The organism is Pseudoalteromonas sp. M8 (genome assembly GCF_018141365.1).
Taxonomy (GTDB): domain Bacteria; phylum Pseudomonadota; class Gammaproteobacteria; order Enterobacterales; family Alteromonadaceae; genus Pseudoalteromonas.
The window spans coordinates 1485344-1543014 of record NZ_CP047240.1 but is presented as its reverse complement, the minus strand read 5'-3'; the positions used below and the strand labels follow the sequence as shown (position 1 = coordinate 1543014).

General features: G+C 43.6%; 44 protein-coding genes (1 of these 44 cut by a window edge). 11 read left to right on the top strand and 33 right to left on the bottom strand.

What is annotated here, in order from left to right:
- Positions 1-101: 101 nt before the first annotated feature.
- The 15 genes from GSF13_RS11550 to rppH all read right to left on the bottom strand — a co-directional run bounded on the left by GSF13_RS11550 (position 102) and on the right by rppH (position 14385).
- A complete protein-coding gene (locus GSF13_RS11550) occupies positions 102-743 on the bottom strand; it encodes a FlgO family outer membrane protein (RefSeq protein ID WP_249122775.1) in 642 nt (213 codons plus the stop codon).
- A 10-nt stretch (positions 744-753) separates the two neighbouring features.
- Positions 754-1407 (bottom strand): FlgO family outer membrane protein, encoded by a 654-nt coding sequence (locus GSF13_RS11545; protein ID WP_211868407.1) that lies wholly within the window; start codon positions 1405-1407, stop codon positions 754-756.
- 14 nt (positions 1408-1421) lie between these two features.
- The gene (locus GSF13_RS11540) at positions 1422-1976 is read right to left on the bottom strand and encodes a FlgO family outer membrane protein (protein WP_227387649.1); all 555 of its coding nucleotides are present in this window, start codon (positions 1974-1976) and stop codon (positions 1422-1424) included.
- A gap of 81 nt (positions 1977-2057) precedes the next feature.
- Positions 2058-2663, bottom strand: a complete 606-nt coding sequence (locus GSF13_RS11535) for an SPOR domain-containing protein (RefSeq protein ID WP_010606293.1) — start codon at positions 2661-2663, stop codon at positions 2058-2060.
- The gene (locus tag GSF13_RS11530; RefSeq protein ID WP_249122774.1) at positions 2650-5592 is read right to left on the bottom strand and encodes a hypothetical protein; all 2943 of its coding nucleotides are present in this window, start codon (positions 5590-5592) and stop codon (positions 2650-2652) included. The genes GSF13_RS11535 and GSF13_RS11530 overlap by 14 nt, the downstream gene beginning before the upstream one ends.
- Before the next feature lie 19 nt (positions 5593-5611).
- Positions 5612-6334, bottom strand: a complete 723-nt coding sequence (locus tag GSF13_RS11525) for a fimbria/pilus periplasmic chaperone (RefSeq protein WP_017218096.1) — start codon at positions 6332-6334, stop codon at positions 5612-5614.
- Between the two features lie 63 nt (positions 6335-6397).
- Entirely contained in the window at positions 6398-6844 is a 447-nt protein-coding gene (locus GSF13_RS11520; protein ID WP_010606290.1) for a DUF4402 domain-containing protein, read from the bottom strand.
- 15 nt (positions 6845-6859) lie between these two features.
- Positions 6860-7441 carry a DUF4402 domain-containing protein gene (locus tag GSF13_RS11515; RefSeq protein ID WP_010606289.1) on the bottom strand — a complete coding sequence of 194 codons (582 nt, stop codon included), beginning with the start codon at positions 7439-7441 and terminating at the stop codon, positions 6860-6862.
- A gap of 99 nt (positions 7442-7540) precedes the next feature.
- Positions 7541-8050 (bottom strand): hypothetical protein, encoded by a 510-nt coding sequence (locus GSF13_RS11510; RefSeq protein ID WP_010606288.1) that lies wholly within the window; start codon positions 8048-8050, stop codon positions 7541-7543.
- Positions 8051-8137: 87 nt separating this feature from the next.
- Entirely contained in the window at positions 8138-9022 is an 885-nt protein-coding gene (gene galU, locus GSF13_RS11505) for a UTP--glucose-1-phosphate uridylyltransferase GalU (protein WP_211868405.1), read from the bottom strand.
- Positions 9023-9030: 8 nt separating this feature from the next.
- The gene (locus GSF13_RS11500; RefSeq protein WP_211868403.1) at positions 9031-9864 is read right to left on the bottom strand and encodes a thymidylate synthase; all 834 of its coding nucleotides are present in this window, start codon (positions 9862-9864) and stop codon (positions 9031-9033) included.
- Between the two features lie 13 nt (positions 9865-9877).
- Positions 9878-10690 carry a prolipoprotein diacylglyceryl transferase gene (gene lgt, locus GSF13_RS11495; RefSeq protein ID WP_206471542.1) on the bottom strand — a complete coding sequence of 271 codons (813 nt, stop codon included), beginning with the start codon at positions 10688-10690 and terminating at the stop codon, positions 9878-9880.
- A 9-nt stretch (positions 10691-10699) separates the two neighbouring features.
- Positions 10700-11509, bottom strand: coding sequence for a sulfite exporter TauE/SafE family protein (locus GSF13_RS11490; protein WP_010606284.1), 810 nt, complete (start codon positions 11507-11509; stop codon positions 10700-10702).
- 47 nt (positions 11510-11556) lie between these two features.
- Positions 11557-13845, bottom strand: coding sequence for a phosphoenolpyruvate--protein phosphotransferase (gene ptsP / locus GSF13_RS11485; protein WP_017218101.1), 2289 nt, complete (start codon positions 13843-13845; stop codon positions 11557-11559).
- A gap of 15 nt (positions 13846-13860) precedes the next feature.
- Positions 13861-14385 (bottom strand): RNA pyrophosphohydrolase, encoded by a 525-nt coding sequence (gene rppH, locus GSF13_RS11480; RefSeq protein WP_010369331.1) that lies wholly within the window; start codon positions 14383-14385, stop codon positions 13861-13863.
- 478 nt (positions 14386-14863) lie between these two features.
- Between rppH and mutH the strand changes: the two genes are divergently transcribed.
- Positions 14864-15499: a DNA mismatch repair endonuclease MutH gene (gene mutH / locus GSF13_RS11475; protein WP_235368090.1), complete on the top strand. Its 636-nt coding sequence runs from the start codon at positions 14864-14866 to the stop codon at positions 15497-15499.
- 101 nt (positions 15500-15600) lie between these two features.
- The gene (locus GSF13_RS11470; RefSeq protein ID WP_102056442.1) at positions 15601-15780 is read left to right on the top strand and encodes a hypothetical protein; all 180 of its coding nucleotides are present in this window, start codon (positions 15601-15603) and stop codon (positions 15778-15780) included.
- Between the two features lie 66 nt (positions 15781-15846).
- On the opposite strand, the gene eno is transcribed toward GSF13_RS11470, so the two are convergent.
- From eno to rlmD, 5 genes are all read right to left on the bottom strand, one after another.
- Positions 15847-17139: a phosphopyruvate hydratase gene (eno, locus tag GSF13_RS11465; RefSeq protein WP_010606280.1), complete on the bottom strand. Its 1293-nt coding sequence runs from the start codon at positions 17137-17139 to the stop codon at positions 15847-15849.
- A gap of 242 nt (positions 17140-17381) precedes the next feature.
- Positions 17382-19016, bottom strand: a complete 1635-nt coding sequence (locus GSF13_RS11460) for a CTP synthase (protein WP_010369341.1) — start codon at positions 19014-19016, stop codon at positions 17382-17384.
- Positions 19017-19173: 157 nt separating this feature from the next.
- Entirely contained in the window at positions 19174-19998 is an 825-nt protein-coding gene (gene mazG, locus GSF13_RS11455) for a nucleoside triphosphate pyrophosphohydrolase (RefSeq protein ID WP_211868401.1), read from the bottom strand.
- Entirely contained in the window at positions 19982-22135 is a 2154-nt protein-coding gene (relA, locus tag GSF13_RS11450) for a GTP diphosphokinase (RefSeq protein WP_174168518.1), read from the bottom strand. The genes mazG and relA overlap by 17 nt, the downstream gene beginning before the upstream one ends.
- A gap of 92 nt (positions 22136-22227) precedes the next feature.
- Positions 22228-23547 (bottom strand): 23S rRNA (uracil(1939)-C(5))-methyltransferase RlmD, encoded by a 1320-nt coding sequence (gene rlmD, locus GSF13_RS11445; RefSeq protein ID WP_211868399.1) that lies wholly within the window; start codon positions 23545-23547, stop codon positions 22228-22230.
- Positions 23548-23625: 78 nt separating this feature from the next.
- On the opposite strand from rlmD, the gene barA reads away from it, so the two are divergent.
- Together barA and GSF13_RS11435 are read left to right on the top strand one after the other, a co-directional pair.
- Positions 23626-26391: a two-component sensor histidine kinase BarA gene (gene barA, locus GSF13_RS11440; protein WP_211868393.1), complete on the top strand. Its 2766-nt coding sequence runs from the start codon at positions 23626-23628 to the stop codon at positions 26389-26391.
- 219 nt (positions 26392-26610) lie between these two features.
- Positions 26611-27396 carry a MipA/OmpV family protein gene (locus GSF13_RS11435; RefSeq protein WP_010606275.1) on the top strand — a complete coding sequence of 262 codons (786 nt, stop codon included), beginning with the start codon at positions 26611-26613 and terminating at the stop codon, positions 27394-27396.
- 85 nt (positions 27397-27481) lie between these two features.
- Here GSF13_RS11435 and purF read toward each other — a convergent pair whose 3' ends face one another.
- The 10 genes from purF to GSF13_RS11385 form a co-directional block, all read right to left on the bottom strand.
- On the bottom strand, positions 27482-29014 hold the full coding sequence (gene purF, locus GSF13_RS11430; RefSeq protein ID WP_211868391.1) for an amidophosphoribosyltransferase: 1533 nt from the start codon (positions 29012-29014) through the stop codon (positions 27482-27484).
- An 18-nt stretch (positions 29015-29032) separates the two neighbouring features.
- Positions 29033-29527 (bottom strand): CvpA family protein, encoded by a 495-nt coding sequence (locus GSF13_RS11425; protein WP_010369359.1) that lies wholly within the window; start codon positions 29525-29527, stop codon positions 29033-29035.
- A gap of 61 nt (positions 29528-29588) precedes the next feature.
- Entirely contained in the window at positions 29589-30215 is a 627-nt protein-coding gene (locus GSF13_RS11420) for an SPOR domain-containing protein (protein ID WP_211868388.1), read from the bottom strand.
- 36 nt (positions 30216-30251) lie between these two features.
- On the bottom strand, positions 30252-31508 hold the full coding sequence (folC, locus tag GSF13_RS11415) for a bifunctional tetrahydrofolate synthase/dihydrofolate synthase (RefSeq protein WP_211868386.1): 1257 nt from the start codon (positions 31506-31508) through the stop codon (positions 30252-30254).
- A gap of 26 nt (positions 31509-31534) precedes the next feature.
- Positions 31535-32410 carry an acetyl-CoA carboxylase, carboxyltransferase subunit beta gene (gene accD, locus GSF13_RS11410; protein WP_010606271.1) on the bottom strand — a complete coding sequence of 292 codons (876 nt, stop codon included), beginning with the start codon at positions 32408-32410 and terminating at the stop codon, positions 31535-31537.
- A gap of 134 nt (positions 32411-32544) precedes the next feature.
- Positions 32545-33339, bottom strand: coding sequence for a tRNA pseudouridine(38-40) synthase TruA (gene truA / locus GSF13_RS11405; protein ID WP_010606270.1), 795 nt, complete (start codon positions 33337-33339; stop codon positions 32545-32547).
- 142 nt (positions 33340-33481) lie between these two features.
- Positions 33482-38701: a FimV/HubP family polar landmark protein gene (locus tag GSF13_RS11400; protein WP_249122773.1), complete on the bottom strand. Its 5220-nt coding sequence runs from the start codon at positions 38699-38701 to the stop codon at positions 33482-33484.
- Positions 38702-39064: 363 nt separating this feature from the next.
- Positions 39065-40081: an aspartate-semialdehyde dehydrogenase gene (locus tag GSF13_RS11395; RefSeq protein WP_211868384.1), complete on the bottom strand. Its 1017-nt coding sequence runs from the start codon at positions 40079-40081 to the stop codon at positions 39065-39067.
- 37 nt (positions 40082-40118) lie between these two features.
- Entirely contained in the window at positions 40119-41243 is a 1125-nt protein-coding gene (locus GSF13_RS11390; protein WP_206471214.1) for a 4-phosphoerythronate dehydrogenase, read from the bottom strand.
- Between the two features lie 83 nt (positions 41244-41326).
- A complete protein-coding gene (locus GSF13_RS11385; RefSeq protein ID WP_010606266.1) occupies positions 41327-41647 on the bottom strand; it encodes a DUF6419 family natural product biosynthesis protein in 321 nt (106 codons plus the stop codon).
- Positions 41648-42179: 532 nt separating this feature from the next.
- Here GSF13_RS11385 and fadE point away from each other — a divergent pair.
- Positions 42180-44633 (top strand): acyl-CoA dehydrogenase FadE, encoded by a 2454-nt coding sequence (gene fadE / locus GSF13_RS11380; RefSeq protein WP_039496080.1) that lies wholly within the window; start codon positions 42180-42182, stop codon positions 44631-44633.
- Between the two features lie 120 nt (positions 44634-44753).
- Here fadE and GSF13_RS11375 read toward each other — a convergent pair whose 3' ends face one another.
- The gene (locus GSF13_RS11375; protein WP_211868376.1) at positions 44754-47012 is read right to left on the bottom strand and encodes a DUF5916 domain-containing protein; all 2259 of its coding nucleotides are present in this window, start codon (positions 47010-47012) and stop codon (positions 44754-44756) included.
- 189 nt (positions 47013-47201) lie between these two features.
- On the opposite strand from GSF13_RS11375, the gene GSF13_RS11370 reads away from it, so the two are divergent.
- Positions 47202-49169: a winged helix-turn-helix domain-containing protein gene (locus GSF13_RS11370; protein ID WP_211868374.1), complete on the top strand. Its 1968-nt coding sequence runs from the start codon at positions 47202-47204 to the stop codon at positions 49167-49169.
- A gap of 9 nt (positions 49170-49178) precedes the next feature.
- Here GSF13_RS11370 and GSF13_RS11365 read toward each other — a convergent pair whose 3' ends face one another.
- Both GSF13_RS11365 and GSF13_RS11360 read right to left on the bottom strand, forming a co-directional pair.
- Positions 49179-50252 carry a DUF6136 family protein gene (locus GSF13_RS11365; RefSeq protein WP_211868372.1) on the bottom strand — a complete coding sequence of 358 codons (1074 nt, stop codon included), beginning with the start codon at positions 50250-50252 and terminating at the stop codon, positions 49179-49181.
- 1 nt (position 50253) lies between these two features.
- Positions 50254-50847: an ATP-binding cassette domain-containing protein gene (locus GSF13_RS11360; protein WP_211868370.1), complete on the bottom strand. Its 594-nt coding sequence runs from the start codon at positions 50845-50847 to the stop codon at positions 50254-50256.
- Positions 50848-51127: 280 nt separating this feature from the next.
- Here GSF13_RS11360 and GSF13_RS11355 point away from each other — a divergent pair, with 280 nt between their 5' ends.
- The 5 genes from GSF13_RS11355 to GSF13_RS11335 form a co-directional block, all read left to right on the top strand.
- A complete protein-coding gene (locus GSF13_RS11355; RefSeq protein ID WP_010606260.1) occupies positions 51128-51787 on the top strand; it encodes a hypothetical protein in 660 nt (219 codons plus the stop codon).
- A 650-nt stretch (positions 51788-52437) separates the two neighbouring features.
- Entirely contained in the window at positions 52438-54057 is a 1620-nt protein-coding gene (locus tag GSF13_RS11350) for an aromatic amino acid ammonia-lyase (RefSeq protein WP_010606259.1), read from the top strand.
- Positions 54058-54194: 137 nt separating this feature from the next.
- Complete coding sequence (locus tag GSF13_RS11345) at positions 54195-54488, top strand: phosphopantetheine-binding protein (protein ID WP_010369398.1); 294 nt, start codon at positions 54195-54197, stop codon at positions 54486-54488.
- Between the two features lie 34 nt (positions 54489-54522).
- On the top strand, positions 54523-56019 hold the full coding sequence (locus tag GSF13_RS11340; RefSeq protein WP_211868368.1) for an AMP-binding protein: 1497 nt from the start codon (positions 54523-54525) through the stop codon (positions 56017-56019).
- A protein-coding gene (locus tag GSF13_RS11335; RefSeq protein ID WP_211868366.1) for a beta-ketoacyl-[acyl-carrier-protein] synthase family protein crosses the window boundary here: on the top strand, positions 56012-57671 show its 5' portion. It continues 524 nt past the right edge of the window; the window shows 1660 of its 2184 coding nt (coding positions 1-1660); it begins with the start codon at positions 56012-56014; the stop codon falls past the right edge of the window. Before GSF13_RS11340 ends, GSF13_RS11335 begins: the two co-directional genes overlap by 8 nt.

Here is a 57671-nt window from a genome sequence, read left to right as displayed (position 1 = left end):
GCTATCAGTTACTTCACTTGAGGTGTGAATAAGAAGTAGGATAGTTCTTCGTTTAATAAAACCTAAACGGTATTTTCTTCTAAAAACCGCTATTTGAAGTACTACCTTGCAGCGGTTGCCTGATCATCAAGGATAAAATACGGGATGGTCACCACCGTGCTTGCTATCACTAAGTTGGTGTTAAACTCTAACAATCTTGCATTTACCTCCACGCCTCGTGGACGGTAAACCATAGTGCCTGTGAGCAAATGGCTGGGAGATTGCGTGTTTTTCAAGCGGCTTGCTTTACGCGAAAAAGTCAAGTCGCCACTGGATGTCACTTCAATTTTCCCCAATGCTTTAAAGTCTAACGCTTGATAACCCAGCTTTTGCATTTGATGCATTAAGGACTCAGCCAATTGGTTTCCTAGCTGGTTTGTATCCCTTAATGATTCATTAAAGTTGACAAAACTGGCTACCGCTATCGACTCAGGCTTTTGCCCTAATACAGTATCTGACAGTTCCAACGCAATTTGATTGGCGTAGTTAGCAATTTCTTTGCGATGACGATAGCTAACGAAGCCAATATCTTGCAATACCGCGGCTTGTGAATCTTCATTACGCTCTTGCTCTTCCATCATGGCATATAATATTTCCATGTCGGATTGCTGCGTTTCTGTAGGTTCGGAAGCCATTTGTTTTGTCATTTCGCAGCCACCGAGTAATGCAAGTGTCGTCGCGAATAGCACTACATTTTTCATCATCGCCTCCGAATTAGTTCGCACGCTCTATACGAATGCCATCGTATGCCGCACCATCTTGTAGGGCGTTAACTACGTTTTGCGGTAAAAAGCCTTGAGCAGAACCCACGACACTTTTACTTCTAAGCCCAACCACTCTGGCATTAACCATAACCCCGCCCTGATGATTCACCAAAGTACCACCTAGCACATACAAAAAAGGATGGTCGTCAGATAGCTCTAAAAAGTCACGGCTAAAAATGAAATCGCCTTCAGGTGTCACCCGGATATAGTCTGTTGTTTTAAAGTCCACAACAGGGATCCCAAATGCATGAAGCTCATGGATAAAGCTTTCAGCCAACTGGTTACCCAGCAAGGAACCTTTATCAAATTCTTTATCTAAAAATACAAAGCTTGTCACTGCTACCGGCGTTTTCTCATTCACGTGTTTCAAGTTTGCAACCATGTCTTGCATAATAGACTGGACATAGTGAGTGACATTTTTACCAGCCATTTGCTGAGAAACAGTGAATTGTTTCATACCGTTTGGATTACTTTGATACATCGAAGATTTTTCAAAGCCATTACGCACGGGCTCAGCCTGAGCATTATCCACCGCAAAAAAGTTACTCTGAGCACAGCCAACCATCAATGAAAGCGGCAAAACCAAACTTAATACTTTTTTCATTACTTTCATCTCCACTAATATTGGCTTCGTATAATCTGACCGTCACGATTTGTGACACGCTCCGTACCCCACATAACAGCTTTTGGAATGCTGATTGATGCGGCTGAGACGGCTCGATTATGTAACGTATCGACCAGCCGCGCATTGACCAAATAGGTATCTCGACTTTCTACGATTGTCCCGACCACCACGAGGTCAATTTTCTGGCGCTGATTCAGCACATTCAATTCTCGACTTAACATACTATCGGCAGAACTTTGTAAAGATAAAGCGTTTCTGAGTCGATATTCCACGACATCTGCCCCCATTTGACTTAAATGGGTCATGAGGGATTCTTGCAAGGCCACGCTCAAGCCTGAACCTTGTCCAGCAACGGTATCATCCAGCTGATTAGCCTTAAAAAAACTCGTCACAGCAACCGTTGAATTCGGCTTGAACGGCCGTACATACTGCCCGAGTTCCGCGGCTAACTGAGCGCCAAATCCATCTAAGTCAGGTAAGATTTCTTGCTGCTGGGTCGCTTCTCTTTTGCCGACCTGTTGGCTGTTTGTACACCCTGCCAACAACATAATCACTATGAGTGCTAGATATTTCATTTCACCAAGCCCACGATAAACTTATTGGATAAAATGCAAAATACGCACCAAGTTTTAAAGTCGATGACTGGTGTAATGGCTAACCAAACAGCTTAAACCTGCACGCTTAAGTTGCTGGCAACCTTTGTATGCAGAGGCCTTATCTGCAAATGCACCTAATTTGAGCCGATAATATTTCGTATTTTGAATATCTATTTGCTCGATATTCACTTCGCTTGTTGCAAAGTCTTGCGGTAACTTATCCTTGAGTTGCTCGTAGGTTTGCCTAAGCTTGGTATATTCCGTTGTAGAGGCCAATTGAATTGCGAATTCAGCTATCTCGACAGGCTGTTCTTGTTTCTCGGTGGGCTTTGTTTTTTGCTCTATCACTTGCTCGGGTTGCTCTGCTAAAAGCTCAGCATGCTTTTGCTTTGCAAGCGAATTTGATAGCTGCATCGCAATAACATCTAAATCTTCCTGCACTTCTTCAAACTTAGCAACCTGCTGTTTTAGCGCTCTGAGCTGTTCTACTTCTTGTTGTAAGGTGCTTACCTGCTGTTCCAGTAAAGATAGCTGCTTCTTCATTTGTAATGAGTCAAGTTGACTCTTGCTCGCAGTTGCTTGGCAACCACTTAACGCAACGAAACTGAGCATAATGAGATGCCACTTAATTGATTGCATTGTTTTCTCTTTCATAAATAGTTAAGGCTTCCACCGTGCAAGAAACTTTGAAGGGAAGTAGATTTTGGCAAATATTTGCCGCATTTTGTGTGGCGTCATCTCTTAATATAAGTAAATAAGTGGCGTCGCCTTCTTGTTGCGCATACCCAAAACCACCGCTTAATAACGCGGGATAACGCTTAGCCAAAATCGCCGCATACACTTTTAATATCGTTAATGTCTTGAAGCGTCCAACTACAGCAAACTCTTGCGTGGTTGCGCGCTGTCGTTGTAATTCGTGATTTACATCAAGCAGCAAGTCTCCCTCTGCACTTAACTCCACTTCTATCTGTTGAGTACTGGCTACCGCGAGCCTTTTCGCATCACTTATCGCTGTACGGTAAGTCCCAGGCTTCAAACCAGTAAATACATAGTAGCCGTCATATGCCGTCTGAGTGCGCGCGACTTCGTTACCCATTTCATCAAGTAAACTTACGGTGGTGAACCCTGCAGGTCGGCGCTCAGTACCCTCATTGATTTCAACAATACCTTCAACTTCCGACGAGTTTACAAATGGTATTTCAACATATTCAATATGACCGGGTCTTGGAGTGAATGAAAAGCCATCATTAGCGGGAATTAAAAAGGGTTCAGGGATCGTTTCTTTGTCAACAATAATATCTGTTCGTTTGTAATTAACCATTGCGGGTAATAGAGCCACACCGTCGTCGTCAGTTTTACCTTGTGCAAAGTTTTGCAATGCTTTTATAGTTACCCCCTTCAGCGGTAACTCCCCATCGTCAAGATAGCCGTTATTATTTTGGTCGATAAAAGCACGAATCATCAAAGAGCCAAACTGCGACAAGCGTTTGCCAGTTAAAAAAACCTGATCTACGGTTTCGCCTGCTCCAATACTTACTTGTCCAGAGAGGCCTAGTTGCCAGTTATCATCGTTATCGTATTGCAAGTCTGTTAACAACCGAAACTTATCATGGTTCCAGCTCAATCCAAGTTCGGTTTTATAGTATTCCGCAGCAAAGTCTTTGTATAAGGTAATGCCAAGATCAAGCTCAGGACTTAGCGCTTTGCTCAACTCTAGCTCAGCAGCTGTAATTTCATTAGCAGGTTCTATGTCATACCAAGTAGTAAAACGACTATATATCCCAAAAATCCTTCGCTGCCAGCGCAAGTAGCCACTCACATCGCTGGCTTGATCTGTCTGCGCTTGCCACACAAATTGGTTACTGAAAGTGCCCCAATAATTCCCCGTGCTAAACAGCAGCGACGCTTGCTCGGTGGTGTCTATATTAGCTCTATTAAGCTGAAAGTATTCAGCACGATAGTAAATTTTAGCGGCATCAAAAAGAGACCAATCTCCCGCCGCCGTTAATTTTATCTCGGTCGCATTTTCATCCCGTTCTAAATCTTCCTTTAGCTCAAATTTAGCACCTACCTGCTGGCCAAATAGACGGGTTCGAGTATTTGCAGAGAGACGTTGGTTCGCTTCGCTCTTACTATAGTCAACATCCAGTAATAGTCGTTTATTAATATTGGTGTTAAACCCTGTAGAAAAGTATTGTTCTGAGGCACTATTTTTTACACCTTGACGATGCTGCAAGCCTGCATACACCGCAAAATTTTTAGTAAGACCGTAGTCAAATCGACCATTTACTTGCCAGCTTGATGCTCCTGATACCGCAGTCTTGTCGTCCAGTATACTTTTGCCCGTCTCAGTAATTGATACGGCAAAAAAGCCTTCATCTTCGTTTACGGTGCTCTGTTCAACATAATAGGTCTGCACTTCTTTTGATACTTGACCTTGCCCTCCATACATCACCAGTTCAAAGGTATTTTCACCAAATAGTAAATCAATATTTTCAAACTCATAGCGCCCAGATTGAACATTATTTTCTTGCCCTATTAGCAATCCATTTCGATAAAGCTCTACGTCCCACCCTACCTGAACAGGACCTGAGATGACAATACGCTGACGGTTAGTGCGGCTATCTAACGGCGCGTTACTGAAGTTCACTCCTCGCCCTTCTTCATTTAGCGCATCAACTCCAACTTGAACACTCTGTACATCACCGAGCGATACCTTGGTAAAGTTGCCAAACGGTAAAACATCGGCTTTTTTAGAAGCACGGTTTAGGGATAATCGTGAGCGATTAATCACATCTCCCTCTCTACCAGCAATAAAATACTGAGCTTGCCAATAGGCGATGTCTTGCGAACCAATAAGGGAATAAGACGTCTGACTAATGTCTTCAGTCACCTGCGCATTTATCTGAGCATCCAGCACTGGTTTACCGATGCTTTGATAAGGACTTGGTCGCCACGGTAATGTTGCGCTGGCATTGCGGTCAAACCTGACAACTTCTCTTCCTAATCGCTGTTGCTGTGCTTCTATTGGCAGAATTTGCCTACTTTTAACCGTAAGAGATAAATCCTGTATATCGGTAAACAGGCTCACATCGAATAAGGTCGCAACGATATAATCGGCGAGAAATACCTCACCATTGATAACCTGAACCTCCTTATCACTCAATTGCGTTCGCTGCCCTTTGCTCTCAACTAAATGCGCTTTGGCATTAAGACTAAAGGTGTTTTCAGGTGTGAAGAACCAGCCATCAAAAGTTCCTGATACATCTTCTGATACCACAAAGCCCAAAGCTGAAAACAAGCTCAAGAGTTCCACATTGACGCCTTGTTCCGACGTCACCGCGATCACTTCACCTAAATATAAATTTCCTTTATAAGCGGATAAAAACAGTTCCGTACCAACATCAACCCGAGAGACCACCCGCTCACTTTGCTGTATCGCAAGTTTTGCTTTTACTCGTTCAACCCGTTCTAATAGCTGTTGCAAAGTATCAACCTGCGATGCCATAGCAGGTTGATAGCATAGTATGCCAATTAGTAACGCGCGCCAAATAGCGGGGGCTCTCATTACGTTCGCTTACCCTAAACTACAAAGATACCGAATCATCTACAAAGGTGCGGTCAGTGTACTCCTCATCACCCACATACTTGATTAAGACCTTGCCTGATGGCCCAAGCTTAATTGCAGGGTCTATCGAGAATTCTACACTCCTTTGATTAAGCTCTGGATATACGGCAAACTTATTTAATACTCCGATCCGCACCGGTTTAACGTCATTTTTCCCCTGCCAATAAGCGGATAATTCGCCAAAGCTACTATATTTCCCAGTTCGATTAAGTAGTACCGTAATTGCCTGACGACCATTTTTCGCGTTGCTTACAATGACATCCTCAAGCTGTACTTGCGGGTTCGCATCGCCAACTCGTAGCATCACCGGAATGCTATAGCTCATCAGCACGTCAATATTGATACCTTCTTGCAGCTTGCCTTTATTATTCGGCAGCTCCCTAAAAAGCAAATGTGAGCGATACTCTCCTTGTTCCATATTCGCCTTTCTGCGCACAGCCAGCTTTATTACCTGACGCTCACCAGGCCCTAGTGTTACTTGCCTAGGTGAAATACGAATGAAATGGCTTGCAGCCATAGGGTTCATTTTTTGCTCGGCAAAGTTGGCATAACCACCTTCTTTAAGTGCTAGCTTCTCTTGAAATTCAAGTCGATAAGATTTGGTCACATCACCATTATTAATGATTGTAACCCTCTCAATTCTCTGACGCTCTTCGAAAGCAACCCGTGTTGGGGTGATCATCAGATTGGCGCTTACTTTACAGCAACAAAACAAAAGCAGCGTTAATATTAATTTATTCATAATTTAGTAAGACAAAGTTATTTCAACGTTCAAGGTTTGCACTCCATCCGATAGCGATTTACCATTGCCAGCAAAGCGCAATTGACCACCGACCTTAAACTCACCAGACCCAACACTATCGGTGTAAATCGCCTTCTCGTGATACAGCTCTGTCAATTGGAAGGCATCGGATGCACCAAGATTCCAATATCCAAACCAGTCGTTGTAAATGGTAGATTGGACGCTAATTTGGCGATTGTGAGGAAAATCGGTCAAGAGGATTTCTGCCGCATGACCAAACTCTACGAATAGAATATTGCTTGAGGTTTGTGGCCTAACATTAGGTTCTATTGTCACAGTGCCTGCGCTATTTTGGTCAATAATCGCAATAGTGCCAAAGCTCAATTTCTTAACGACCGATATATCTTGAGCTTTGGCCAAGTGACTGGCAAAAAGCAATGCCAGTACCATGTAACGCCACATGTTTTAGTAAGCGATTTCGATATCAACTTTACTGGTGTATACACCACCACCATACGTATCTGTTCCAGAAAGTGCTTTCGTACTTAATGTCGCACCAACGGAAAGCGTTGCGGCACCATTTGCATCAACCCTAAACTTGTTGTTTGTCACTTCACTATTAGGCTGTGCACCACTTACCACATAAAACTCAAAATCCTTTAAATCAAAAGAGGCATTACCCACGCTATCAACCGTAGTTGCGGCCGGAACTGTAATCGTTAGCTCAGTGTTTGGCGCTGCATCAGTGATATTGATAGAGCCTGCTCCACCTGTACTAATAAGGTTTATTACTGCGTCACCAGTATTCTTGATTTCAGGATCGGTCAGTGTTGGATCCGCCTCAATCTTCATCGTGGCGACATCAGCTGCATCGCCCTGTACTCGAATGATACCGAAATCAAGCGGATCACCAGCTTCCGCTGAAAATAAGTTTTTAACTTCTACTTTAACTTCAAGACGGGCAGTATCTTTAGCAATTGCTGAAGAAGTAAGTAAAGCAGCGGAAATAGAGCTTGCAACAAGCGCAGATTTAATCAGTGTTTTCATCTTTAAATTCCTTTAGGAGTCATTTTTATCATCACCGCAATGCCATTTTTTTGGTGACTTATTGTTTATCGTTCCCAAATGGGAAAACTTTAGTAAAAATTAAAGCATTAATCTCCTACAATCAATGCTTTGGATAGAAAATAGTCTACAGTAGATTTTTGCTTCTTGAGTTGATCTTAATCCAGAAACTGTTGCCCAATCCCGCATTTCAAATGCTTGAATTCGAAATTCGGCCTCAGAGAATATACTAGGAAACTTTCGCTTTACTGCCGCTAATAGCGCTTGATGTTGCTCAACTTGAGGCATGGAATTGATGGATATTGGAAACAACTTGAGTTGAATTCCAGTCGTTTGATTCGCCTTTTGTTTACTGGCGGAATAACGCTTAACCTCTACGTCAGTAGTCGATGCTGCTTGGATATTATCGACGCTAGCTTGAGACTCTAACAAAGTCAGCAGGTTTGAGAGATCCTCTTCTAACGAGCTCAATCGCTTAATACTTTTGAGCTGTTGTTCACTTAACTGCGAGGGCTGCTGAACTGAATGACTACAGCCACCTAAGGTGATTACAGAGCCGAGTAGTATAAGTTTAAAAAACTGAATATTCACAATAAGTTATAACAAAAATCCATTTTCTGCTATGGTACATAAATCGCGGTAAATAACCAAATGCTTTTACCGCAAATATCGGTACATTTAACTTTTTGCAATAGAATCGATAAGAGAAGCAAGCTCAGTCGAATACTCTTCTCTTCGCATCGCATGCTCAACTATCGCTTTTAAATAGCCAATTTTACTTCCGCAATCATGGCTTTTTCCACGTAGCGAGTATGCATCCACTTGCTCTCGCTCCATCAACATAGCAATCGCATCGGTCAGTTGAATTTCGCCACCAGCACCTAACGGTGTTTTTGCCAAAAGTGGCCAAATAGATTTGTTAAGTACGTAACGACCAACAACGGCTAAGTTTGAAGGCGCATTTTGTTGTTCAGGCTTTTCGACAATAGACTGCATTGCGCCTGACTCTCCTTGCGCGAGTGCTGCTCCTCCCAAATCCACAATACCAAACTGGGAGACGAGTTCAGGCGCTACCGCTTCTACCATCACTTGGCTATTACCTGACCCTTTAAAACGCGCGATCATATCAGCAAGATTATCTTTTGTTAGATCGCATGCAGCGTCATCGACCAATACATCGGGCAGCATAACCACAAAGGGCTCATCGCCAATCACAGGTGCAGCGCAGTTGATGGCATGACCAAGGCCACGAGCCTCACCTTGACGCACATGGATCAGCGTAACGCCTTTGGGGCATATAGATTGTACTTCTTCTAGCAGCTGACGCTTAACCCGTTTTTCCAGTGTTGCTTCCAACTCAAAGCTTTTATCAAAGTGGTTTTCAATTGAGTTTTTACTTGAATGGGTTACCAGGACAATTTCTTTGACGCCAGCGGCCGCTGCTTCATCTACCACATACTGGATCAGAGGCTTATCGACAATTGGCAGCATTTCTTTTGGAATGGCCTTCGTTGCTGGTAACATGCGGGTGCCAAGACCCGCCACTGGAATAACGGCTTTCATAAATGTTCCTAAATCGCGACTGGTGCCTTTATATGCGGGTGACATTCGTAGTTCACCAGTTCAAAGTCTTCAAACTTAAAACCAAATATGTCTTTTACTTGAGGGTTGATCTGCATTTGCGGCTTCGCAAACGGCGCTCGGCTTAGCTGCTCTTCAACTTGTTCCATGTGGTTTAGGTATAAATGGGCATCGCCGAAGGTATGTACAAAATCCCCCACTTCTAAGTCACAAACTTGTGCAATCATCATCGTTAACAGCGCATAGCTTGCGATGTTAAAGGGCACACCTAAGAAAATATCCGCACTGCGCTGATAAAGCTGGCAAGAAAGCCTGCCATCTAGTACATAAAATTGGAATAACGTGTGGCAAGGTGGCAACGCTTGTTTGCCCATCGCTGCATTTTCTTTCGGTGAATAGTTAGTATCAGGCAAAAGCGCAGGGTTCCAAGCACTCACAATCAGGCGACGAGAGTCAGGGTTGGTTTTGATTTGCTCTACAACATCTTTGATTTGATCTATCACTTCACCATTTGGCCCCGTCCAAGAGCGCCACTGGCTGCCATAAACTGGCCCTAAGTCCCCTTCATCCGTTGCCCAGCCATCCCAAATGCTAACGCCATTTTCCTTTAGGTATTTGATGTTAGTATCGCCTTGCAAGAACCAAAGTAGCTCGTGGATAATCGAGCGTAGATGACACTTTTTCGTCGTTACAAGCGGAAAGCCTTCTTGCAAGTTGAAGCGCATCTGGTATCCAAAAACACTCACTGTGCCAGTGCCAGTGCGGTCTTCTTTTTTTGTGCCATTATCACGCACATGGCGCATCAGTTCTAAATATTGCTTCATTGTTCGCTACTCTTTAACTTTTAACTTGCTCGTTAGATGGGTTGCTACTTTCTCGCTTATATGCCCATACCATAAGGATAGCGCCTGCAATCACCATAGGGAGGGATAAGATCTGACCTTGAGAAATAAAGCCACCATATAAGCCAATATGTGCATCTGGTTCACGGAAATACTCGATTGAGAAGCGGAAGACACCGTAACCGGCTAAAAATAGACCTGCTACGCTGCCCGCTGGGCGCGGTTTTTTCCTAAACCATACCAACATCACAAACAATACCAACCCTTCAAAAAACGCTTCATAAAGTTGTGATGGGTGGCGCGGCTGTGGTCCGCCCGTTGGGAAAATAAATGCCCAGGGAACATCCGTTACGCGACCCCATAATTCGCCATTAATGAAGTTACCGATACGACCAGCAAAAAGCCCAACAGGCACCATAGGAACGACAAAGTCACCTACCGATAAAATCGAACGTTTGTTTTTAAGCGCATACACGATAATTGCCGTTATAACGCCCAATGCACCGCCATGGAAAGACATACCGCCTTGGTCCACCCTAAACAAATAAAGCGGGTTTTCAATAAAATGAGAGAATTGATAAAACAACACGTAACCAATTCGCCCGCCCAAGATCACACCGAGCATACAGTAAAAAACTAGGTCGCCAACTTGGTCTTTATTCCAACCAGAGTTTGGTTTTTTTGCTTCTTTCCCTGCCCACCACATGGCGAACATAAAGCCGATTAAATACATTAATCCATACCAACGAACACTTAACGGTCCGATGGAAAAAATCACAGGGTCTATCTGTGGAAACTGCAAAGCCATAGCCTTTCCTTAATTCATTAACATATTGCCAGCGATAACAATGAGTAACGCCGCAAACACTTTCTTAATCGTTGTGACTGGTAAGTGGTGCGTAGCTTTAGCACCAATAGGCGCCATAAACCATGAAGTTGCCACTATACCAAACAAAGCCGGTAAATAGACAAAACCTAAAAATCCATGCTCAATATCCACATGTTGGCTGCCAGAGGCGATATAGCCAAAGGAGCCAAAGATAGCGATAACAATACCACTGGCAGACGCACATCCTATCGCTTTTTTCATATCAACAGAGAAAAATGTCAGTAGTGGGACGATTAATGCTCCCCCGCCGATACCAATCATTGCAGACAGCGCCCCCGTTACCGAGGTTAGCATCGCAAGTATCGGTCCTTGCGGTATAGCTCTGGTTGATTGTGGCGGTCTTCTGGAACTCCAAGCCATTTTCAATGCAATGCCCACAACACTAACCACAAAAATAATTCTGACGAGTTTTTCAGGCAACATCACTGCGGCAAAACCACTGCCCAACGCGCCGACTGCCACACCTAACATCACCCATGGAGCAATGTGCCATGGAACATTGTCATTTTTATGATGTGCTTTGGCTGAAGATGTCGAAGTGAAAATAATGGAGGCGAGAGACGTCGCAATTGCAACTAACACCACTTGATCTGTGGGTATAACATTAAATTTGGTCAAGATGACAGATAAAATAGGGACTATCAGCAGCCCGCCGCCGATACCAAGTAGACCTGCCAAAAAGCCAACTGCACAGCCGAGCAAAGCGCAAAGTACAACGATGAGTATAATAGTTTCCATCAACAAGCTCTTATTCTTATAGCGCCGTAATGGTAGCGTAAATAGCCTTAAGAAGCACCCTTTGCTTGGTGGCTGGTATAGAGTAATTCTGCAAAATGATGTTCTATCATAAATTCTTTAATAATTCGGCGCACTTGCTTAGATGACGGCTGTGCTAAACAATTTTCAAGTAAAGCTTCCATATCCGTTACTCTCAGTCTACGTAACACCCATTTTACTTTGTTCAGTGATGAAATATTCATACTCAAACGGCGATACCCCATTGCAATAAGCAAGATTGCTCCCTCAGGCTCACCGCCTAATTCTCCACACAGGCTAAAAGGCAGCTCGTGTAATTCACACTGCTGTGCAATCTGGTTTAACACTCGTAATACACTGGGGTGATAAGGGTCAAAAAGATCCGCTACTTGCGCGTTGGTTCTATCAACGGCTAATAAATACTGCGTCAAATCGTTACTGCCCACAGAGCAAAAATCAATTTTTTTCGACCACTCAGGTAACAAGTACACGCTAGACGGTACTTCGAGCATCACGCCGATTTCTGGTCGGTCGATGGTATAAAAAGGATCGGCCCATTCGTCTTGCAACTCAAAACAAGCCTGCTCAATGAGTGCCATCGCTTCATCTATTTCCTCACTATGACCCACCATAGGCAACATGATCTGTAAGTTGCCAAGACCTGCGTTTGCTTTGATCATCGCTTTGATTTGATCCAAGAAAAGCTCGGGGTGATCCAGCGATACACGAATGCCCCGCCACCCTAAAAATGGGTTTTCTTCTTTGATATCAAAGTAATCTAGAATTTTGTCGCCACCGATATCTAAAGTCCGCATCACTACGGGCTCAGGGTGATAACGTGATAGCACCTCGCGATACCAGACTTCTTGCTCCGATTGTGTTGGGAATTGGCCTTTTTGCATAAACCAAGACTCAGTTCGATAAAGACCAACGCCATCGCAATAACTGGCGCTTAATGTCTCGGTCGATAGATCAAGCCCAGCATTTAAGAGTAAATTTATACGCTCACCATCGAGTGTAATAGGCGGCAAATCATGTTCCGCTTCAAACTTATCATGCAGAATGTTGTCTTTACGTTTGATTTCAACGTACTCATTGACCAACATTTGCGAAGGCGAAATATAAAGCCGCCCAGAATACGCATCCATGATCATAGACTTACCATCAAACTGTAATAATGGAATGTCTTCTATGCCCCAAATAGCGGGGACGCCCATCGCACGAGTGAGAATGGAGGCATGAGAGTTGGCCGAGCCATGCACACTGACGACCCCTTTGAGCTTTTCTTTTGGTACTTGCGCTAACATAGTTGGAGTCAAAGTATGGGCGATTAGAATCGTATTATCTGGATAGTGTTTAACAGCTTGTTCAGTTGAGACTAAATGCTGGAGCACGCGCAGGCCAATATCATTAACATCAATCGCACGCTCTTTGATATAAGGGTCGCTCATCATATCAAACTGAGCCACAAGCTTTTCGATAACAAGCTTTAGCGCTGTTTTCGCGTTCCAGCCTTGTTGTATTTCAGACTCTACTTGTTTACCTAAACTCTTGGCATCCAAAAGTTGTTGGTAAACCTCAAACACAGCTACCGCTTCTTTTGGAATATCATCACTCAGAGTTTTGGCTAAAATATGGAATTCTTGCCGAGTCGCGGCCACCGCTTGATGAAACAGCTGAATTTGCTGCTGAATATTGTCACTATGCTGTGGTTCAATACTCGCAAAATCAATATGGGGTAACACCACATAACCATCGCCTAAGGCAATACCTGGAGCACTTGATACCCCTTTTAACACTGAGGTTCTGTGACTGCTTGCATCTTGTTGAAGTAAAGTTTGGATCTCGGTGTTGGCAAGCTGTGAAGCCAATTGCGCTGAAAGCGTAATAAGAAAGGACTCTTCATCATGGCTAAATACACGAGCAATCTTTTGCTGCACCACAATAACTCCAAGCACTTTACGCTGGTGTACAACAGGTACTGATAAGAAAGCATTGTAGCCTTCTTCATTGACCTCAGGTGACAGTTTGAATCTTGGGTGTGATTGGGCGTGGGCAACGTTAATTGGCTCTTCACGCTGGGCAACAAGACCGACTAGGCCTTCGGTAAATCCCATGCGGAATTTTCCGATTGCTTCAGGATTTAAGCCATCCGTTGCCATCAGGATAAAGTTATCTTGACTGTAATCGGCAAAATAAACTGAGCAGCATTCAGTGTGCATGGCATCTTTGACCATAGTAACAAAGCAATTTAACGCGCTTTGTAGGTCACTTTGCTGTGCCACTGACTCAGCAATCGATCTTAACGTTGCTAACACCTGCTGCTCCTATTTTTATCGTTTTGTGCGCCAGAAATCCTTTTGCCCTTGCTGTTCACGTTTACCAAATGGCATCGCAAACGGAGCGAATTCCTTCATCACTCGACGATAGACATCACGCTTAAACGATACAACTTGACGTACTGGATACCAATAGCTAACCCAGCGCCAATCATCGAACTCAGGGTGATGCGTACGTAATAAGTCTACGTCTTCATCTTTACACCTAAGTTTCAATAAAAACCATTTCTGCTTTTGCCCGATACAGACTGGGCTTGAATCTCGTCTAATTAACCTTTTTGGTAGTTTGTAACGTAACCAATGTTTAGAACTTGCTACTATTTCAACATCTTCTGGCCTAAGTCCAACTTCTTCATGAAGTTCACGATACATCGTTTGCTCAGGTGTTTCCCCTTGATCTATTCCGCCTTGAGGAAATTGCCAAGAGTGTTGTCCGTAACGACGGGCCCAAAAAACCTGCCCCTGATTATTACAAATCACTATTCCGACATTGGCACGAAACCCTTCGGCATCAATCACCTTAGTGCCTCATTTATAAGTCGATTTTTAATGATTGTTCCACAACTCCCGCGCCACGGCAAATTTAATTCCATTCTATACCTAAATTATCTCAGCATACTCTCAAGTTACCCACAACTTGTGCATAACTAAGTGTTTTTCAGTTCAAATTACGAACAAATCCACAATTACACACTTCAAACCTCAGGTTTTCCACATATTCTGTGGATAATTATGTTTATAGTCTTGTATTTATCCAAAGCCATAAGATTTCCAAGCCGCTCTGACTGTAGCAAAATAAAAATAACTTCATATTTATCATATAGATAATAAAGTTATTACTTTAACCATATGTTGAAATAACAAACCACACTTAAGTTGAGTGCAAAATAACCAACTTACTTCACCACATGATTTCTTTTATAATCGTGTTTTTAGGGGATAGACTCAGGAGTATCGCTTGCCATCAGTTACACCACCACGCTCTGTGGGCGAACTTATGCAGCGTGTTGAAAACATAGCCGGTTTAACATTAGGTGAACTCGCTCATCAGCTCTCGTTTAAAACACCACAAGACTTGCTCAAAGAGAAAGGCTGGGTAGGACAACTCATAGAAGCGGCCTTAGGTGCCACCGCGGGCTCAAAGCCTGTGCCTGATTTTGAGCATATTGGCGTTGAACTCAAGACTTTGCCCATAAGCTATCAAGGCAAACCGCTAGAGACCACCTATGTTTCTGTCGTGCCGCTGACTCAGTTAACAGGATTAACATGGGAAGCGTCGAGTGTTAAAAAGAAATTAGCTCACGTTCTTTGGCTACCCATATTAGCCGAGCGAGAAATTCCTTTAATAGATAGGGTTATTGGACACGGCTTCTTATGGCGGCCAGACGCGCATCAAGAACAATTGTTACGAAGAGACTGGGAAGAGCAAATCGAGTTAATCGCTACGGGCCATGTAGAGGAAATCTCAGGGCATCTTGGAGAAGTCATGCAGATAAGGCCAAAAGCGGCAAATGCCAAAGCGCTTACCGACGCAATAGGGCCTAACGGTAAAATAGTGCAAACTTTGCCAAGAGGTTTTTATTTGAAAATTAACTTCACCCAATCGATATTAGCGCAAGAGTTTGGTGCTTAAAAACACCTGTTGACTTTTTATACAAAAAGTACAAATGTAACACAACCAACATCTTGTATGGATTTGGTTAACATTTATATTTTTTATAGAAGGAAACGACAATGAAATTAAAGTTCAACAAAAAATCGATTAAAGAACTTAGTGTGAACAAAATACTTGTGACCAAGATGACACCAGCTGTTGCTGGAGGTAATGGAGCAGCAACGATGGATGATACTTGTAATTCACTTCAAGTCTGTTGGACATTCCGATATGGCCAAGGGCATTGTGAAGTTTGGTGATGAACGTTAGGAACAAAAACGCCAGTAACTAAACTGGCGTTTTTACAATACATCAAGTAATGCTAATTACTGACCTTTGATTTCACTACGGCCTTTGTATACCGCTTTTTCACCTAGCGCTTCTTCAATACGTAGTAACTGGTTGTACTTAGCTACACGATCCGAACGACAAAGTGAACCTGTCTTAATTTGACCTGCCGCTGTCGCCACTGCTAAATCAGCAATGGTTGCGTCTTCAGTTTCACCAGAGCGGTGTGAAATAACGGCAGTAAAGCCAGCATCTTGCGCCATTTTGATGGCATCAAGCGTTTCAGACAGTGAACCAATCTGGTTGAATTTAATCAAGATTGAGTTACCAATGCTTTCTTCAATACCACGCTTTAAAATCTTAGTGTTAGTAACAAAAAGATCATCACCCACTAGCTGAACTTTATCGCCGATTTTATCTGTTAGGACTTTCCAGCCAGCCCAGTCGCTTTCGTCTAGGCCATCTTCGATTGATACAATTGGGTAACGTGCTGCAAGATCGGCCAAGAAGCCTGCAAAACCTTCCGAGTCGAATGTTTTACCTTCGCCCTTTAGGTCATACTTGCCATCGACATAAAACTCAGACGCTGCACAGTCAAGTGCTAGTGTTACGTCTTTGTTCATTTCGTAGCCAGCTGCTGCAACCGCTTCAACAATCACTTCTAGCGCTTCTTCATTTGACTTAAGGTCTGGAGCAAAACCACCTTCATCACCAACAGCAGTGTTCAGGCCACGTGACTTAAGTACGTTTTTCAAGCTATGGAAGATTTCAGCACCCATACGTAGTGCTTCACGGAAGCTCTTTGCGCCAACAGGCTGAACCATAAACTCTTGAATATCAACGTTGTTATCCGCGTGCTCACCACCATTGATAATGTTCATCATCGGAACTGGCATTGAGTACTGACCTGCTGTACCGTTGATGTCTGCGATATGCTCGTATAGCGCCACGCCTTTGTCTTGTGCAGCTGCTTTTGCTGTTGCTAGAGATACCGCAAGGATGGCATTCGCACCTAGTTTTTCTTTGTTTTCAGTGCCGTCTAAGTCCAACATAATTTGGTCGATTGCACGTTGTTCTAGCGCGTTTTGACCTTCAAGTGCTGCCGCGATTTCGTTATTTACGTAGTTTACCGCTGTTAATACACCTTTACCTAAGTAACGAGACTTATCACCATCACGTAGCTCTAGTGCTTCACGGGTACCCGTAGATGCACCTGATGGCGCACATGCACGGCCCCATGCACCTGACTCTAGGTGTACGTCCGCTTCTACTGTTGGGTTACCGCGTGAGTCCATAACTTCACGGCCAATCACTCTAACGATTTTTGACATCTTGATTCCTCTTATTCCCAAAGTGGTGTGTGTTGCACTGCTTCTGTCGCAGGCGAATTCAGGGTCAATAAACCCGCTTTAAAGTTTGCCTTATCTCTGTTGCTTCGCAAAGTGAAGAATTTACACGTATCACATTGACGCGCCGGCAGATAAGAAAAAGTTTGGCGATAAACACTACTCTTAGCGCCTATTGCAAAACCTTCTGCAACAAAAAAGCCGTGCAAGAGCACGGCTTTTTCTTATTACGAAGATGCTTTTTGGTGGCTGTATGCCGCCGCAACAAAACCTTCAAATAATGGGTGACCATCACGAGGCGTTGACGTGAACTCAGGGTGGAACTGAGCCGCGATAAACCAAGGGTGATCTTTATTCTCGATAATCTCAACTAGTTTCTTGTCTTCTGACAGACCAGTAAATTGCAGACCCGCTTTTTCAAGCTCAGCAACATAGTTGTTGTTTACTTCGTAGCGGTGACGGTGACGCTCAACGATTTCGGCATTACCGTATACTTCACGCACCTTAGAGCCCTCTTTTAAGTGGCAAAGCTGCGCGCCAAGACGCATAGTGCCACCAAGATCAGAGTCGTGGTCACGTACTTCAATCTTACCATCTGCATCTAACCACTCAGTGATCAGACCAACCACTGGGTGTGGGCTTTCAAGATCAAATTCAGTTGAGTTAGCACCAGTAAGACCTGCAACGTTACGTGCATACTCGATTAGCGCAACTTGCATCCCTAAACAAATACCTAGGTATGGTACTTTGTTTTCACGTGCATACTTTGCAGCTAAAATCTTACCTTCAACGCCACGGTTACCAAAGCCACCAGGTACTAAGATAGCATCAAGGTGCTCAAGTAACTCAGTGCCCTTGCTCTCGATATCTTGAGAGTCAACATATTCAATATTCACCGTTAAACGGTTTTTCAAACCAGCATGCTTCAATGCTTCGTTAACTGATTTATATGCGTCCGGTAATTCGATGTATTTACCAACCATACCAATTGTCACTTCACCAGTAGGATTTGACTCTTGATAAAGTACTTGTTCCCACTCAGATAAATCCGCTTCCGGACGCTCAAGGTAGAAACGACGACAAATGATGTTATCAAGCTCTTGCGACTTCAATAGCGCAGGGATCTTATAAATACTGTCTACGTCTTGTAGCGAGATAACTGCTTTTTCTTCCACGTTAGTGAATAGTGCAATCTTCGCGCGCTCGTTCGCTGGTAATTTACGATCTGAACGACAGATCAAAATATCAGGTTGAATACCGATTGAACGAAGCTCTTTCACAGAGTGCTGGGTTGGCTTAGTTTTCACTTCACCCGCAGGGCCTAAGAAAGGCACTAGCGTCAAATGCATAAACAAAGCGCTCTCACGACCAAGCTCTGTGCCTAGCTGACGAATTGCTTCTAGGAAAGGTTGTGACTCGATATCACCAACCGTACCACCGATCTCTACGATAGCAACATCATGGCCTTCCGCGCCTTCAAGCACGCGACGCTTGATGTCGTTTGTGATGTGAGGAATAACCTGAATAGTGGCACCTAAGTACTCACCTCTACGCTCTTTGCGCAACACGTCTTCAAATACACGGCCTTGTGTAAAGTTATTACGCTTGGTCATTTTTGTGCGAATAAAACGCTCGTAGTGACCAAGATCAAGGTCGGTTTCCGCGCCGTCTTCGGTTACGAATACTTCACCGTGTTGGATAGGGCTCATGGTCCCAGGGTCAACATTGATGTAAGGATCCAGCTTTAGAATCGTTACTTTCAAGCCACGTGCTTCTAAAATAGCGGCTAAAGAAGCAGCTGCAATACCTTTACCCAAGGAGGATACTACTCCGCCCGTTACGAAGATAAATTTTGTACTCATGCGAACCCTAGAAATTTCAGGAAAATTGGAATTTAAATAAGAATCAAGACGGGGCGATAGTATAGCAAAAGCACCTAAGTCATTCCAGCTAAAAATGACTTAGCACGGTAATATATTTTATCAGGAGGTCGTTTAAAATAACGAACAAACCGTAAAATCAGTCTCTGTTTTTACTGCGTTGACGACGTTTCACTGTCTCCCAAGCACCATCCATCTCCTCCAAGCTCGCATCTTTAAGTGATAGTGAGGACTCATTCAAAACGGCTTCGACTTGCACAAAGCGATTTTTAAATTTCTCATTGGCTTGACGTAGCAGCTGCTCCGGATCTCGTTTTATATGCCGGCTCACATTCACAGTTGCAAACAACAAGTCGCCCACCTCTTCCGCTGTATGTTCAGAGCGTGGATCAACTTGCAGCGCCTCGCTCACCTCTGCTATTTCCTCTTGTACTTTATCCCACGCGCCGTGATAACTTGGCCAGTCAAATCCGAGTTTGGCTGCTTGCTTTTGAATTTTGTAGGCTTTTGATAATGCAGGCAAGCTGCTTGGAATATCTGCCGCGAACGCCCCTTGTTTTTGTGCCTGTTTTTCTTGCTGTTTAATGGCGTGCCATTGCTGCTCAAGCTCTGCTTCGCTTAAGCTTTCCTGCTTTTCAAATACATGAGGGTGGCGTCTCACTAATTTGTCATTGAGAGTTTGCACTATGTCAGCAAAGTCAAACAACCCCTGCTCTTTTCCAAGCTGAGCATAAAAAATCACTTGGAACAGCAAGTCCCCCAACTCTTCTTTTAAGTGAGCAAAGTCGCCTTGCTCAATAGCATCGGCAACTTCGTGTGCTTCTTCTAACGTATAAGGGACAATGGTTTTAAAGGTTTGCTTCTTATCCCAGTCGCATCCAGTGCTTGGGTCGCGTAGCTGCGACATAATCTCTAGCAGCTGCTCTATCCCCATTGCTGTAGAAGGCTTAGAGTCGTTTGGCATCAAAAACACCTTCGATTTGCATCAATTTAGTCAGCAAGCGATGCATAGCAGAAAGGTCATCCACCTCTACCTTCATCATAAATACCGCCACGTTTTTATCGTCTTGGGTTTGTACATTCATATTGAGCACATTGACTTTTTCATTGGCAAGCACAGCGCTAATGTCTCGGATCAGCCCTTGGCGGTCGTGTGCTTCAATTTTTAATGTAATGGCGTACGACGCTTTAACATCCTCTGACCAACTGACTGCAATCTCACGCTCTGGATGTATATCCGTAATATGAGCAAACGACTCACAATCAGAGCGATGCACAGCAATACCTCGCCCCTGCGTGATGTAACCCACAATTTCATCGCCCGGTACCGGCTCACAGCATTTCGCCATATGACTCATCAAGCTGCCAACCCCATCAACGACCACTGCGTTTTTGTCGCCTTTAGTGTGTTTTGGCGAGGAGATTTTTAACTTAGGTGTATCCTCAGGTTTATCTTGCACGTAGTTCAGGAATTGATTGATACGAATATCACCGGCACCAATCGCCACCATTAAATCGTCGAGTTCTTTAAAGTTAAAGCGGTCAATCGCGGGTTCTAAATCTTTATAGGTAATATCTAGTTTTTGCAGATGACTATCTAAAATTTCCTTACCCGCTTGAAGATTTTTGTCTCTATCTTGCTGCTTAAACCAGTGATGGATCTTACTGCGCGCTCTTGAAGAATGAATATATCCCAGCGACGGGTTTAACCAATCTCGACTTGGCGAAGCATTTTTCTGGGTAAGAATCTCTACCTGATCGCCTGTGCGCAATGTGTAAGTGAAAGGCACTATTTTACCAAACACTTTTGCACCAATGCAGCGATGTCCAACATTAGAATGAATGTAGTAAGCGAAGTCGAGTGGCGTCGAGCCTAGTGGCAAATCAAAGATATCGCCCTTGGGCGTGAATACATAAACACGGTCTTCGACAACCTGATTCTTCAGCTCATCTGCTATTTCACTGCCATCTACCACTTCTTCTTGCCACTGCAACAGTTTGCGTAGCCAGCTAATTTTTTGCTCGTATCCTGAGTTTCTGCCCGGCAATGCACCTTCTTTGTACATCCAATGTGCCGCCACTCCAAGCTCTGCATCCCGATGCATGGCCTCAGTACGGATTTGGATTTCTACCGTTTTGCCCTCAGGACCAAATACCACGGTGTGGATAGACTGATAGCCGTTTTGCTTAGGCGTAGCAATATAGTCGTCAAACTCTTTGTTTAAATGCCGCCAACTGGTGTGCACAATGCCCAACGCGGCGTAGCAATCTTGAATTTCATCTACCACCACACGCATCGCTCGAATGTCGAACAACTGTTCGAATTCATAACTTTTCTGCGCCATTTTTTTATAAATGCTATAAATATGCTTAGGACGTCCATAGACCTGCGCTTTAATGCCTGCATCCGCAAGTTTTTGCGCCACCGAATTAACCATATTTTCCATATAGGCTTCGCGGTCTAGGCGTTTATCAGAAAGCTTCTTGGCAATAGACTTATACGTATCCGGATGCAAATAACGGAAAGAGAGATCTTCAAGTTCCCATTTTAATTGGCCAATCCCCAAACGGTTCGCAAGTGGTGCAAAAATATTGGCAGCCGCTTTTGCAGCAACGACTCTTTCTTCTTCAGATGCTTTCTTAACCGCACGCAAATGGCAGATTTGCTCAGCAAGCTTAATCACTACAGCGCGCACATCTTCCACCATAGCAAGTAACATACGGCGGATGTTGTCGACTTGTACCTTACCCGAGCTTTGGTGTGCCAAAGTGCTGATGGTGTCCATATTCTCCACCCCTCTTAAAAGCAGAGAGATATTTTTGCCAAGCGCTTCTTCCACTTGCTCAAGGGACAACTTTCCAGCAACAAAATAAGGAGTTAAAAACGCAGTTGCTAAGGATTCGCTATCAAAATTTAAGTCTGCAAGGATCTCTACCATTTCGATGGCGTTATTGAGATGTTCCGTTGACTCATCCGCGGGACAAAGTTCATAGGCCTTTTGCAGCCATGCTCTTTGATCTTCAGACAAGTTTAAGATAGTGAGTCGCGCATCAAACTCCAGTGGCAAAGTGGTTTGATGCGACTGCCGAGTAGCAACCATGTTTTGATACCTCCTTAAAATTACTTACCCGCCTCATTTTCGGGTAAATTATCTAGCCTAATGCTCGGGCAATAACGGCCTCATAGCTCAGGCTATTTACACTGCTTTTTAAACAGCGCCATGGTTTCGATATGTCCCGTGTGGACAAACATATTCATTAAGCCAAGCTTCTCTAATTCAAAGCCTGCCTGTGCTATTACCAAAGAATCACGCGCCAGTGTAACTGGGTCGCATGACACGTATAAAATACGGGTAAACTGCGTCAACGGTAACTGCTGTAAAACCTCAAGTGCACCTGGCCTTGAAGGGTCCAGTACTAATACATCCAGATTTGCGTCGAACCAAGCAGCCTCTGCAATCGACTGGGTTAGATCAAAACAGTGAAACTGAACATTACTGATTTTATTAGTTTGCGCATTTTGCTGAGCCATTGCAACCGATTGCGCTTCACCTTCTACCCCAATCACATTTTTTGCTTGTTTTGCGAGCACCAAAGAGAAATTTCCCACCCCACAGAAAAGGTCGAGGACACTTTCATCGTTACTCAGCTGTAGCCAGTCTGTCGCTTGGCGCAGCATTGCTTCATTTACCGATTGATTCACTTGAATAAAGTTGTTCAATTTAAATTCAAGTGTTAAGTCAAATTCACCAAGGTGATAGTGCGGCAACTGGGAATACACAACTGGCGTCTCGCCATCGTCAAACAGTACCTGACAATTTTCCAGCTCGTTTTGTAGCGTTTCGCGAGTCGAAGCGGACAGTGGCTTTGTATGACGACACAACACATAGTTATAGTTGTCAGCCTGACAAAGCTGAATATGACTGATTAGTCTAAACTCACTTAGCGACTGTGCAAGCACACTTAGCGTGTTAACAATACGATCAAAAGGCGACACCAATACGTCACACTGCGCTATTTCGATAATCTGCTTCGACTGACTTGCTCTAAAGCCTAACTTGACGCTTTTGCTTTGTTTATCAAAAATGCATGCCAAACGAGCTGCACGGCGATAATGAAGCGCCATAGAGGTGATCGGCGCTTGCCAAGGTAAGTGCTCGATGTTGGCAAAACGCGCAAAAAGTTTTTCGACTGCATGTTGCTTTTCATTGAGCTGACCATCAATACTTTGATGCTGCAAGCTACAACCACCGCACTGCTGGTAATGCGGGCAAAACGGTTTAACACGCTCTGTGGAGGCATTAAGTACTTTGGTCATCTTCGCTTCCAACAGTTTAGACTTTGCCTGTACAACCTGTGCTCTCACTCGCTCACCAGTCAAGGCACCAGCCACAAAACAGACCTTACCTTCATGGCGAGCAACACCTCGCCCCTGATGATCCATTGACTCTATGCTTAATTCTATTTGCTTTGACGGCTTAGCAGCTTTCTTAGCACGAAAAATCTGTGCCATTGGGTTCCTCATTTGTTTGCTTATCACGTCGGTAAAAGATAATCTTAGTTACAGATTTCTCTGCACTTTTTTGACCCTATGACAAAATTAAACCTGCGTGACAGTATTTTACTACTCACTCTTTTGCCAACCCTTTTGGTTGGCTTGCTACTTGGTGGTTATTTTACTATAAATCGCTACGTAGAGCTTGAGGAAATTCTGATAAGTCAGGGAAATCGCATTGCAGATTCACTTGCCATGTCAGTAGAATACCCAATAGAAAAACAAGATAAAGCGCACTTACACCGCATTTTAAGCCAGGCACACAATAAACATGCACCACTGGTAAAAAGCATCGCGCTGTTTGATAGCCAAAATCAGCTTATTCTTACCAGTAATTATCATAGTGAATTCGATAAATTACATTATTTTGGTGAAGTGCAAAAGCTACAAACCACCGAAGTCACTACACTAAAAAATACCTTTGTGTTTTATTCACCAGTTAAAAACCATTTAGCAAAAAAAACCGATTGGCACAGTGCAGAGCCGGCTACGCTGGCGATTTTAGTTGTGGAGATCAGTAAAGACCAAGCACTGATCTCGCAGCAACGCGCGCTGATTTTGAGTGCCATTGTTATTATTTTCTCCTTTTTACTTAGCGTTATGTTGGCCATGCGATTGTCACGTATGCTAACCAAACCAATTGCCAATTTGATTTTAGCCACAGACAAGCTCAACGAAGGTAAACAAGACATCGCAATCAATGAGCCGATGCGGGGTGAATTTGAGCTTTTGCGCCAAGGCTTGATCGTTATTGGCAGAAAGATGGCCAATCAAAAAGACGAAATGCAAAAGCACATTGACCAGGCAACTAGTGATTATCGTGAAACCCTAGAGCAGTATGAAACGCAGAATATTCAGCTCAATATTGCCAAAAAAGAGGCACAAGATGCTAACCGCGTAAAGTCGGATTTCTTGGCTAAGATGAGTCATGAACTTAGAACGCCGCTCAATGGTGTCATAGGCTTTACCCGTCAACTTTATAAAACACCATTAAATAAACACCAAAAAGATTATTTAGATACCATAGAGCTATCTGCAAATAGCCTGCTTACCATCATTAGTGACATCTTGGATTTTTCAAAGCTAGAAGCTGGTGCTATGGAACTGGAGAATATCCAGTTTGAATTACGCGACGCCGTCAATGAGGTCATGACCTTATTAGCGCCAAGCGCTCACGAAAAGCAGTTGGAGTTTTCCATTTCTGTTAATCGCCAAGTGCCCGACAACTTAATTGGCGATCCTACGCGATTTAAACAGGTATTGACCAATCTGATCAGTAATGCCATCAAGTTCACGGAAAAAGGCTCAGTCAAAGTGGATATTAACCACCGTCTGATGGATGAATCTCAGTCCTCGTTGCTAGTGTCTGTCAGCGATACCGGGGTCGGTATTGCTCAGGATAAGCAAGACGCACTATTTACGCCGTTTGCTCAAGCCGATACTAGTATTACCCGTAAATTTGGTGGCACAGGTCTAGGTCTTATCATCACTAAGCATATTGTTGAGGCGATGAATGGTCGTATCACTCTTAACTCAGCACCAGGAAATGGCACCTGTTTCTCATTTAACGCGGTCTTTGCATTACCAAACCGCCTCTACAACGACAACTTACCAAGCAAGCCGCTTGAAAATAAACGCGTGCTCTACTTTGAACCACAAGAGCATACTCATTATGCGGTAATAGCTCAACTACAAGCGTGGGAAATGCAGGTCACTCGCTGCCTTACCGAAGAAGAGTTCGATACTGCCTTAGGCCAAGATTTTAATTACGATATCTGTTTAATTGGATCTATGGCAAGCGTCGACCAAATGCAAACCGTTAAGAGTTACATCAAGCAAGCTCGCGGATCTGCAGACTACCTATATTTGATGGTTAATACCGTCTCACATAATATGCGTGAGGCGCTTATTGGCAGTGGAGCTGACGCTTGTTTAAGCAAGCCACTTAACCACAGAAAACTATGCGAAATGCTTGCAGCACCTTATCGTTTAGACCATCCAGACATGAGTGCCAATGAAATCGAAGCCACAAGTCTGCCACTTAAAGTGCTGGTTGCAGACGATAACGATGCTAACTTGAAGTTGATATGCACATTGTTAGATGAACAAGTAGAGGCAATAGATACAGCGCATAATGGTGCTCAAGCAGTCAGTTTATGTAAATCAAGAAAATACGACCTGATATTTATGGATATTCAAATGCCCATAATGGATGGTATAAGCGCCTGTAGAAGCATAAGAGAGTCGTCGTTAAATGAGGATACCCCTATCATCGCCGTCACAGCACATGCGCTTGCTGGCGAAAAAGAGCAACTGCTTAAAGATGGCTTTAGTAACTATATGACTAAACCCATAGATGAAGATATGCTCAAGCAAATTATTTGCGACCATAGCGCGTCTTCACCAGTAGCGAGACAAAAAAATATTGAGAGTCATCAGCACAGCGTGCCGCCATTTAATAGCCAAATGTTAGATTGGGGATTAGCATTACAGCGAGCGGGTAATAAACCTGATTTAGCATTGGAAATGCTCAATATGCTGCTTTCTAGCGTGCCCGAAACGTTGCAGCAGTTGGAGTCTGCACAAGACGCAGAGGATCTCCCGACGCTGCTCAAAATAGTTCATAAATTCCACGGTGCCTGCTGTTATACTGGCGTACCAACCCTAAAGAAATTGGCTGAGATCATTGAAACGGGATTAAAACAAGAAAAACCACTCAGTGATATCGAGCCTGAGCTATTTGAGCTGGTTGATGGACTAACTGTATTACTAACAGATTCTGATCTCACTCAATTCAGTTAAATCTTATACACACCTATCTGCTCGCTACTTTATAAAAACCCTTTTGAAGTGGCGAGTAGATTAGGGATGTAAGACAACAACGATTTCTTAAACAGATAACACTTCAAACAACGTTTCCCGACAATTTATTACACTTTCTAACAGCACTTTCCCAAGTCTTGTAACAAACTTCTTACATTCTAAATTCTCGCAATTTTTAACTTACGAAAGGAATTCTGTATGTATCTAATCAAGTCAGCACTCACGTCTGCTGCCGTCTTCACTTTAACCTTTGCTTCTTTTAGTCATGCCATTGAGCCGAAATCTAACGAATGGCAGGTTCGTTTAGGGGGAGGAGCCGCGGCTGCAGATTTGCCATGGAAAGGCATTGACAGTGAGTTTATCTCAATTCCCATTATAGATATTCAAAAAGGAAATTGGTTTATCAACAAAGATAGCCTAATTGGTTACCGCTTTCCTATTACTGAAGATTTATCTGTCTACTCTGGGTTGGGCTATCGTCAAGATGGCTATGACGGTGTATTCCGAGACGCAAAGTCTGAAGATAAGATTTTTGACGGATATGACGCGCCGGATGGCGATGTCACGGTTAACTATGGCGTCACCTATCTGTGGTTTACGCTCGCTGGTCACAGTGATATTTCCGATAATTCAGATTCAACCACGGCTACTTTTTCAGTATCAATCCCACTTTACAACGATGGTCGAGGATTTAAAATCTCGGCAGTAGGTAATGTAGAATGGCAGCAGTCTGATTATGTTAATTATATCTATGGAATAACTGGTGAAAATATCGATATTAGCCGAGGCCGATTCCGCTACTTAACTGCTGATGACGCTGTGAATTATTCCGCAGGGTTGACTGCGCATTATCAGATAAAAACACAACTCAGTCTGGTTGGTGGGATAACTCGAACTAAACTCGATGATGTTATTGCCAATAGCCCTTTGCTAGACAGAGACACCAGTGACCTCGCTTATGTTGGCCTAGTCTATCAATTTTAGGCTGTTGTCTGAGTTAAAATTAAATAAAAAACCCAAGTTAAACTTGGGTTTTTTATCATAATGCTTATTCACATCATCAACTAGTTTAGTCGCTTTCGGCGCTTTCCGCTTCTTGATTGTGTAGCTCAAGGCTTGCAGACATCGCGGCTTCACGATTAGACTTTGCCGAATCGTTGCGTAGCTCATCAATATGGTTGAGGTAGTTCTGGTCAACGTCACCTGTGATGTATTGACCATCAAATACCGAAGTCTCAAAGCGAACAATCTCTGGATTTTCTTGACCAACGGCTGCAATCAAATCGCCTAGAGATTGGTAGATCAAACCGTCCGAGCCAATACTCGCATTGATATCTTCCACTTCACGACCATGAGCGATTAGCTCTGATGCAGAAGGCATATCGATGCCATATACGTTCGGGAATCTTACCTCTGGTGCTGCTGATGCAAAGTACACGTTCTTCGCACCCGCTTCACGCGCCATTTCAACGATTTGCGCTGATGTTGTGCCTCGCACAATCGAATCGTCGACAAGTAGCACGTTCTTACCAGCGAATTCTCTGTCAATCGCGTTAAGTTTACGACGTACAGACTTCTTACGCAGCTCTTGGCCAGGCATAATGAAAGTACGGCCAATGTAGCGGTTCTTAACAAACCCTTGGCGATAAGGAAGCCCTAGCACGGAAGCAATTTCAAGTGCGATATCACATGATGTTTCAGGGATTGGGATAACCACGTCGATATCTTTGTCGCCCCACTCTGTCGCGATTTTCTCACCGAGCTTGGTACCCATATTCACGCGAGTCGCATAAACAGACATTTTATCTATGTTTGAATCTGGGCGAGCAAAATATACAAACTCGAAGATACAAGGTGCAAGCGTCGTTTTAGCAGCGCAGATCTGAGAGAAAAACTCACCTTTTTCGGTTACGTAAATAGCTTCACCAGGTGCAACATCTCGCACAAACTCAAAGCCATCCGTTGCCAATGCAACACTCTCTGAAGCGAACATGTATTCCATGCCACGCTCAGTTTCTTTCTTACCGAACACAAGCGGACGAATACCATGAGGGTCTCTAAATGCCAAAATACCATGGCCGATGATCATCGCGATACTCGCGTAACCACCAGAAACAATAGACACAACCTCAGTTACTGCCGTAAACATGTCTTCCGCGTCTAATTTCATCTTGTCTGTTTTGCCAAGCTCGTGAGCTAAGATGTTCAGCAGGATCTCTGAATCAGACGTAGTATTAACGTGGCGACGCGCTTGAGTAAACAAACGCTCTTTTAATTTTTCTGCATTGGTTAAGTTGCCGTTGTGTGCAAGGGCAATACCAAATGGAGAGTTTACGTAGAAAGGTTGAGCTTCTGCTGAGCTTGAAGAGCCAGCAGTAGGATAACGTACATGACCAAGACCAATGTTGCCCTGTAGGCGTTTCATATGTCTTGTATGAAATACGTCTTTCACTAGACCGTTTGCTTTTCGTAAGCTAAACGTATTGTTGTCAATGGTAATAATGCCAGCCGCATCTTGGCCGCGGTGTTGCAAAACAGTTAAGCCGTCATAAATCGCCTGATTAACAGGAGATGTTCCGACTATCCCAACGATACCACACATTAAAAATTTCCTCGCCGATTAACGGTTTACTGAATCTAAAAAGCTCGAGTTATGTTCAAGATAGGAGAAAAACCACTCTATCACAAAGCCAAATTCAGGAATTAAGTTTGATGTTTTCCACCACTGCGTGTCTGGCGCACTGGTAAACGCATCAAGGAAAAAGAGTAAGGCGCTAACGACCAACACACCTCGAAGTCCACCGAATACAATCCCAAAGATCCTATCGGTGCCTGAGAGCCCAGTTCTTTGAACCAGTTCACTCAAGACATAATTAACAAGCCCGCCTAACATCAAGGTCGCAAAAAAGAGTATGGCTATTGCGGCTGCATTTCTTAAAAGGGGTTCTGAAATGAATGTTAGGAAGGTTGCGAGATATTGGTAAAAAATACTAGAGATGAAAAAAGCGCCGATCCATACGACAAGTGACATCGCTTCTTTGACAAAGCCTCGAAGCAAGCCAAAGATAGTCGATAAACCAACAATACCAAGAATGGCGTAATCAACCCAGATCATAGTAACCAATAAGTCGTTAATGTGGGGCGCATTCTAAAAGGTTTGGCATCTAAATGCCAGATCATTTTGTCACTTCAAATTGTGTCAAACGGCCATTTAACTTAGTTAATTTCTTTAGTTCTGGTAACTTAGCTTCAAGTTCAGCTTTATTTAAGTCTGGTCCGACAAACACTTTTGTCAGTGTACCATTAGGGGTTTTAACGGGTTTTGTAAAGGTTTTAAAGCCATTGTCAGCAAGCTTCTTCGTCAGTGCATCGACGTTCGACTTATGCGAAAAGCTACCAAGCTGAATGACATAGGCCATTTTTGAAAAGTTAGCACTCTCTGGACGCGTTAATTTCGCCACCTCAACTTTGTCGGTCGTTGCGACGGGTTTCGCCTCAACGTGTGTAGGTGACGTATCTGATTGCGGCGTATTGGCTAGCGTTGTCTCTTCCGTGCCTTCTAGTTTTGCATCATCGGCGTGAATATCTTCCAACGGATCAGAGGGCAACTCAGGCGCAAGCTTGGCTTGCGCATCCACTTTTTCTTGGAGATCAATGGTTTTGAACTCAGGTCTTTCAGGGATCGCTTGAAATCCTTCCTTGTAGTGGACCTTTTCACCATCAAGGATATTTGGAATAAAGATCACCGCAGCAACCACGACGATACTCGTTCCAACAAGGCGATTTATAAATACTGAGTTCACAACTTTACTCTCTACTAAACGTTAAATCTTCTTTGGTTATTTTCGCCAGTATTCCATTGCCTCAGCAACGGTAAAGAACGAGCCAAATACCACCAATGCCTGATCGCTCGTAAGGGTATCGAGCTGAGTATCAAGTGCTGCTGTAACGCTATCGAATACGGTGACATTGCAACTTGGGTCAAGCAAAGGTTTAAGGTTTTCCGCACGCTCTCCACGAGGCCCTGAAAGTGAAGCTAAACTCCAGCTATCTACATATTGGGTGACTTCTTTCAGCACACTGGCTTTGTCTTTATCCGCAAGCATAGCGACTAAGGCATGAATTTTAAACCCTTTTTGCTTTAGTTCTTGTAACTTAGTTGCCAAATATCTTGCAGACTCTGGATTATGAGCAACATCTGTATAGACTAGCGGCGTGGTATTGAGTCGCTGAAAGCGACCTTCCACTTGCAAATTTGCCAAACAAGTCTTCACTGCATCATAGCTAGGTAGCAACTCAAGTTTAGCTAATACCGTTAACGCTGTCGCAGCATTTTGTGCTGGAATGGCTGGTTTGTCGAAGTGCCAATCAAAATCAAGATATTGCCATCTAAACTGAGAATCTAGCGGGGTAAAATAAAAATCGCGCTTTGATAACACCATATCTGCCGCAATTTCGTCGCCATAGTCTGTAACCGTATGTGGAATATTTAAATCGCCAACGATTGCAGGCTTACCACTGCGGAAAATGCCAGCTTTGTCATAGCCTACCAGCTCTCGGGTATCACCCAGATACTCTTTATGATCTAAGTCAACAGTCGTGATAACAGAGGCAAATGGCGAGACTATATTCGTCGCATCAAACCGCCCGCCTAAACCAACTTCAAGCAAAATATAATCAACCTTACAGCGCTTGAAAATACTTAACGCGCCAAGCGTACCAAACTCAAAATAGGTCAGCTGAGTGTTTTTGCGGGTGTCATCGAGGAATTTAAATGCATCGATATGATACTGATCTTCAAGCTCTGCCCCATTCACTCGGACACGCTCGTTGTAGCGCACTAAATGTGGTGAAGCGTAGGTGCCAACCGAAAACCCTTGTGCGAGCAACAACGACTCCAAGCACCTGGCCGTTGTGCCTTTACCATTGGTTCCACCAATTAGAATAATTTTACTGAAAGGCTCAAGTAATCCGGCTTGCTCGGCAACTTGCGCTACACGCTCAAGTCCCATTTCAATGGTGGCTGGATGAATTGCTTCTAAATAACAAAGCCAATCATCAAGGCTTGATGATTGGCTAGGCTGTTTAACCGTCATAAGTTGAGTAGCTCAATTTGAAAAATTTACGCTACTCTATGCTCTTGTTCAGTGGAAGGCAAGTCCATAAACTTCGCCAAAATACGCGCTAACGTATCGCGCATTTCACGACGGTCGACGATCATGTCAATCGCACCGTGCTCTAATAAGAACTCACTGCGCTGGAAACCATCAGGTAGAGTTTCACGTACAGTTTGTTCGATAACACGTGGACCCGCAAAACCGATAAGTGCTTTTGGCTCTGCCACATTGATATCACCAAGCATTGCCAATGATGCAGAAACACCACCCATAGTTGGATCGGTTAATACAGAGATAAATGGCAAGCCTTTATCACTCATTTTTGCCAATGCAGCACTTGTTTTTGCCATTTGCATCAATGACATAAGTGCTTCTTGCATACGTGCACCACCAGATGCAGAGAAACAGATTAACGGCATGTTATGTTCTAAACAAACGTTAACTGCATCAACAAATCTCGCACCAACAACCGACGCCATTGAACCACCCATAAAGGAAAACTCAAAAGCAACAGCAGCAACAGGAATACCCTTTACGCGGCCTTTCATTGCAACTAAAGCGTCTTTTTCACCACTTACCTTTTGCGCTTGAACGATACGATCTGAATATTTTTTAGAGTCTTTAAACTTTAATACGTCTTGTGGCTCATGCTCTGTGCCAAGCTCTTGACGATCTGCATCATCTAAAAAACTTTCAAGGCGCTTACGTGCCGTAATGCGCATGTGATGATCACACTTAGGACATACGTTTAACGACTTTTCTAATTCCGCTTTGTATAGGATTGAATCACAATCTGTACACTTTGCCCAAACCCCTTCTGGGATCTCTTTTTTACCAGAAGATTTAGTGGTTTTAGGTAAGATCTTTTCTAACCAACTCATTTGCAACTCTCTATCGTGCTTTATTCTGTTCCGTCAGTAAAGACAGACATCTTTTCCCAATTAAATCATGATTTAGCTATAGGTGATATAAAAAACTGGTCTTAAGAGTACAAGGTACTACATAAATATGACCGTTACACTAATTCCTCAGGCAAGAATAAAGGCCCAAGCGGCATCTTTTCTATTTGCCATTGTTCAGGATAGTCCACATCAACTAAATACAATCCGTTAGGTTTTGCCGTAGCACTTGCTAACGTGCGATCTTTTGCAACAAGCAGCTCCGCCATCCACTCAGGCTCTTGCTTGCCAACACCAATATCAAGTAAACAACCTGTAATATTGCGCACCATATGATGCAAAAACGCATTTGCTTTAATATCAATGACAATATATTTGCCAATGCGTTTCACCTCTAAGTGATGGATATTACGAAACGGCGTATTAGACTGACAATGTACCGCCCTGAAAGAAGTGAAATCTTGCTCCCCTATCATCACAGGGCATGCAACTTTCATTCTTTCAACATCAAGCTCGTGGTGAAAATGCGTTACGCCACTGCGTAAAATACCCGGCCTGTAGGTGTGATTATAAATAACGTAGCGGTATCGACGAGCTGTCGCAGAAAAACGAGCATGGAACTCAGGGTCGACTTCTTTAGCAAATCGTACCGCAATGTCGTCGGGAAGCTGAGAGTTCATTCCTAATGTAAAAGCGCTCATATCGCGAGCTGAATCCGTGTCAAAATGCACGAGTTGACCCGTTGCATGAACCCCTGCATCAGTGCGCCCCGCGCAAGTTATCTCAACGGGATGATTACAGATATTCGATAGCGCTTTTTCTATTTCTTCTTGGACACTGCTGACATGATTTTGCCTCTGCCAACCACTATAATTTGCACCATTATATTCAATGCCTAACGCTACTCGCATACTTTTTCTATCGCAACCCATAACAAAAACGACATTTTATGCCATTGGCGATGTGAATTAAAGCGCTTAAGCTAAGAAGTAGATGATGATACCGGCCAAACAAGGCAATTACTTTGTGTGGTCGGTATCGTTGATGTGAGTATTAAGACTCTGTAAGACTGGATTTAAGCGACTTTGCCTCAGCTTGCACAGAATCCGGACCATTCTCAATAACATCGTTGAGCGTTGATATCGCCGAATCATAATCTTGAATTTCGATATAAGCTTTCGCTAAATCTAGTTTAGCGGCAAACCCTTCATCCTCTAAATCAACATCCGTGGTATTTTCACCCGCTAATAGTTCTTCAAAATCGCCAAGCCCAACATCCATATTTGCACCGACGTAAGGTTCAACATCGCTATCAAGATCGTCGCTTTGTTCAAGTAGGTCTTCAATTTCTAAGTAGTCTTCTGTACCTTCGGCGTCCGTTGGTAGCGCTTGGGCTTCCCCTGCGACCAATTCGTCTTGTAACAAGCTATCGAAATCTACTTCAAAATCTTCTGCATTTCCGGCGTCAAAGTCACTGGGATCGTCCAGTTCGCTGAGTAGAGCATCGAAGTCTGCTTGGGTAAAGTCAGCCATAAATTCTTTTTCAATCTCGGCTTCATTGACCTCTGGTAATTCAGATTCAGTTTGTGGCTCAGAAAGTAGAGTTTCCAAGTCATCTTCATCGTTTAATTCTGGCAGCACGTCTTCGATTTCAAGCTCAGGTTCAGACTCAAGCTCGTCATTTTCTGCAGCTTCGACCGGTGCTTCAGGTTCGTCTTCAAGCAAGGTCTCTTCGTCAAAATCTGCGTTTAACTCTGGCAGCACGTCTTCGATTTCAAGTTCAGGTTCAGACTCAAGCGTATCACTTTCTGCTGCTTCGACTGGTGCTTCAGGTTCGTTTTCAAGCAAAGCCTCTTCATCAAAATCTGCGTTTAATTCTGGCAGCTCGTCTTCGATTTCAAACTCAGATTCAGACTCAAGCGTATCACTTTCTGCTTCTTCGACTGGTGCTTCAGGTTCGTTTTCAAGCAAAGCCTCTTCATCAAAATCTGCGTTTAACTCCGGCAGCTCGTCTTCGATTTCCAGTTCAGGTTCAGACTCAAGCTCATCATTTTCTGCAGCTTCGACCGGTGCTTCAGGTTCGTCTTCAAGCAAGGTCTCTTCGTCAAAATCTGCGTTTAACTCTGGCAGTTCATCTTCAACTTCCAGTTCAGGTTCAGACTCAAGCGTATCACTTTCTGCTGCTTCGACCGGTGCTTCAGGTTCGTCTTCAAGCAAGGTCTCTTCGTCAAAATCTGCGTTTAACTCTGGCAGATCATCTTCGATTTCAAGTTCAGGTTCAGACTCAAGCGTATCACTTTCTGCTGCTTCGACTGGTGCTTCAGGTTCGTCTTCAAGCAAGGTTTCTTGGTCAAAATCTGCAGTTAACTCCGGCAGCTCGTCTTCAACTTCCAGTTCAGGTTCAGACTCAAGCGTATTAATTTCTGCTGCTTCGACTGGTGCTTCAGGCTCATCTTCAAGCAAGGTTTCTTCGTCAAAATCTGCGTTTAACTCCGGCAGCTCGTCTTCAACTTCCAGTTCAGGTTCAGACTCAAGCGTATCACTTTCTGCAGCTTCGACTGGTGCTTCAGGTTCGTTTTCAAGCAAGGTATCTTCGTCGAAATCCGCACTAAATTCAGGCAAATCATCTTCATCAAAGCCAGAGATTTCATCGTCGAGAAGATCGTCATCAAGCCCGTCCTCTATATCAAATTGAGCGTCATTGGATAATGCTTCTGATAATGCTTTTTCGGTTTCGCTTTGCGAGTCAGTAGTTTCAAGTTCTTCGCCAAGTTCCAGCTCAGGGTAACTCTCTAGCTCTGCGCTTGGTTGCAGATCTTCTTCGTCAAGAAACTCTTCTTCTGCCAGTAAATCCACTTCGTCATTAAGTGGATCATCTCCCAGCTCAATTTCAACTTCTTCATCCGAAAAATCGTCTTCAAGTTCAGCATCCAACTCAAACTGTTCTTCGGCTTGAAGCTCCTGTAATAGCTCATCAACACTTTTTAAGTCAGGATCTTCAAATTCACTGTCTTCGTCAGCTTGAACATTCTCATCACTAAAATCTGCTTCATTGGCTAGATCGGACTGCAATGTATCTTCCATCAGTTCTTCAGATGATTCCGGAATAGCATCCTCTTCATCCAACATACCAGACAAGTGTCCTGACTCCGTTTGCTCAGACTCTGCTAAAAGCTGTTCAGATCCTAGTTCACGCTCGTCAGATACCTCTTCCAGCTTTGGTAAAGCATCTTCTGGTGCTTCATCTAATAAACCATCAAGCTCGTTATCTGCTGGCTCACCAACTTCCTCTTCAAGCTCCGGCAAAGCTTCTTCTGCCGTTTCGTCAACTAATGCGTCGAGCTCGTCATCTACAGGCTCACCAACATCCTCTTCAAGCTCTGACAAAACATCTTCTGGTGCTTCGTCTAGTAATGCATCGAGATCGTCATCGGCCAGTTCATCAGATTCTTCTTCCAGCTCTGGCAAAACATCTTCTGGTGTTTCATCAACTAATGCATCGAGATCGTCCTCGGCCAGTTCATCAGATTCTTCTTCCAGCTCTGGCAAAACATCTTCTGGTGTTTCGTCAACTAATGCATCGAGTTCGTCCTCGGCCAGTTCATCAGATTTTTCTTCCAGCTCTGACAAAACATCTTCTGGTGTCTCGTCAACTAATGCATCGAGTCCATCCTCGGTCAGTTCATCAGATTTTTCTTCCAGCTCTGACAAAACATCTTCTGGAGTTTCGTCAACTAATGTATCGAGATCGTCATCGACCAGTTCATCAGATTCTTCTTTCAGCTCTTGCAAAACATCTTCTGATGTTTCGTCAACTAATGCATCGAGTTCGTCGTCGGCCAGTTTGTCAGATTCTTCTTCCAGCTCTGGCAAAACATCTTCTGGTGTTTCGTCAACTAATGCATCGAGATCGTCACCGGTCAGTTCATCAGATTCTGCTTCCAGCTCAGATACTGTATCTTCCTGTGCTTCATCTAATAAAGCATCGATATCATCACCAGCGAGATCGTCGGACTCTTCTTCTAATTCCGGCAATGTATCTTCTTGCGCTTCATCCAATAAAGCATCGATATCATCACCAGCGAGCTCATCAGACTCTTCTTCTAATTCCGGCAACGTATCTTCTTGCGATTCATCCAATAAAGCATCGATATCATCACCAGCGAGATCACTAGGCTCTTCTTCTAATTCCGGCAACGTATCTTCTTGCGCTTCATCTAATAAAGCATCGATATCATCACCAGCTAGATCATCGGACTCTTCTTCTAATTCCGGCAACGTATCTTCCTGTGCTTCATCCAATAAAGCATCAATATCATCACCAGCGAGAGCATCTGACTCTTCTTCTAATTCTGGCAACGTATCTTCCTGTGCTTCATCCAATAAAGCATCGATATCATCACCAGCGAGATCATCGGACTCTTCTTCTAATTCCGGCAACGTATCTTCTTGCGCTTCATCCAATAAAGCATCAATATCATCACCAGCTAGATCGTCAGACTCTTCTTCTAATTCCGGCAACGTATCTTCTTGCGCTTCATCCAATAAAGCATCGATATCATCACCAGCGAGAGCATCTGACTCTTCTTCTAATTCTGGCAACGTATCTTCCTGTGCTTCATCCAATAAAGCATCGATATCATCACCAGCGAGAGCATCTGACTCTTCTTCTAATTCTGGCAACGTATCTTCCTGTGCTTCATCCAATAAAGCATCGATATCATCACCATCAAGCGTATCTGGCTCTTCGTTAATTTCAGCTAACGCATCGTCTTGAACTTCATTTAATAGAGCATCAATATCATCACCCGCAAGCTCACTACTTGGTTCCTCAAAATCAGGCAGTGCATCATCGTCAGCATCTTGAGAAGCATCAAGTAGTGCATCGATATCATCAGCATCGACTAAACTCTCACTATCAAAGTTACCGCTAAATTCGGGCTCTTCATCTAGCGCCCCGTCCAGAATTGAATCGATATCATCGTCGTTTGCAACAGCATCCGCTTGCTCATCAGCAAGTTCCTCGCTCAGGGCAGCAAGCGCATCATCGCTAACATCAATTTCTTCGTCTTGAGACTCGTTGAACAAATCATCTAGATCGCTGTCACTTAAAATATCTTTGCTACCATCAACATCGAGCGAAACTTCATCATCAGCCTCCTCGAAGCTCTGTTGCATAAAGTCTTCGTCGTGATCATCACCAAACGAAATATCTTCGTTTAGTAAGCTATCCAGTTCGTCTTGATCTAACGTATCACTTCCTTCATCGAAGTCGTCATCAAGTGAGTCAAAGGTAATTTCATCGTCTTCAGGTAAGATATCGTCATCTAACTGAACGCTTGCGCCCAGTGCATCTTCATCGTCGCCCATTCCGATATCAAGTGGGTCTGGCTCAGGGTCAAATGCAGTCGCAGCGGTTGCAGCTCCCGCCGCAGCGCCTGCAGCCACGGATGGTGTTTGCGGAAGAAAATCGTCATCATCTGTTGACGTCTGAGATTGCTTTCTCCGGCGTAGGAACATAACGAATCCAGCAATTGCCAGTAGTGCTGGCAATGTAGCAAGTAATGCAATGCCAGCTGGCGAGCTAAAAAATGCGCTTAACTCGCTACTTTCTTGCGCTTTTGCTTGAGCGGCTTGCTGATCAATCATTTCATTTTGCAAGTCGATAACAGCCTTTAGCTGTTGTTGGATTTCGCTGTCTTTTCCAAGCTGAGTACGAACCGTTTGAAGCTCGGTAGAAATAGCGCCGAGCTGTTGCTTTAACTTATTGTTTTCGGATAGGATTTCTTCAACATTACGCACCGAGGACTTGAACTCTTTTTGTAAGTCCATCAGCCTCATGTCCTGTTCCATCTTTAAAGAGCGCAGTTGATTAGTCAGGTCTTTTTTTGCTTCTTCAACATCGACTTTGCGAGCTTGTGTAACCTTTTTTTCAGCTTCGTTTATTGCATTTGGGTTCAATAATCCCTTACGCTTCATTTCCCAAAGTTTGTCATCTTGATCCGACTTTTGCTTTGCCAACTCAGGGTTAACACTACGAATTTCATTGATTGTAGGAATACGTAAATACGCCCCATCCTGCATATGGTTGAGGTTTTTATCTAGAAATGAATTAGGATTTTTATCATAAAGCGCCTTCATCACCTGATAAATGGTGACCGAGTCATCTGGTCGCACTTTTTGTGCTATACGCCACAATGTATCCGTGGGTCTGATAGGCCCTATTGACCGACCTTGAGCCCCATAATCAACCCCTTTAGGGCCTTTTAGCACTACCCCTCTTGGGTATATACTGGTGTGGCAATCAGTGCGAATACAAAGATACTAAATAAGGCTAAACCGCGCATGCCGATCCTTTACTCAAATGTTTAACACCCGTTAAACGACGTTTTATTATTATGGCTTTGAAGCAAGCTCTATTCCAAATGCAAACTATAAACCAGATATGTTGGAATATCCATTGCAACGTATTGAAAGTTAACATGGTTATAATGCTTTTTACTGATTTTGGAATAGCTGATATAGGTGAAGAATAGTCAAGTATTTGACTTAACGGCAAACTTCTTGGCAGAAGTTTGCCGTCATAGTGCAGAGAAGTAAGCAAAACTTTGCTTACTTTGCGATATCAAAGGGTACCTATAGATAGCTTTCTATAATGGCTTCTGCTATTTGAATGCTATTTGTTGCTGCACCTTTTCTGGTGTTGTCTGATACCACCCATAAGTTTAAGCCTAGTGGATGTGAAATATCTTGCCTTACACGACCCACATAAACGGTATCGTTACCACTTGCATCACTTACCGGTGTTGGGTAGTCGTTTTCGTCTTCAATTAGTTCAACACCCGGCGCATCAGCAAGTAACTGCTTAACATGTTCAAGATCATAAGGCATGCGCGTTTCAAGATGAATGGCTTCAGCATGACCAAAAAACACAGGAACGCGAACCGCAGTCGGGTTAACCAAAACACTTGAGTCGCCCAAGATTTTTTGCGTTTCCCACACCATCTTCATTTCTTCTTTGGTGTAACCATTTTCTTGGAACGCATCAATTTGAGGAATGACATTAAAAGCGATTTGTTTGCTAAACACTTCGTTTTCCATCGGTCTTGCATTCATTAAGTTTGCAGTTTGCTTAGCCAACTCATCTACCGCTTCTTTACCTGCACCAGATACCGCTTGATAAGTTGAGACATTAATTCTGTCAATGCCATAGGCATCATAAATTGGTTTAAGTGCCACTAGCATTTGGATTGTAGAGCAGTTTGGGTTAGCAATGATATTACGATTTCTAAAATCGGCAAGACTGTCTTTATTCACCTCAGGAACTACTAATGGAATATCAAAGTCGTATCTAAAATGTGAGGTGTTATCTATCACAATGCAGCCAGCGTCAGCGGCGATTGGTGCATATTTCTCCGACACGGAACCACCCGCTGAAAACAAACCGATATGGGCATTAGAAAAATCAAACTCTTCAACATCCAGAACTTCGATTTTTTCACCCATAAAGTCAATCTCTTCACCCGCGCTTCGGCTACTCGCGAGTGGGTATAATGTGTCTACAGGAAACTTTCGTTCTGCTAGTAATTCGATAATTTGCTTGCCAACAAGACCTGTTGCGCCAAGTACCGCAACATTATATTTTTGCGACATTATTTTTCCTCATTCTGTAATATACCAACCACAGCACTTAACTCTTGTGCTCAGAAAAGCCAAGTTGGTAAAGCTTTTCACTGATTGGTGAGTCATTATTGACTGCAATTGTACTAAATTCTCGACGCACGGGATATGCTTTACGCAAGGTATCAAAGCCCAATGTGTTTAGCTGTTTTCTCATGATGCCATCATCACGACGAATGTCATAAACAAGATGCGCTAAATTGATAATATCCTGCTCGTTGGCTGTGCTTTGCAATTGGCAGCCAGTGACACTTGGCTTAGGAAGAAAATCACTAATCGTTTTGCTGGCTGGTAAATCGAATTCTCGGCATACGGCTTCGTATAACATTTGCGTGCCTCGCGCCTTACCCTCTAGCGTATGGCCGGCAATATGCACAGATGCAAAGCGAGTATATTGCAATAATGGCTGCAAAATATTCGGCTCATTTTCCCAAACGTCTAAGATCAGCTCGAGCGCTTGCCCACCCTCTAAAGCGCGCAAAAGCGCTTGATTATCGATAACATCTCCACGGCTTGCGTTGATTATCACCGTACCCGGCTTTAATGCCGCTATCCGCGGTGCATCAAGTAGATGAACCGTTTTATGCGGGCCTTGCTTAACTAATGGAACGTGAAATGTCACGATATCCGCGCGCGCTAAGGCTTCATCTAAGGCTACATGTGAATCCAATGTCCCCGCTTGCTGCCTTACGGGGTCACACAATAATATCGTAAGACCAAGCCCTTTAAGCTTTGATGCCAAACACGCGCCAATATTACCAACACCAATGATGGCAATCGTTTTATCTTGAAGTGGCGTGGAAGTTTCTTGTGCGTATGCAAGTAGAGCGCTTATCACGTACTCGGCAACAGCTATCGCATTACAGCCTGGTGCGCTGCTGAACGAGATATTGGCGCTGGCCAACAATGAGGTATCAATATGATCAATCCCTATTGTCGCAGTCCCAACAAACTTCAGATTATCTGCTTGTGCTAACAGGGCCTCATTGACCTTAGTGACTGAGCGAGTCAACAGAATATCGACGTTTTTTAGCTCGTCAGGTTGAAGGTTACGGCCATCAAACCGTGTTACCTCACCAATTTCGCAGAAGAATGACTCAACTAAGGGCATATTTTGATCGGCTAATATTCGCATGCGGGTTTCCTGTCACCTATTGTCTCGAGTACTCAGGCGATAACACATCGCCTGAGTCGAGTTTAACATGGCAAGCTAGGCGACTAATAATAAAACCTTTTATTTTGTGTCACCGCTTTATTGCAACCAAACGCTATTGCAAAAAACATCACACAGCATACAAAAACAACCGCCCCCTTGAGACTTAACCAGCCACCTGAATCAAGCAAAGGACAAAACGTCATGGCCAACACGTTAATACAACACAATAATAAAGCCCAACGGGTATAAGCTCGGTAGCCAAGTAATGCGGCAAACAAACTGCTAAAAACATTAAAAATTACCGCTTCAGGAAAGAGGTGAAAGGCCGACAACATCGCGGCAAAGGCCAAAATAGTGACTAGATAAAAAATACTCTGCTGCATCTTGTTTCTCCTTAACATGGACAGCAATATCAACCGCTACACTAGGTCGTAGCGATAAATCCTAACTCACATAGCTACCAAGAAAATGGACTGCATTTGCTACTCCTTAGCAATTCTTAAAAGCACCATTTCGTGGCTATGCTTAACCCAATTGTAGAAACATTAGCGTGTATTTCAATGCAAATCCGACATGAAGTTTTGGCAATTATAATGCACAGATAACGAACTTCTCTGAAAGAAATTTCATGTGCATTTTCGTCATATTGCACTACGTTCATTACACTTAAATATCGATCAGTAATTAATAGCGTTGAAAATTCTCTCAGGTTATAGCTGGGGTGTAATCAATAACTTTTAAATTACTGACATGAGAAGCATGACTCATTTAACACTCAGATTCAGTACAAAACGTAAATAATATGTCACAACAAGGCATCAACTAATTCGCATAGAGGGTATGAAGACGCTTGAAATATCAGCGTTAACCAGCTAGTCTAACTGGGTGGTCAGACCTCTTATAAGGAAGAACAACATGACACTTATATTTGTTCTCGCGTTGTTAGCCTTGCTCAGCGCAGCAAGCTATCATCGCGCAAGCTGGAATACCGCTCTAGGTATTGCAGCAGTTACAATGCTAGTTGGCACCTTTGCTGGTGCATTTGGCATTATCTCTTGGTTAATTTTCTTAGCGATTGTTATTCCGCTTTCAGTAACGAACCTGCGTCAGCAGTACATCGTGGCTCCAGCATTTAAAGCGTTCAAAAAAGTTACGCCGACAATGTCAGAAACCGAAAAGTCAGCGATTGATGCAGGTACAACTTGGTGGGAAGCCGATCTATTTTGTGGTAACCCAAACTGGGATAAACTTCATCAGTTTCCTAAGCCACGCTTGAGCGTTGAAGAGCAAGCGTTTTTGGATGGTCCGGTGGAAGAAGTGTGTGCCATGCTTAACGATTGGGAAGCAACGCACGAACTGACTGACTTACCGCAAGACGTGTGGCAATACTTAAAAGACAACAAGTTCTTTGCGATGATCATCAAAAAGCAATACGGCGGTCTTGAGTTTTCAGCTTACGCGCAATCTTGTGTACTACAAAAGCTTACCAGTAAATCAACTTTACTTTCGTCTATCGTGGGCGTGCCTAACTCGTTAGGCCCAGGCGAACTACTTCAGCACTACGGTACTGACGAGCAAAAGGAACACTACTTACCTCGTCTAGCAGTGGGTGATGAAATCCCTTGTTTTGCATTAACGTCACCAGAAGCGGGCTCTGATGCTTCATCTATCCCTGACTTTGGTGTGGTATGTAAAGGCGAATGGGAAGGTGAAGAAGTATTAGGTATTAGCCTAACGTGGAACAAACGCTATATTACTTTAGCACCTGTTGCGACTGTACTTGGTCTGGCGTTTAAGATGCGCGACCCGGACGGTCTATTAGGTGATAAAGAAGAGTTAGGTATTACTTGTGCGCTTATTCCTACAAACACGCCAGGCGTAAAAATTGGCCGACGTCATTTCCCACTGAATGTGCCATTCCAAAATGGCCCTACCCAAGGCGAAAACGTGTTTGTACCACTCGATTTCATTATCGGTGGCGCAAAAATGGCAGGACAAGGCTGGCGCATGCTGGTTGAGTGTTTGTCGGTTGGTCGTGTTATTACGCTACCTTCAAACTCTGCCGGTGGTATTAAATCCCTTGCAGTTGCAAGTGGCGCATACAGCCGCATTCGTCGCCAGTTCAAACTGCCTATCGGTAAGATGGAAGGGATTGAAGAGGCACTAGCGAAACTGGGTGGCTATGCGTATAGCTCTGATGCTGCGGTGACTATGTCAACTGGCGCGGTAGATTTAGGTGAAAAACCTTCGGTTGTTTCTGCCATTTTGAAGTACCACTTAACCGAACAAATGCGTGCTTCAACCATCCATGCCATGGATATTCATGGTGGTAAAGGGATTTGTCTAGGTCCAAACAACTACGTTGGCCGTGGTTACCAAGGTGCACCAATTGCAATTACGGTAGAAGGTGCAAACATCCTAACCCGTAACATGATCATCTACGGTCAAGGCGCTATTCGCTGCCATCCTTTTGTACTGGCTGAACTTGAAGCTTGTTCTATCAAAGATAAACAAGAAGCGCTTGATAGCTTCGATAAATCCTTGATGGGTCACATCGGTTTCACTATGTCGAACTTGGTAAGAACTAAGTGGTTAGCGCTAACCGGTGCACGTTTCACCAAAGTACCATTTAACGATGAAACCGCTGTTTATTATCGTAATGCTGCTCGTTACAGTGCATCATTGGCATTAATGTCTGATATTTGTATGGCTGTATTTGGTGGTTCACTTAAGCGTAAAGAGCGTATTTCTGCACGTTTGGGCGACTTATTAAGCTACCTTTATCTAGTTTCTGCAACGCTTAAGCGCTATAACGATGAAGGTCGTCGTAAAGAAGACTTACCGTTTGTGCAATGGTCTTGTCAGGAGCACCTATACCTTTGTCAACGTGCCCTTGCTGACTTAATCAACAACATGCCTTCTGCTGCATTACGTGGTTTGTTGAAAGTGGTACTGTTCCCATTTGGTCGTCCGGTTCGTAAACCAACCGACAAAATGGAGCACAAACTTGCTCAGCTACTTCAAGTACCTAGCGAAACGCGTGACCGCCTTGCAACACACATCTACTTAAAAGATGAGCCTCTGTGCTTGCTTGGTAAGCAAGAGCAAACGCTAAAAGACATTCTTGCCGTAGAGCCGTTATTTGAAAAGGTATGCCGTGGTACTGGTAAAAAGTTACCGTTTATGCAACTTGATAAAGTAGCTGCAATGGGGCTTGAAGCAGGTGTACTGAGCGAAGACGAAGCAGCTAAATTGACTGCCGTTGAAGCAAAACGTCTTGCCGTTATCAACGTTGATGACTTTGACCCTGAAGAGTTACTTGCCGGTAAAGCAAGAACGAAGGAATCAAGTAAAGCAGACGCAGCATAACTATTTTTGTTTAGGTAGTGTGATCCATACTACCATAGCAATTAGCGTGGATATAAAGGTCAGAATTTTCTGACCTTTTTTCTTGGCAGATTAGAGCCGGGGGAACACAGCTCTAGTGTTTTAAAATAAATATCGCACTTTAAACGTCACTAAGTCTTGCACTGGTTGCTGCCATAAATCAGCGACACTACCAAACCAGTCTCTGCGCCCGACTTGCGACTTTTCAAGTGTCGAAAAGTTTGCACCTCCGCGTTGATACACTAAAAAAATATCTGAATATGCACCCATGCGATAACGCAGTTTTATCTGGCTTGCTAAGCGCCTGTCGTCAAAACTGGTGTCACCATGAATTTCGTGAAGCTCTCCGGTGGTAATTTGATAAATCGTCTTACTTTGTGCTTCAAGTATCGTCCACTGTAGCGAACCACTGAGTTCAAGGATGTCGGTGATCCGACCGTTAAATTCCAACTTATTGGAAAACTCATCTCTGTCGTATTCACTCAAGCGGTTTTGCCCGTTCGCCATCAGCCAGCCATCACCGCTTCTAAAGAAATTACTCAACTTAAGGTTCCAGTTGTAGTGTGGCATCCAAGTCAAATCCACGGCGTATTGCTGTGCTGAGCCTGATATTCCTTCTTGGTCAAGCTCTATACTCGCAGCCCAAGAAAAATCCCCCACATAAGGGCTTTGATAAAAGACCCGAGACTCTACACGGCTGGGCATCTCAAACACTTCGGTGCCTCGCCCTAAGTTGTCTTGTTTACCGCTAGTGTAATAATCTAGCCCGAGGTTGAGCTGACCACCATTTGCCAACAAAAACTGCGCTAAATATGCTTGTCTGGCCGCTAAACCAGTTCCTGCATTATTTTGCTCATGCCTCAGTGTGAGTGACTGCTTTAATCTGGTAAACCAGCTGTCTTTTGGGTGCATCGCGTATTCACCATAAAGCTCGCTCACCTGCCAGTCATTGCGTTTCATATAGCCGAGATCACGGTTATCAAATTCGTCATCCACAGCAAAGTAGCGCGCAGCGAACTTCGTCTGTAACGAATGTTGATACTCCGCGTCTAGCGATACACCTTGGCCTGTCACACTGTGCTTTTGTGTTTCTACCTCAGTTTGTAATAGCGCGCCTTTGAAAGACCAAGTATCACTACGATACTGGCCATCAACGGCATAACTCATGGCATCGCGTTCAAGAAATGGCCGTTCTGTTTTGGTCGCAAGCACACCGGCCTGCCAATCTTGCGTGCGATAATTAGCTCTTGTTGCAAAAAACTGCTTACCAATATCGTCCGAAAAGTCCGACTCAGACACAGCAAAAGTACCAAATTGTACCGACTTTCCTTTGTGCACAAATCGTAGTGCCGCATCTATGGGGGTGATTGCGCGTGTACCATCATCACTTGATGCCCCTATCCGACGAGTATGAATAAGCTTAGTGCTTTCAAGTGCAGCAACGTCAAAAAGACTGATATCTTGGGTGAAAAATGGACGTTTATCGGTGCGAAGCGTTTCCACGGCTGAATAATTCACGTCAACATCATCGATATCCACCTGACCAAAGTCAGGATTCACGGCAAGACTCACCTTCTGATGATGAGAAGGCTTGTAAAACAAATCAAAGCCAACATCGGACTGGTGCTGGCGCTCGGAAGGTGAAGTGCTTAGCGGTGCAAATTGAGCCTGATGCGCAAAGTAAGGCACAAATGCCAATTGAGAATGTGCGGGGATCTGTGCTGCGATCTTTGGCATGGTCAGGAAGAAATCACTATTTGCTGTTGTATCCTCATGGTTTGCATAGATAAAATTACTTTTAAGTTCATACAACTGTACCGAAACCCCAATCTTTGTAAGCCCCTGCTCATCTCCTGGCTGAAACGACACTGTATGCCAAGGGATCAATAATTCCGTGGTCCAATACGTATCGTCAATGTGATTGGCATAGTGCCAGTCCCCATCCCAATCGTAATCTACGTTTAAGCTTGGGGTTACAACACCATCTTGCGAGCCGCCACCTAATGTCACCGAAAATTGATATGCACTACTACCGTCGCCTGAAAAGTCTACAACAACCCGATTGAAGTCAGCTTGCATAAAGCGGTCATGGATATTGAATTGTCGCTTGCGCTCAGCTTTATTCTGAAAGTTTTTAATACCAATATAAACACCGTCGGCGGTTGCAAAAGCTTTTGCGGTAATTTTGTCATTGGCAGATGCCAAAGTTACAGGCACAACCTGAACAAATTGTTCAAACTGTGTAGCTGAACCCCACTGCGCTTCATTCAACTTACCATCAACCACGATAGGTTCCGCAAGTGCAGCTCCTGCCATCATGGGATAACTTAAACCGAGCCAAAATTTATTGCTTTTATTCATACATACTTTCCTCAGAGTTATGCCTGCTATTGCAACAAACTTTGCCGTAAAAAGTTCTTAACTTTTTCTGAAGAAAGCTGACTTAACCTTTATAAACATTGACTTAATCTTAAGAAACGCTAACGTTATGGGAACAATTGGTTTTAATTATTGAAATTGGTACTCAGCGTGCAGGCACAGGAAGTAGAGATGGTTTGTTTTGGACATTGGCAGTTTGATCTCCAGCAAGATTGCCTAACACATAGGCAAAGCCAAGAAACCGTAAAACTTGAGCCACAAATGGCAAGGTTACTCGCGCTTTTTATTGAGCATCATAACGAAGTGCTAGAGAAATATTGGCTTACCGAACAGCTGTGGCAACATGCGGTTGTCGAACCTAATAGTCTTTATCAGCTTCTGACTAAACTGCGAAAAGTGCTCGGGGACGACCCTAAAAACCCGATTTACATCAAAACCATCCCAAAGCGGGGCTATCGCTTTATCGCACCACTAGAAAGAAATGAAATAGCGCCTCGTCATACGGCAAAACCAGTCAACGTAATCGCCAAGTCCCGTATTTTTTCACTCAGTGCCGTCGCAATGGCAGTGTTATGCTTTGGAGCAATCGCCTTTTTTAATCAAGCACCAATAGAAAAAACACCATCACGCTACGAAACCTCGAGCCTCAGTCATGAGCTTGGCCTTGAATTTGACGTTGATGCCCACCAAAGCAAAGATCTCATCGCCTATGTAAAAGATTTTACCCACCTTATTATTGCCAACAAACAAGGCTATCAATTAAATGAACACCGCTTTGATTCGCGGATCAGCTTTCCAAGTTGGAGTCCCGACTCAGATAAGCTGGCATTCTGGCAATATCAAGGTAGTGGCTGTCAACTTCATGTTATGACTGCCGCAGGGCAATTTTTCCACAGTTCTCAAATTCTTCCGTGCCAAGTTGGTACTAAACCCGTTTGGAAAAATGACAAAGAGCTCATCCTAACGTTCGGCCAATATAATGCCAAAGCAGCACACCTTTACCGGCTTGAGTCCCATCAAATGGTTAAGCTGCCACTTGCTTTGGCAGCCAACGAGCGGTTAAAAATGGCCCTTCGAGCATGGCAAGATAAAACCTATTATTTAGTTCAAGATAAACAAGGGTTAGCACGACTACAAACGCTCGATGGCACGGTACATCTAAAGTGGTCAGCTCCAGTCACTTCAGTTGCGTTTGATGTTTATCATCAAGCTGTGATTGCGAGCCAATATGGCAGCCTATCGCGACACTTTAGAGACGGTGACAGTCAAGCCATCAAAGAAACGGAAATTGGCTTATACACGAGCTTCTCAAGCGATAATCGCGGCGATATATTCGCGGCATTGGAGAGCTTTCAAGTTAATATCAAAGACCGAGACGATCTCCCCTTATTTTCAAGCTCAAGCATCGATTATTTACCACTGACCAACAGCTTGGGAGAAACGGCATTTATGTCGAGGCGCAGCGGCGTATGCGAGGTGTATCTATATCGCGATGATAAAATCAGTCAGCTTTCCTTTCATCAGGGGCATGAGTACGTTGGTTTTTTAGTATGGAGTCCAGAGCTGAGCTATTTGGCCTCAAACCGTGATAACGATTTAGTGATATACGACCGAAAACGCCCACTCACCCAGTTCAATTCACAGCTGAGTCTGCCCGTCAAAAGCATGGGCTGGATAGATGAGCAAACACTATGGGCTTATGACGGCGAAACATTAAACCAATACAGCTTGTCTGGGGCACTTATCAGCAGCCATGACAGTACAGCTGACTTTGTCTTTTATCACCCCAAAAGACAAACCTGGTTTGTGCTACAACAAAACCTACTGCTTGAGTACGAGACGCTATTCGAAAGCGACTCAGAAGCGTTAAATAAATATGCGCTAAGTCAAAAGCAAACCAATCAATTTAGTAACTTAAGAATTCGCGGCAACGACATCTATTGGCAATCCGCTTGGTCAAAAGAGGACTACATTTGGCAACTCACCTTGATGCCAGAGCAAAACCCTACGCTTAAAAAAGTCGGCCACTTGATTTGGCACTACGATATCGACGCGCTTGGGGATCTACTCATAGCAAAGATGGAAAGTGTAGAAGGCGATATCAAGAAACTGACTCGCCTACCTGAAGCTGCTAACTAACGATTATCATTACAAAAGCACATACGCGGTATAGCTCAGCACTAAGGTGCTGAGCCAAGTCATAGCTAAATGCTGTGGACTTTTTAATGCACTTAACACTAAAAGTGGTAGAAAGACATAAGGTAATAGGCTCACCGCACTCAGTCCTAATAGCATATAGACAGGCACTGAAAAACAGACGGCAGCCGTCAGCACAATAATCCAGATGCTCTGCTTTGCCGATTGCAGCTTATCTATACTCAACCAATATGCAGTGCGGTCGTAGACTTCAGGTTTGAGATCAATGGCAAGACTCGACCACCATAATAGATTTAAAGTCACCAGACCCGGCACGTAATTTGCCATCAGATCGGGGCGCTCTGCGCTTAAGATCGCGCCAAACCATAGCACTAACACACTCATCACAATGCGCCAAAGCAACACAAAATAGTGGTTGTAAGCAAAGCTCAGCCAAAATGTCTTCACCCCTTTAACCATTACCGATAGCGTCACTTTACGCGGTAGCAAAACAGCACAGCCAAGCACTATTAGGTTTACAGCAACCAAATACCAAGTAATTTCGAAAACAGCAAAACTGATAATAGCTGTTATCAATAACCCAATACTGGTCCCCAAGGGTCGATAAATAAAACAAAGGGCAATGAAGAATTGCGTCACCGCAAAAAACAGTAAGTGCCATGCTTGTGTGATTTTCTCAATTCCAATCGAGTAGCAAAGAATTAGCGTCATCAATAATAAGGGGTGAACAACCAGTACGGACAATCCATCCGCCACTTTTTGATGGATGGTACGATGCAGGATCGTGTGGTGGTAACTTCGGTGCGCTTTGTCCAAAACCGCATCTCGAAACACAAATAGAATAAAGCTTTGCGCCGCAAGTAATCCCCACGCAATTTGTACCTGTGCAACGGGATTATCACTTTCTACAATTTTACCTATACCCATAAATAGTATTGCGATAAAACCTAGCAGATAAACTTGAAACAATGCAGCTATCATCAAGCCAAATTGCTGAAGTTGCTGGCCTATAGCTTGCAGCGATAAGGAAAGTGATGCTTTTCTGTAACGATAGTAATAAAGCATATTAACTACCCTGTTTTGGTGCTAAGGGAACAGAGTGAAATCCAACTTGTAAAAAAGGTTCAGGCTCATGACTTGTCATCAGCACCATGCCAGCGTAGTTTTGCGCGAGCTCAACGATATATTCGCAGCCTGCCGCGTCCAAAGCCGCAGTAGGCTCATCGAGCAATAAATAAGGGGTATTACGCATCAAGGCATTAATAAGCTGAAGCTTCTTTTTGTTACCAGAGGAGAGATCCGCGTAACGCGTCATTAAAAAGGTTTCAAACTGAAAGTCGTTTACAAGCTGCGAAGGAAAATCACATTGCCATGCGGTTGATGTGAGAGTTAATAACTCTTTTGCACGCAAAAAAGCAGGAAATGGAATATTGTCTGACGCAAGTGCAACAAGTGTTTGGCGTTTATCGATTTTCTTGTCTTGTAATAGAATGTCGCCATTGAAGGCATCATCAAGCCCAGCAATCATACTCAGTAAGGTGGTTTTCCCTACGCCATTCGGCGCCGCTAAACAAATTCTATTATGCTCAAACTCTTGTGAATAATTGTCAAACAGTACCTCTTTGGAGAAGCTTTTACTTAGAGACTTTATCGTTATCATCTTGCTCTACACTATAAATCCAAATAGGGATTTATATTTATGTTTAAAAATGTAGTTGTCATAAAACTTAACTTATTACAAAAGCTAATATTTATCACCTAGTTAGAAAGTAAAATGGCGCATTTTACGTACCTTATTTTGTAACAAAGCCTTACACACTACATTTTTTAACATCTTATAAACATCATTAAGTAACCTTTCATTTTTCCATCCTATACTCTTGCTCCGAAATCGCTTGAATAACGACCTATGTTCAAAATATTGATAAAGGAGATCAACTATGAACTTTCGTATCCTAACTGCAGCCACCCTATCCCTATTAGCGGTTGCATGTTCGTCTGAAGATGTCGAGACCGCTAACTTCGGTTCTGACATCTATAAAAACCAATATAACTTGGTTAATGCCACCGATTATGAAATTGCATTTCACCTTGCTAACACTGAGCTAGACGGTGATGAACGAAATGTCGCTGACGATAAATATCGCGTCAAAGTACTAGCTTCCGGTTCAGAACCCGTACGCATAACACACGAACATAACACCAACCGTGAAATCAGTTTTTATGCTGAGTCAGTCAACAAGCTTGGCATGGTAGAACAAGAAAAAATTAAGGTAAGTAATGACCGAGATTATCACTTTGTTGTAATGCAGGATAGCAACGATACCTTAGATATAAAGGTGGTTAGAAAGTCTAAAGATGATCACGATAATAAATTTACCGTACGAGTATTAGCTTCCAAAACAATGACATTAAATATTAACGGTTCAGACGTTGAATTTGATAAAGGAGAAGTCAGTAGCTGGTATCAAGTGGATGACTGTAATCAAGATATTATGATGGGTGATGAGGTTATAAGTCTTTGCAATGCATCACTAGACCGCTCTTACTTACTCGTCGTCGGTGAAACTGGATTAATGAGCACCGTTTTAGAATACTAACTAATCAGTGTTTTTGAGGCTGCCGATATTCCGGCAACCTCAACGGTTAGCCGTCTAGATTTATATTTATAACGCATTTTTTATTCACAAAAAATTCAACTTTCTGCCGAAATAAGTCAATTCTATTCATTTTCAGATCCGACCATACAAAATAGTGACATTTGTCATAAGTCAGTTTTATTAAACTTTCCACGCGCAATAAAAATAGAGTTTTAGCTTTAAAAATCAATTAACTCTTTATATCTCATAGAGATAAAAAATAGCTATTAACAACTCCATATTGCAATCATTTTATAACATTTCAATTATGTTAACGTTAGATTTAATTAACATTAAAATGTCAAATTTTTCGTGTTGACACCCTGAAAACTCGGGCTTAACCTAGCCGCCGTTCTTAAAACACAACAATCAAAAAATCACATTTAATATTTTTTATTTACAAATAAAATAATCTTGTAACAAAGATAGCGACAATAGTATCGCGACAAAGCCGACCAAGTTAGCGGATTGGCACACACGGGACGTTGGTTAAGTAGTACTCGCCTCTAACAAGTATGATTGGGTTTTCTAAACAATTTCCCGCCATACAAAAATATAAGCATTGTGAAAATCACAATCGGATTCATTATTTTAGTCAGAGTAGGAAAGTCATGAACCAGTACAACACAGAAAAGGAAGCAATTCAGGTCGAGAAAAAGCTCGGTAGTATTGTTTTCATCTCGCAAGATCAATCACTTTCTCTGGAGTCAGTGCAAGATTACGCAGCTCAGCCCTTATCCAAAGTAAAATTGGACGAATTGGCACTAAAAGCTAGAATCGAGCAAAACCGTCAATACCTGGACAATAAATTAGCAAATCAAGAAGATATATACGGCGTGACGACTGGTTTTGGTAACTCAGCAAGTAACCGTATTTCGACTTCTCTCTCTGAAGAATTACAACAAAACCTCATAGCTTATCATGGCTGTGGCGTTGGTGATTACCTTTCAGAGTCTGATTGTGCCGCGACTTTATTGATCCGCATGAACTGTAATGCCAAAGGCTTTTCAGGCGTTAGTTGGGAATTGCTGGCGCAAATGGAAACCTTTCTAAACAACCGCATCATCCCAGCTATCCCTTCTATGGGTTCAGTGGGTGCGAGTGGCGACTTAACACCACTTTCTTATGTCGGTGCCGCACTTGGTGGTAAGCGTAAGGTGTACTATCAAGGACAACTACGTGAAACCGCTGAAGTGTTAGAAGAGCTAAACATTGCGCCATACAAGCTAAAGCCGAAAGAAGGTTTAGCTATCATGAATGGTACTTCGGTTATGTCTGCCATCGCCACGAATGCGCTAAAAGACATCCGCCGCGGCATTGATTTAAGCTGTAAACTGATCGCGCTTTATGTCGAACTTATCGAAGGTCGTGCATCGCCATTCCATAAACGCGTACACGAACTTAAACCACACCGCGGACAGCAGATCTGCGCAGAGAAAATTCTAGAACGCTTAACTAACGTCGATCAGCGTTTAGGTCGCAGAAACCGCACCGATGACAACATTGAGTTTGGCAAGCAAGAAACGTTCAGGTTACAAGATAGCTATTCAATTCGCTGCTCTCCGCAGGTGTTAGGTCCATTAATTGATGCTGAGATGTGGGCATCACAGATCCTAACGACTGAAATCAACTCTGTGAACGATAACCCACTATTTGATGATGAGAACGACCTTATCCTCAACGCGGGTCACTTCTACGGTGGTCACGTTGCAGCGGTGTGCGATACCCTCAAGCCACTCGTTGCAAACATGGGCGCCTTACTAGAGCGTGAATTAGGCATTTTGGTTGACGACCGTCTTAACGGTGGAATTTCTAACAACTTGGTTGCGCGTGAAGATCTTGGCGACAAAGCTTGGGTACACCACGGTTTCAAAGCAATGCAAATTACCTCTTCTTCTCTTGTTGCAGAAGCACTGAAAAATGCAGGCCCTATGTCAGTATTTTCACGCACAACAGAAGCACTAAACCAAGACATCGTCAGCATGGGCACCATCGCCGCACGTGACCTTCGTCGTATTACAGATCTTATCAAGCCAGTTATTGCTATTCAGGCAATGGCGATCCGCCAGGCATTTTATGTTGATGGGAAAGATGCAAAAGCAGAGAAACTCAACGCACTTTCTCGCGAGTTTTTCGACGAAATTAGCAGCAACTTCCAACCAGTCATTGAAGATAGGCCGATGGATGTCGAAATCAACAATATGGTTAACGCCCTATTTAATGAGCAGTAACCCTCTCTAAGTCATTTTTGAGATGACGATAACGCTATAGCTGGCAGCTTCACTGCAGCCAGCTAGGGCTTGTTGTTGCTCAAAAACCGCTAATGAGACGTAAACTACACACCAGAGAAACTAAAAAGGATATAAAAATGAGTAGCTTAGAATCAATAACACAATTTATTAAACAAGACATCATTGTAGACAATTTAGAAGTGGTAGATAGCATTGATGAAATCGAAGATGATGCTCAACTTATCGGTGACGGTCTAGATCTAGACAGCATCGAGGTGCTCGATCTTGTGGTATCTATCGAGAAAAAATACAACCTTAAGTTCAAAGATTACCCAGAACAAACCATTCAAGAAAAAATGAAAAACGTCAGTACCTTAGCTAGCTTTGTTCACGAACAAGTTGAAGCACAAACAACAGCTGAAGCTTGTTGATCTGACCGTAACCATTTTCGCTTGGAAGGACACCATGCAAACATACAGTGCCATTCGTTCAACACTCATGCAACTGATTGAAGCTGAGTTAGAAGTAGATAAAGAACAACTAGACGTACTAAGTGACGACGCCAATTTAATTGAGGCGCCACTGTTTCTCGACTCGGTCGACCTTATGCAGTTATCTGCTGCATGTAAAAAAGCGTTCCAATTAAAAGACTTGGGCGAATTGAGCACTGTAACTTTGGCGACACTAACACGTCAAATAGCGTTAAACTTAACGCAACAAAAACAAGCAGCACCCTTGGAGACTTGGGCAGATCAAGTCACCTCTCTCAAAGAGACCGATTTACTAGCACTGATACAGCGTAGTCTAGAGTGTGAGATCATCGGTCAGGCTCGCCTTATCAAAGACAGCACGCCCTGCGATATCATTGTGAGCACTATGGTGTTATTAGCGCACAATATCACTCCGGTATTAAGTGCGAATGCGGCCGCGAACGCCAATGCGTTTAGCTGGCGAGAACTCACGCTTGCCAATCAAGAGGTAGAAGTTCCGTTTCGTTCCATAACGGCATTTTTACAACAGCATAGCGATAAGACAATTGGCTTTGAAACGTCAGGCAGCACAGGCAAGCCACAAACTTGGCATAAATCCATCGCCTCACTCCATGCAGAAGCCGTCACCTTTGCTGACACTTTCTCGTTTGACGCAGTAGATTATTTCTGTGCCTGCGTTGATATCCGCCACATGTTCGGCTTTATTTGGGCATTTATGCTCCCTCTGCAGCTTGGCAAACCGGTGTGTTATGAACTCGGTTCAACACCGGATTTACAACCTGTAAAAGACAAACAGGTAGGTGTGATCTTAACGCCAACTATGTTTGACTTTGTGGCCGATCAGTTAAATCAAAACCACTGTTACTTAATAAGCTCAGGTGCACCATTCAAAGGTGAGAAAGAGCAAAAACTTGCCGACCTTATTTCTTACCTATCACTTTCAATACAAGCTTTTGAGGTACTAGGAAGCACTGAGACCGGCGGTATCGGCTATCGTCCATTAGGCAACAACGAAACGCACTTTACTAAGTTCACTGCGGTCGACATTTATCAAAATGGCGAACACAAAACCATGTTGAGATCACCGTTTTTAGTGGCTAATTGTGATGAGTTTGAGCTCAAAGATAAGCTGATTTTCAGCAATGAAAACCAATTCACACACGGTGGGCGCGCAGACCAAATATTTAAGTATGCAGGTAAACGCTACTCGCTACAAAGTATAGAAAAAATCCTCCAAGAACGCTTTGCGGGACTTCGCCATCGCGTGTTTTTTATCGAGGACAATAACAATAATAAAGGGGGCGAGCTGGTCGCCTTTGTCGAAGGACTATCTTGCATCCCTACACTTCAGGACATCAGAAGTTGGTTTAAAGATTTACCCACGCCGCAGGTTCATTTTTTGGCGCAATTTCCAGAAAACGAGCTCGGCAAAATCACCCTCTCGGCACTACAGGAATGCGTACATGAATAATAAACAACAAACTTTCATTACTGGTTATGGTGTGCTCTGCGCAGCGGGCGAGAATCGCAAAGCGCTGCTAACTAGCATCAAGGAAAACCGCACTGGTATTGACCGCATTAATCGTTTCGACACACAGGGACTAACACACAATGTTGGGGCGCTCGCTATCAACTACGAGCACCACAGCGCAGAACATTTTGATATGGATCTGGCGAGCCAATACGCTATCCATGCCGTTACAGAAGCACTTGAGCATGCAAATTTAGCCTTAACTGAGATGGACAGTACCCGTGTGGCATTTATTCTCGGTAATGCAAACTGCGGTATGTTTTCATTGATGGAGAGCCTTAAAGGTCAGCATCAACTAGGGTTTAAGTTTTATCCACCACATCAAATTGCAACCGATGTCAGCCGCCACTTCGATATTCAGGGCCCTGTAATGACTTTCACCTCGGCCTGTACCGCAAGTAGCAGTGCCATTGCTTTTGCTAAGCAACTTATCGAAAATGACCAAGCAGATGTTGTCATTGCTGGCGGTGCAGATGCCCTCAGCGAGTTAGTTTACGGCGGCTTTCAGTCGGTACAATCCTTGAGTCCTAAACCTTGTGCTCCGTACAGCGAAAAAATGGGATTAAGTTTAGGTGAAGGCGCAGGTTTTTTAGTCTTTGAATCGCAAACACATGCTAATAAGCGTAACGCAACGCTGCGATATCAATTGCTCGCGACAGGGTCGAGCTTAGATGCTCACCACGCTACAGCGCCTAACCCCGAGGGCGATGGTGTACGCCGCGCTTTTACGCAGACATTGTCCTATGCGCCCGTTGCAGCAAGTGATATTGAATATATCAACAGCCACGGGACTGGTACGCCAGCAAATGATGGCGCAGAGCTAAAAGGGATCCAATCAGCCATTGGTGAACAGGCCATGCGCGACGTCTCGGTTTCAAGTAGTAAATCTTACTTTGGTCATACCCTTGGTGCCGCTGGTGCCGTAGAACTTATTTCAACTTTGGTCAGTCAGGATGAAGGGCTTCTACCAGCAACACTGGGTGTCGACTCAATAAGGTCGTGTTGCCATGCGTATCAATTAGTGACCAATCAGGCCAGACCTCAGGTTGTTGATGTTTTTGCGGTGACTAACTCAGCATTTGGTGGCCACAACACCAGCATGCTACTCAGTAAACATCAGAAAACGTCGATTAACACGGCGTCAAAACCGGTGTATCTACTTGCTGCCACCAGCCTGTCTGATACTGAAGTATACAATGCTCGACAAAATAGCACCGACCACTTTGCTGAATTTAACTTAAAACAGCAGTTCCCTGCACTTTTCCAGCGCCGTACACCGTGTGTTGCACAATTTGCCTTAGGTGCCTGCCAATTTACCTTACAAGACAGCGATCTCAATTTAGCACAATTACCACTGCCAGAATTCGCAGCCTACTATGCAAATCCCATTGGCTCGCTGGAAACCTTAGATAAAAACCTCGCATCATTTCAAGATGGCATTGCAGAGCTAAAAAGTACGCATTTCCCCAATACCGTCGTCAATGCCACATTAGGGCAACTGGCACTCGGCTTCGGCTTTAAAAACTCGGCCACTTGTGTGAGTGATTTAGGCAATGACTTTCTACATGCGCTTTGGAGCGCAACTCTTGATA

Excerpts from the sequence above, each read along its gene's own strand:
- GSF13_RS11550 (WP_249122775.1), bottom strand. The coding sequence starts at position 743 with ATGATGAAAAATGTAGTGCTATTCGCGACGACACTTGCATTACTCGGT.
- GSF13_RS11545 (WP_211868407.1), bottom strand. The coding sequence starts at position 1,407 with ATGAAAAAAGTATTAAGTTTGGTTTTGCCGCTTTCATTGATGGTTGGC.
- GSF13_RS11540 (WP_227387649.1), bottom strand. The coding sequence starts at position 1,976 with ATGTTGTTGGCAGGGTGTACAAACAGCCAACAGGTCGGCAAAAGAGAA.
- GSF13_RS11535 (WP_010606293.1), bottom strand. The coding sequence starts at position 2,663 with ATGCAATCAATTAAGTGGCATCTCATTATGCTCAGTTTCGTTGCGTTA.
- GSF13_RS11530 (WP_249122774.1), bottom strand. The coding sequence starts at position 5,592 with ATGAGAGCCCCCGCTATTTGGCGCGCGTTACTAATTGGCATACTATGC.
- GSF13_RS11525 (WP_017218096.1), bottom strand. The coding sequence starts at position 6,334 with ATGATCACCCCAACACGGGTTGCTTTCGAAGAGCGTCAGAGAATTGAG.
- GSF13_RS11520 (WP_010606290.1), bottom strand. The coding sequence starts at position 6,844 with ATGGTACTGGCATTGCTTTTTGCCAGTCACTTGGCCAAAGCTCAAGAT.
- GSF13_RS11515 (WP_010606289.1), bottom strand. The coding sequence starts at position 7,441 with ATGAAAACACTGATTAAATCTGCGCTTGTTGCAAGCTCTATTTCCGCT.
- galU (WP_211868405.1), bottom strand. The coding sequence starts at position 9,022 with ATGAAAGCCGTTATTCCAGTGGCGGGTCTTGGCACCCGCATGTTACCA.
- GSF13_RS11500 (WP_211868403.1), bottom strand. The coding sequence starts at position 9,864 with ATGAAGCAATATTTAGAACTGATGCGCCATGTGCGTGATAATGGCACA.
- lgt (WP_206471542.1), bottom strand. The coding sequence starts at position 10,690 with ATGGCTTTGCAGTTTCCACAGATAGACCCTGTGATTTTTTCCATCGGA.
- GSF13_RS11490 (WP_010606284.1), bottom strand. The coding sequence starts at position 11,509 with ATGGAAACTATTATACTCATCGTTGTACTTTGCGCTTTGCTCGGCTGT.
- mutH (WP_235368090.1), top strand. The coding sequence starts at position 14,864 with ATGCAGCGTGTTGAAAACATAGCCGGTTTAACATTAGGTGAACTCGCT.
- GSF13_RS11470 (WP_102056442.1), top strand. The coding sequence starts at position 15,601 with ATGAAATTAAAGTTCAACAAAAAATCGATTAAAGAACTTAGTGTGAAC.
- eno (WP_010606280.1), bottom strand. The coding sequence starts at position 17,139 with ATGTCAAAAATCGTTAGAGTGATTGGCCGTGAAGTTATGGACTCACGC.
- GSF13_RS11460 (WP_010369341.1), bottom strand. The coding sequence starts at position 19,016 with ATGAGTACAAAATTTATCTTCGTAACGGGCGGAGTAGTATCCTCCTTG.
- mazG (WP_211868401.1), bottom strand. The coding sequence starts at position 19,998 with ATGCCAAACGACTCTAAGCCTTCTACAGCAATGGGGATAGAGCAGCTG.
- relA (WP_174168518.1), bottom strand. The coding sequence starts at position 22,135 with ATGGTTGCTACTCGGCAGTCGCATCAAACCACTTTGCCACTGGAGTTT.
- rlmD (WP_211868399.1), bottom strand. The coding sequence starts at position 23,547 with ATGGCACAGATTTTTCGTGCTAAGAAAGCTGCTAAGCCGTCAAAGCAA.
- barA (WP_211868393.1), top strand. The coding sequence starts at position 23,626 with ATGACAAAATTAAACCTGCGTGACAGTATTTTACTACTCACTCTTTTG.
- GSF13_RS11435 (WP_010606275.1), top strand. The coding sequence starts at position 26,611 with ATGTATCTAATCAAGTCAGCACTCACGTCTGCTGCCGTCTTCACTTTA.
- purF (WP_211868391.1), bottom strand. The coding sequence starts at position 29,014 with ATGTGTGGTATCGTTGGGATAGTCGGAACATCTCCTGTTAATCAGGCG.
- GSF13_RS11425 (WP_010369359.1), bottom strand. The coding sequence starts at position 29,527 with ATGATCTGGGTTGATTACGCCATTCTTGGTATTGTTGGTTTATCGACT.
- folC (WP_211868386.1), bottom strand. The coding sequence starts at position 31,508 with ATGACGGTTAAACAGCCTAGCCAATCATCAAGCCTTGATGATTGGCTT.
- accD (WP_010606271.1), bottom strand. The coding sequence starts at position 32,410 with ATGAGTTGGTTAGAAAAGATCTTACCTAAAACCACTAAATCTTCTGGT.
- truA (WP_010606270.1), bottom strand. The coding sequence starts at position 33,339 with ATGCGAGTAGCGTTAGGCATTGAATATAATGGTGCAAATTATAGTGGT.
- GSF13_RS11395 (WP_211868384.1), bottom strand. The coding sequence starts at position 40,081 with ATGTCGCAAAAATATAATGTTGCGGTACTTGGCGCAACAGGTCTTGTT.
- GSF13_RS11390 (WP_206471214.1), bottom strand. The coding sequence starts at position 41,243 with ATGCGAATATTAGCCGATCAAAATATGCCCTTAGTTGAGTCATTCTTC.
- GSF13_RS11385 (WP_010606266.1), bottom strand. The coding sequence starts at position 41,647 with ATGCAGCAGAGTATTTTTTATCTAGTCACTATTTTGGCCTTTGCCGCG.
- fadE (WP_039496080.1), top strand. The coding sequence starts at position 42,180 with ATGACACTTATATTTGTTCTCGCGTTGTTAGCCTTGCTCAGCGCAGCA.
- GSF13_RS11375 (WP_211868376.1), bottom strand. The coding sequence starts at position 47,012 with ATGAATAAAAGCAATAAATTTTGGCTCGGTTTAAGTTATCCCATGATG.
- GSF13_RS11370 (WP_211868374.1), top strand. The coding sequence starts at position 47,202 with ATGGTTTGTTTTGGACATTGGCAGTTTGATCTCCAGCAAGATTGCCTA.
- GSF13_RS11365 (WP_211868372.1), bottom strand. The coding sequence starts at position 50,252 with ATGCTTTATTACTATCGTTACAGAAAAGCATCACTTTCCTTATCGCTG.
- GSF13_RS11360 (WP_211868370.1), bottom strand. The coding sequence starts at position 50,847 with ATGATAACGATAAAGTCTCTAAGTAAAAGCTTCTCCAAAGAGGTACTG.
- GSF13_RS11355 (WP_010606260.1), top strand. The coding sequence starts at position 51,128 with ATGAACTTTCGTATCCTAACTGCAGCCACCCTATCCCTATTAGCGGTT.
- GSF13_RS11350 (WP_010606259.1), top strand. The coding sequence starts at position 52,438 with ATGAACCAGTACAACACAGAAAAGGAAGCAATTCAGGTCGAGAAAAAG.
- GSF13_RS11345 (WP_010369398.1), top strand. The coding sequence starts at position 54,195 with ATGAGTAGCTTAGAATCAATAACACAATTTATTAAACAAGACATCATT.
- GSF13_RS11340 (WP_211868368.1), top strand. The coding sequence starts at position 54,523 with ATGCAAACATACAGTGCCATTCGTTCAACACTCATGCAACTGATTGAA.